This is a genomic window from Thermohalobaculum sediminis (assembly GCF_023487995.1).
Taxonomy (GTDB): Bacteria; Pseudomonadota; Alphaproteobacteria; order Rhodobacterales; family Rhodobacteraceae; genus Thermohalobaculum; species Thermohalobaculum sediminis.
In genome coordinates this window covers 1-55,762 of record NZ_JAMFKN010000001.1, presented here as the reverse complement: position 1 = coordinate 55,762, position 55,762 = coordinate 1, and the positions used below count along the sequence as shown (strand labels likewise).

General features: G+C 70.2%; 50 protein-coding genes and 2 tRNA genes (1 of these 52 cut by a window edge). 20 read left to right on the top strand and 32 right to left on the bottom strand.

The annotated features are described in order from the left end of the window. Positions 1–1,066: the 3' portion of a fatty acid desaturase family protein gene (locus M1105_RS00260; RefSeq protein ID WP_249578339.1), read on the top strand. 83 nt of this gene lie to the left of the window's left edge; the window shows 1,066 of its 1,149 coding nt (coding positions 84–1,149); its start codon lies beyond the left edge, outside the window; the stop codon is at positions 1,064–1,066. A gap of 153 nt (positions 1,067–1,219) precedes the next feature. Here the strand turns inward: M1105_RS00260 and M1105_RS00255 are convergent. The 3 genes from M1105_RS00255 to ychF all read right to left on the bottom strand — a co-directional run bounded on the left by M1105_RS00255 (position 1,220) and on the right by ychF (position 3,582). Continuing rightward, positions 1,220–1,293, bottom strand: a tRNA-Gln gene (locus tag M1105_RS00255). Positions 1,294–1,390: 97 nt separating this feature from the next. Continuing rightward, a complete protein-coding gene (locus M1105_RS00250; RefSeq protein WP_249578338.1) occupies positions 1,391–2,359 on the bottom strand; it encodes an autotransporter outer membrane beta-barrel domain-containing protein in 969 nt (322 codons plus the stop codon). A gap of 125 nt (positions 2,360–2,484) precedes the next feature. Beyond that, the gene (gene ychF, locus M1105_RS00245) at positions 2,485–3,582 is read right to left on the bottom strand and encodes a redox-regulated ATPase YchF (RefSeq protein WP_249578337.1); all 1,098 of its coding nucleotides are present in this window, start codon (positions 3,580–3,582) and stop codon (positions 2,485–2,487) included. Positions 3,583–3,809: 227 nt separating this feature from the next. On the opposite strand from ychF, the gene M1105_RS00240 reads away from it, so the two are divergent. Continuing rightward, entirely contained in the window at positions 3,810–4,877 is a 1,068-nt protein-coding gene (locus M1105_RS00240) for a ketopantoate reductase family protein (protein WP_249578336.1), read from the top strand. Between the two features lie 191 nt (positions 4,878–5,068). Here the strand turns inward: M1105_RS00240 and pth are convergent, their stop codons facing one another. The 4 genes from pth to M1105_RS00220 all read right to left on the bottom strand — a co-directional run bounded on the left by pth (position 5,069) and on the right by M1105_RS00220 (position 7,776). Further along, the gene (gene pth, locus M1105_RS00235) at positions 5,069–5,797 is read right to left on the bottom strand and encodes an aminoacyl-tRNA hydrolase (protein ID WP_249578335.1); all 729 of its coding nucleotides are present in this window, start codon (positions 5,795–5,797) and stop codon (positions 5,069–5,071) included. A gap of 70 nt (positions 5,798–5,867) precedes the next feature. Beyond that, positions 5,868–6,230 carry a Grx4 family monothiol glutaredoxin gene (gene grxD, locus M1105_RS00230; RefSeq protein WP_249578334.1) on the bottom strand — a complete coding sequence of 121 codons (363 nt, stop codon included), beginning with the start codon at positions 6,228–6,230 and terminating at the stop codon, positions 5,868–5,870. A 22-nt stretch (positions 6,231–6,252) separates the two neighbouring features. Next, complete coding sequence (locus tag M1105_RS00225) at positions 6,253–6,495, bottom strand: BolA/IbaG family iron-sulfur metabolism protein (protein WP_249578333.1); 243 nt, start codon at positions 6,493–6,495, stop codon at positions 6,253–6,255. Positions 6,496–6,576: 81 nt separating this feature from the next. Next, a complete protein-coding gene (locus tag M1105_RS00220) occupies positions 6,577–7,776 on the bottom strand; it encodes an MFS transporter (protein WP_249578332.1) in 1,200 nt (399 codons plus the stop codon). A 220-nt stretch (positions 7,777–7,996) separates the two neighbouring features. On the opposite strand from M1105_RS00220, the gene M1105_RS00215 reads away from it, so the two are divergent. Further along, entirely contained in the window at positions 7,997–9,622 is a 1,626-nt protein-coding gene (locus M1105_RS00215) for a 5-guanidino-2-oxopentanoate decarboxylase (RefSeq protein WP_249578331.1), read from the top strand. A 5-nt stretch (positions 9,623–9,627) separates the two neighbouring features. On the opposite strand, the gene M1105_RS00210 is transcribed toward M1105_RS00215, so the two are convergent. Together M1105_RS00210 and pepN are read right to left on the bottom strand one after the other, a co-directional pair. Continuing rightward, entirely contained in the window at positions 9,628–11,121 is a 1,494-nt protein-coding gene (locus tag M1105_RS00210) for an MltF family protein (protein WP_249578330.1), read from the bottom strand. Positions 11,122–11,280: 159 nt separating this feature from the next. Continuing rightward, the gene (gene pepN / locus M1105_RS00205; protein WP_249578329.1) at positions 11,281–13,917 is read right to left on the bottom strand and encodes an aminopeptidase N; all 2,637 of its coding nucleotides are present in this window, start codon (positions 13,915–13,917) and stop codon (positions 11,281–11,283) included. Positions 13,918–14,058: 141 nt separating this feature from the next. Here pepN and M1105_RS00200 point away from each other — a divergent pair, with 141 nt between their 5' ends. Then, positions 14,059–15,624, top strand: a complete 1,566-nt coding sequence (locus M1105_RS00200; protein WP_249578328.1) for an ArnT family glycosyltransferase — start codon at positions 14,059–14,061, stop codon at positions 15,622–15,624. Here the strand turns inward: M1105_RS00200 and M1105_RS00195 are convergent. From M1105_RS00195 to M1105_RS00125, 15 genes are all read right to left on the bottom strand, one after another. Then, complete coding sequence (locus M1105_RS00195) at positions 15,612–16,328, bottom strand: hypothetical protein (protein ID WP_249578327.1); 717 nt, start codon at positions 16,326–16,328, stop codon at positions 15,612–15,614. The two genes, M1105_RS00200 and M1105_RS00195, sit on opposite strands and share 13 nt — an antisense overlap. Then, positions 16,328–17,116 carry a crotonase/enoyl-CoA hydratase family protein gene (locus M1105_RS00190; protein WP_249579027.1) on the bottom strand — a complete coding sequence of 263 codons (789 nt, stop codon included), beginning with the start codon at positions 17,114–17,116 and terminating at the stop codon, positions 16,328–16,330. The genes M1105_RS00195 and M1105_RS00190 overlap by 1 nt, the downstream gene beginning before the upstream one ends. Beyond that, the gene (locus M1105_RS00185; RefSeq protein ID WP_249578326.1) at positions 17,091–17,969 is read right to left on the bottom strand and encodes a hydroxymethylglutaryl-CoA lyase; all 879 of its coding nucleotides are present in this window, start codon (positions 17,967–17,969) and stop codon (positions 17,091–17,093) included. The genes M1105_RS00190 and M1105_RS00185 overlap by 26 nt, the downstream gene beginning before the upstream one ends. Further along, complete coding sequence (locus M1105_RS00180; protein ID WP_249578325.1) at positions 17,966–19,918, bottom strand: acetyl/propionyl/methylcrotonyl-CoA carboxylase subunit alpha; 1,953 nt, start codon at positions 19,916–19,918, stop codon at positions 17,966–17,968. The genes M1105_RS00185 and M1105_RS00180 overlap by 4 nt, the downstream gene beginning before the upstream one ends. Next, a complete protein-coding gene (locus tag M1105_RS00175; RefSeq protein ID WP_249578324.1) occupies positions 19,908–20,435 on the bottom strand; it encodes a macro domain-containing protein in 528 nt (175 codons plus the stop codon). Before M1105_RS00175 ends, M1105_RS00180 begins: the two co-directional genes overlap by 11 nt. 16 nt (positions 20,436–20,451) lie before the next feature. Beyond that, entirely contained in the window at positions 20,452–20,916 is a 465-nt protein-coding gene (locus tag M1105_RS00170; protein WP_249578323.1) for a thermonuclease family protein, read from the bottom strand. Between the two features lie 3 nt (positions 20,917–20,919). Then, entirely contained in the window at positions 20,920–22,521 is a 1,602-nt protein-coding gene (locus M1105_RS00165) for a carboxyl transferase domain-containing protein (protein ID WP_249578322.1), read from the bottom strand. 58 nt (positions 22,522–22,579) lie between these two features. After that, entirely contained in the window at positions 22,580–23,743 is a 1,164-nt protein-coding gene (locus M1105_RS00160; RefSeq protein WP_249578321.1) for an isovaleryl-CoA dehydrogenase, read from the bottom strand. After that, the gene (locus M1105_RS00155) at positions 23,725–24,354 is read right to left on the bottom strand and encodes a TetR/AcrR family transcriptional regulator (protein ID WP_249578320.1); all 630 of its coding nucleotides are present in this window, start codon (positions 24,352–24,354) and stop codon (positions 23,725–23,727) included. Before M1105_RS00155 ends, M1105_RS00160 begins: the two co-directional genes overlap by 19 nt. 231 nt (positions 24,355–24,585) lie before the next feature. Further along, positions 24,586–25,032 carry a type II 3-dehydroquinate dehydratase gene (gene aroQ / locus M1105_RS00150; RefSeq protein WP_249578319.1) on the bottom strand — a complete coding sequence of 149 codons (447 nt, stop codon included), beginning with the start codon at positions 25,030–25,032 and terminating at the stop codon, positions 24,586–24,588. A 78-nt stretch (positions 25,033–25,110) separates the two neighbouring features. Next, positions 25,111–27,186, bottom strand: a complete 2,076-nt coding sequence (locus M1105_RS00145) for an ABC transporter ATP-binding protein (RefSeq protein WP_249578318.1) — start codon at positions 27,184–27,186, stop codon at positions 25,111–25,113. A gap of 10 nt (positions 27,187–27,196) precedes the next feature. Continuing rightward, the gene (locus tag M1105_RS00140) at positions 27,197–28,399 is read right to left on the bottom strand and encodes an ABC transporter permease (protein WP_249578317.1); all 1,203 of its coding nucleotides are present in this window, start codon (positions 28,397–28,399) and stop codon (positions 27,197–27,199) included. 24 nt (positions 28,400–28,423) lie between these two features. Beyond that, entirely contained in the window at positions 28,424–29,359 is a 936-nt protein-coding gene (locus tag M1105_RS00135) for an ABC transporter permease (protein ID WP_249578316.1), read from the bottom strand. Positions 29,360–29,482: 123 nt separating this feature from the next. Beyond that, a complete protein-coding gene (locus tag M1105_RS00130; RefSeq protein WP_249578315.1) occupies positions 29,483–31,129 on the bottom strand; it encodes an ABC transporter substrate-binding protein in 1,647 nt (548 codons plus the stop codon). A gap of 267 nt (positions 31,130–31,396) precedes the next feature. Next, a tRNA-Cys gene (locus M1105_RS00125) sits at positions 31,397–31,470 on the bottom strand. A 190-nt stretch (positions 31,471–31,660) separates the two neighbouring features. Here M1105_RS00125 and M1105_RS00120 point away from each other — a divergent pair. The 4 genes from M1105_RS00120 to M1105_RS00105 all read left to right on the top strand — a co-directional run bounded on the left by M1105_RS00120 (position 31,661) and on the right by M1105_RS00105 (position 37,865). Further along, on the top strand, positions 31,661–32,314 hold the full coding sequence (locus M1105_RS00120) for a protein-L-isoaspartate O-methyltransferase family protein (protein ID WP_249578314.1): 654 nt from the start codon (positions 31,661–31,663) through the stop codon (positions 32,312–32,314). Positions 32,315–32,374: 60 nt separating this feature from the next. After that, positions 32,375–33,799, top strand: a complete 1,425-nt coding sequence (locus M1105_RS00115; protein WP_249578313.1) for a TolC family outer membrane protein — start codon at positions 32,375–32,377, stop codon at positions 33,797–33,799. A 103-nt stretch (positions 33,800–33,902) separates the two neighbouring features. Further along, positions 33,903–34,997, top strand: a complete 1,095-nt coding sequence (locus M1105_RS00110; protein ID WP_249578312.1) for a hypothetical protein — start codon at positions 33,903–33,905, stop codon at positions 34,995–34,997. Positions 34,998–35,111: 114 nt separating this feature from the next. Further along, complete coding sequence (locus M1105_RS00105; RefSeq protein WP_249578311.1) at positions 35,112–37,865, top strand: valine--tRNA ligase; 2,754 nt, start codon at positions 35,112–35,114, stop codon at positions 37,863–37,865. Positions 37,866–37,973: 108 nt separating this feature from the next. On the opposite strand, the gene M1105_RS00100 is transcribed toward M1105_RS00105, so the two are convergent. Further along, a complete protein-coding gene (locus tag M1105_RS00100) occupies positions 37,974–38,174 on the bottom strand; it encodes a hypothetical protein (RefSeq protein ID WP_249578310.1) in 201 nt (66 codons plus the stop codon). 197 nt (positions 38,175–38,371) lie between these two features. Between M1105_RS00100 and ilvD the strand changes: the two genes are divergently transcribed. Both ilvD and M1105_RS00090 read left to right on the top strand, forming a co-directional pair. Beyond that, positions 38,372–40,105 (top strand): dihydroxy-acid dehydratase, encoded by a 1,734-nt coding sequence (ilvD, locus tag M1105_RS00095; protein WP_249578309.1) that lies wholly within the window; start codon positions 38,372–38,374, stop codon positions 40,103–40,105. Further along, the gene (locus M1105_RS00090; RefSeq protein WP_249578308.1) at positions 40,092–41,117 is read left to right on the top strand and encodes a hypothetical protein; all 1,026 of its coding nucleotides are present in this window, start codon (positions 40,092–40,094) and stop codon (positions 41,115–41,117) included. Before ilvD ends, M1105_RS00090 begins: the two co-directional genes overlap by 14 nt. An 18-nt stretch (positions 41,118–41,135) precedes the next feature. On the opposite strand, the gene xth is transcribed toward M1105_RS00090, so the two are convergent. Then, positions 41,136–41,918, bottom strand: a complete 783-nt coding sequence (gene xth, locus M1105_RS00085) for an exodeoxyribonuclease III (RefSeq protein WP_249578307.1) — start codon at positions 41,916–41,918, stop codon at positions 41,136–41,138. Between the two features lie 219 nt (positions 41,919–42,137). Between xth and M1105_RS00080 the strand changes: the two genes are divergently transcribed. The 7 genes from M1105_RS00080 (at position 42,138) to M1105_RS00050 (ending at position 48,128) form a co-directional block, all read left to right on the top strand. Then, positions 42,138–42,425, top strand: a complete 288-nt coding sequence (locus M1105_RS00080; protein WP_249578306.1) for a hypothetical protein — start codon at positions 42,138–42,140, stop codon at positions 42,423–42,425. Further along, positions 42,418–42,822 carry a cell division protein ZapA gene (locus tag M1105_RS00075; RefSeq protein WP_249578305.1) on the top strand — a complete coding sequence of 135 codons (405 nt, stop codon included), beginning with the start codon at positions 42,418–42,420 and terminating at the stop codon, positions 42,820–42,822. Before M1105_RS00080 ends, M1105_RS00075 begins: the two co-directional genes overlap by 8 nt. Before the next feature lie 265 nt (positions 42,823–43,087). Continuing rightward, positions 43,088–43,693, top strand: a complete 606-nt coding sequence (locus M1105_RS00070) for a 5-formyltetrahydrofolate cyclo-ligase (protein WP_249578304.1) — start codon at positions 43,088–43,090, stop codon at positions 43,691–43,693. Further along, complete coding sequence (locus tag M1105_RS00065; protein ID WP_249578303.1) at positions 43,693–44,508, top strand: TIGR00282 family metallophosphoesterase; 816 nt, start codon at positions 43,693–43,695, stop codon at positions 44,506–44,508. Before M1105_RS00070 ends, M1105_RS00065 begins: the two co-directional genes overlap by 1 nt. A gap of 174 nt (positions 44,509–44,682) precedes the next feature. Then, entirely contained in the window at positions 44,683–46,470 is a 1,788-nt protein-coding gene (locus M1105_RS00060) for an SLC13 family permease (RefSeq protein WP_249578302.1), read from the top strand. Between the two features lie 68 nt (positions 46,471–46,538). Next, complete coding sequence (locus tag M1105_RS00055; RefSeq protein WP_249578301.1) at positions 46,539–47,285, top strand: YebC/PmpR family DNA-binding transcriptional regulator; 747 nt, start codon at positions 46,539–46,541, stop codon at positions 47,283–47,285. 51 nt (positions 47,286–47,336) lie between these two features. Next, a complete protein-coding gene (locus M1105_RS00050) occupies positions 47,337–48,128 on the top strand; it encodes an HpcH/HpaI aldolase family protein (protein ID WP_249578300.1) in 792 nt (263 codons plus the stop codon). Here the strand turns inward: M1105_RS00050 and M1105_RS00045 are convergent. After that, complete coding sequence (locus tag M1105_RS00045; RefSeq protein ID WP_249578299.1) at positions 48,092–48,493, bottom strand: DUF3775 domain-containing protein; 402 nt, start codon at positions 48,491–48,493, stop codon at positions 48,092–48,094. The genes M1105_RS00050 and M1105_RS00045 overlap by 37 nt on opposite strands. Positions 48,494–48,583: 90 nt before the next feature. On the opposite strand from M1105_RS00045, the gene M1105_RS00040 reads away from it, so the two are divergent. Further along, positions 48,584–48,865 (top strand): hypothetical protein, encoded by a 282-nt coding sequence (locus tag M1105_RS00040; protein ID WP_249578298.1) that lies wholly within the window; start codon positions 48,584–48,586, stop codon positions 48,863–48,865. Between the two features lie 187 nt (positions 48,866–49,052). On the opposite strand, the gene M1105_RS00035 is transcribed toward M1105_RS00040, so the two are convergent. The 4 genes from M1105_RS00035 to mnmA all read right to left on the bottom strand — a co-directional run bounded on the left by M1105_RS00035 (position 49,053) and on the right by mnmA (position 53,895). Continuing rightward, a complete protein-coding gene (locus M1105_RS00035; RefSeq protein ID WP_249578297.1) occupies positions 49,053–50,123 on the bottom strand; it encodes an asparaginase domain-containing protein in 1,071 nt (356 codons plus the stop codon). Positions 50,124–50,140: 17 nt separating this feature from the next. Beyond that, the gene (locus tag M1105_RS00030; protein WP_249578296.1) at positions 50,141–51,529 is read right to left on the bottom strand and encodes a M20/M25/M40 family metallo-hydrolase; all 1,389 of its coding nucleotides are present in this window, start codon (positions 51,527–51,529) and stop codon (positions 50,141–50,143) included. Positions 51,530–51,620: 91 nt separating this feature from the next. After that, on the bottom strand, positions 51,621–52,658 hold the full coding sequence (ppk2, locus tag M1105_RS00025; protein WP_249578295.1) for a polyphosphate kinase 2: 1,038 nt from the start codon (positions 52,656–52,658) through the stop codon (positions 51,621–51,623). Positions 52,659–52,731: 73 nt separating this feature from the next. After that, positions 52,732–53,895: a tRNA 2-thiouridine(34) synthase MnmA gene (gene mnmA, locus M1105_RS00020; RefSeq protein ID WP_249578294.1), complete on the bottom strand. Its 1,164-nt coding sequence runs from the start codon at positions 53,893–53,895 to the stop codon at positions 52,732–52,734. A 106-nt stretch (positions 53,896–54,001) separates the two neighbouring features. Between mnmA and sciP the strand changes: the two genes are divergently transcribed. Further along, positions 54,002–54,280, top strand: coding sequence for a CtrA inhibitor SciP (gene sciP / locus M1105_RS00015; RefSeq protein WP_249578293.1), 279 nt, complete (start codon positions 54,002–54,004; stop codon positions 54,278–54,280). A 134-nt stretch (positions 54,281–54,414) separates the two neighbouring features. Next, positions 54,415–55,119, top strand: a complete 705-nt coding sequence (gene ctrA / locus M1105_RS00010; RefSeq protein WP_249578292.1) for a response regulator transcription factor CtrA — start codon at positions 54,415–54,417, stop codon at positions 55,117–55,119. 387 nt (positions 55,120–55,506) lie between these two features. Here ctrA and M1105_RS00005 read toward each other — a convergent pair. Further along, on the bottom strand, positions 55,507–55,762 hold a 256-nt coding region (locus M1105_RS00005), incomplete at its 5' end, for an integrase core domain-containing protein (protein ID WP_249578291.1).

The following is a 55,762-nucleotide window of genomic DNA, read 5'->3' as shown; positions in this document are numbered from 1 at the left end:
AAGCGACGCCTCGGACGCGTTCTTCGCCGATGTCCGCCGCCGCGTGGCCCTGCACCTGCGCCAGACTGGGCACGGCCGTTACGACGACGGCCGCATCGCGCTGAAAGGCGCGGTCTACGGCACGATCACGCTTGGCGCCTATCTCGTGGCGCTTTGGGGCGGGCTGCCACCCTGGGGCAGCTTCGCGGCGGGGCTCGTGTTCGGCCTGGGCTGCCTGATGCTGGGGCTCAATGTCGGCCATGACGGGGCGCACAACTGCCTGACCCGGCACCGCTGGCTGAACCTGACGCTCCAGACCGTGATCTTCACGCTGATCGGCGCCGACGCCTATCTGTGGCGCCTGCGGCACGTGAAGTCGCACCACGTCTTTCCGAACGTCAACGACTGCGACATCGACATCGACGATTACTGGTGGATCCGGCTGTCACCGAACCAGCCGCACCTGCCGCATCACCGCTTCCAGCATCTCTATGCGCCGCTGATCTTCTGGCTCACGAACATCCACACGACCTTCTACCAGGACGCCGTCTACCTGTTCAAACGCGACCTCGCGAACATGCGCGACATCCGCCACCCCTGGTATGCGTATCCGCTCTTCATCGCCTCGAAGGTCGGCTACTTCGCGATCTGGCTGGGCATCCCGATGGCGGTGCTGCCCTATCCGTGGTGGTGGATCGCCCTCGCGTGGCCCGCGATCTCGTTCGTGATGTCGGTGGCGTTCATCGCTCTGCTGATCGGCACGCATTTCGCCGAGGAGACGGTCTTCCCCGTGGTGGACGAGAGCGGCGTGATCCCGCTTGGCTGGGCCTGGCACGCGCTGGCCACCTCGCTCGACTGGAACCCCGAGAGCCGTCTTGCCAACGCGATCGCGGGCGGTGCGAACGCGCATGCCGCGCACCACCTGTTCCCGAACGTCGCGCATGTCCATTACCCCGAGATCACGCGCATCATCCGCGAGGAAGCCGCACGCCACTCCATGCCCTACAACGTGACGAGCTTTGCGGGGATGCTGCGCTCGCATTACCGCTTCCTGCGGCGGCTCGGGCAGGGCTCGACCGCGGGGTGATGCCCGGGCTCCGGCGGCAGGCGCGCGGCCGGGCAGGGGGCGGTGCCCGTCATTGGCCGCGTCGCGCAGGTTCCCCGATGCGGGGCCGCGCCCCGCGCCATCCGTCCGGTTGCGCCGAGCCACCCTGAAGGATCTGGATTTCAAGGGATTTTCTGGCTGGGGGACCAGGATTCGAACCTGGACTAACGGAGTCAGAGTCCGCTGTTCTACCGTTAAACTATCCCCCAGCGGGACAGTCACGCAGGCCGCAGGCCGCGCGGTGGAGCGGGACATAGCCTTGCCTGCGCGGGCTGTCAACCCGCCTCGGGGAGGGGTGGGCCGTGCTCAGTTGAAGGCGTAGCTCAGCGTCATCGTGCCGCCGAAATCGACATAGTCGTTCGCGCCGATGCCCGAGGTGTTCGCCTCGAGGCTGAAGCGCGCAGCACCGAGCGGGACCGAGAGGCCAAGCCCGAAGCGGCCCGACGCGCCGTCATCGACCCGAGAGACCGCGCCCGCGTCGTCGGCGGTGAATTCGACGCCCGCGGCGAGCCAGCCGTCCATCCCGGTGCCGCCGAGGTCGAAGGTGGTGCCGGCACGCCCGCCCAGATAGCCGCGGAACAGCGTCGAGTCGTTGCTGCCGATCGGCGTGCCGAACTGGTCGGAATAGCCTTCGTGCCAGTCCTGCGTGATCGACACGCTGGCGCGCGGGGCGAAGGTGATGCCGCCCAGCATGTAGGCCGCCGAAAGGCCGACGCCCGCCGTGAGCCGGTCCGAGTCGCCCGATCCCGTCTGCCGGCCCTGGATGTAGTCGGTGTCCGTGTAGGTGTATGCCACGAAGGCATCGACCGCGACGCCCGGGGCGAGGCGGTAGCCGGCATAGAAGCCACCGCCGAAGCTCTGGGCCTCGAACTGGCCGTAGAGGCCGAGCACGTCGCTGTCGCTGTCGGTCTCGCTGTAGCCGCCGAAGAATCCGATGGCCGCGTCTTCGCTCGCAAGCAGGTCGACGCCGACCAGGATCGAGCCCGACGTGCCGTAGACCGACGTCCCCGAGAAGTCGAGATGGCGCAAGTCGTTCTGCCACCAGACGCGGGTGTTGCGCGGCTCGCCCGAGGTTGCGGCGGAGAAGGGCGCGAAGCGCTCGGCCACGGCGCCGCCCACGGCGTTCTCGTAGCTTGTCGTCTGTTCGTTCATGCCGGTGGTGGTCAGCGCCCGCTGCACCTCAAGTGGCATCGCCTGCGCCGCGCCGAGCGTGCCGAACGCGCCGGCTCCGGCAACGAAAACAGCCGTGGTCCGCCGCAGCACGGCGCCACGCATTGCATCTCGCCTCATCATCCAATCCCCCCGCCTCGACGCAAACATGACTGTCACGTGTACAGTGGGTCACGGGCAGTCACCACCCTGTGACGCCGTGGGCGCGAATTTTCAGGGGCGAGTGTTGCCTAAGCGTTGAACAGGAAGTGCAGCACGTCGCCGTCCGCGACGCGGTAGCCCTTGCCCTCGACGCGCAGCTTGCCAGCGTCGCGGGCGCCCGCCTCGCCGCCGCAGGCGACGAAGTCGTCATAGGCGATGGTCTCGGCCCGAATGAAGCCGCGCTCGAAATCGCCGTGGATCTCGCCCGCGGCCTTCGGCGCCAAAGTGCCCTCGCGGATCGTCCAGGCGCGGGCCTCCTTGGGGCCGACGGTGAAGTAGGTGATGAGGCCCAGCAGGCGGTAGCCTGCGCGGATCAGCCGGTCGAGGCCGGCCTCCTCCAGCCCCATGGCCTCGAGGAACTCGGCCCGCTCGGCGTCGGGGAGCTGGGCTATCTCCTCCTCGATTTTCGCCGAGATGACGACTGCCGCCGCGCCCTGCTCGGCGGCGAAGGCGGCGACCCGCTCGGACAGCGCGTTGCCGGTGGCGGCACTCGCCTCCTCGACGTTGCAGACATAGAGCACGGGCTTGGCGGTGAGGAGCTGGAGCATCTTCCACGCCTTCGCCTCGTCCGCAGCGACGGGCACGGTGCGGGCAGGGCGGCCGGCTTCCAGCGCCTGCCGCGCGCGGATCAGCAGGCGCTCCTGCTCGACCGCCTCCTTGTCGCCGCCGCGCACCTTGCGCGAGAGGTTCTGGAGCCGCCGCTCGGCCGAGTCGAGATCGGCCAGCATGAGTTCCGTCTCGATCGTGTCGATGTCCGCGAGCGGGTCCACCCCGCCCGCCACATGGGTCACGTCGTCGTCCTCGAAGCAGCGCACGACATGGGCGATGGCGTCCACCTCGCGGATGTTGGCAAGGAACTGGTTGCCCAGCCCCTCGCCCTGCGAGGCGCCCTTCACCAGCCCGGCGATGTCCACGAAGGTGAGCCGCGTCGGGATCACCTGCGCCGACTTGGCGATGGCCGCGAGCCGGTCGAGCCGCTCGTCCGGCACCGCGACCTCGCCGACATTGGGCTCGATCGTGCAGAACGGGAAATTCGCCGCCTGCGCCGCCGCCGTGCGCGTCAGCGCGTTGAAGAGCGTGGACTTTCCGACATTCGGAAGCCCCACGATGCCGCATCTGAAGCCCATCTGTTTCGCCCCTTTGCCCGCCGTCGCGGGGCCTGTGGCACGCGCCGGGGCAAAGGTCAAGGCGCGGCGCGGCAAGGCGGAATCGGAGCGAAACAATCTGTCCTTTTCATGAGACGGAATTCCGCAGGGTGGACCTGCGGCACCCTCGATCCTATCCCGTCTGCATCGGGCGACGCCGCGGCGGAGACCCGCAACAACCCGCATAATCTGGGAAGGGGACGAGCATAATGAGCGAGAAGCGGAAGATTCTGATCCTCGGGGCCTCCTATGGGTCGCTTCTGGGGATGAAACTCGTGCTCGCCGGGCATGACGTCACGCTGGTCTGCCTGCCGGCCGAGGCCGAACTGATCAACTTCGAGGGCGCGCAGGTGCGCATCCCCGTCAAAGGCCGCGAGGGGCTGGTCGAGCTCGACTCGCGGAAAGCGCCCGGCCGGCTGCGCGCCGCCGGGCCGGCCGAGGTGAATCCGGTCAACTTCGACCTCGTGGGCCTCGCGATGCAGGAGCCGCAATACCGCTCGGCGGGCGTGCGGGAACTGCTCGATCGGGTGGCGCGCTCGCGCGTGCCGGCGATGTCGATCATGAACATGCCGCCGCTGCCCTATATCGCGCGGTTGCCGGGGGTCGATGTCTCGACCATCCGCGACTGCTATGCCGACCCGACCGTGTGGGACAGCTTCGACCCCGCCACCATCACGCTGGCGAGCCCCGATCCGCAGGCCTTCCGCCCGCCTGAGGAGAGGGTGAACGTCCTGCAGGTCAGCCTGCCCACCAACTTCAAGGTGGCGCGCTTCGCCTCCGACGAGGCGACCGCGATGCTGCGCGGGCTCGAGGCCGATATCGACGCCATTCGCTTCCCCACGCCCGAGGGCGAGGTCGAGCTGCCCGTGAAGCTGCGCGTCCACGACTCGGTGTTCGTGCCGCTGGCGAAATGGGCGATGCTTTTGACCGGCAACTATCGCTGCGTGACGGCTGAGGGGCCGCGGGCGATCCGCGACGCGGTGCATTCCGACCTCGCGCAGTCGGCCGAGGTCTATGAATGGGTCTGCAAGGTCTGCGAGGCGCTGGGCGCGGCCCGCGAGGATCTGGTGCCCTTCGAGAAATATGCCAATGCCGCCAAGGGGCTGGCCAAGCCATCCTCGGCTGCGCGCGCGCTCTATGCCGGGGCGCCGGCGATCGAGCGGGTCGACCGGCTGGTGCAGCGGCTGGCCGCGCAGAAGGGGATGCACCACCCTGTCGTGGACGAAACCGTGCGGCTGGTGGACGCGAAGCTGGCGGAGACCCGCGCGGCGGCGTGAGGCGTTCGCTGCCCCGGCCCTGAGCCGGGGCCGCAATGACATGATGTCGGGTGCGGGCGGGGACATACCGCCGCTGCCCCGGGCTCGACCCGGGGCGTCTGTGACAGATCGCCAGTTCGCGGCGGTCCGATATTCCGCGAGGCCCCGGGTTGAGCCCGGGGCGGAGCAGCCTGCGCCGCCGGGATAGTCCCTCACTCCTTGCGCGAGAACCTCGCCAGAAGTTGCGCGAGCGGGCCGTCCGGGGCCGCGGCCTTCGCGGCCTCGACGCGCTTGCGGGCCTCGGCGGTCTTCGCGCCGGCCATTCGCGCCTGCCGCGGCGCGCCGGTGGCGGGTTCGGCCCCGGCCTTGCGTGGCGGTTGAAGGCGTAGCGCCACGGCGTTCTGAAAGCCTGGGAAATCACCATCCGCGAGCTTCGGCGCGCCGTCCGCGATGCCGCGCATCAGGTCGTCGAGCCATTCCGCATCGGTCTTGGCGAAGTCGTGCAGCACATAGCCTGCCACCCGGTCCTTGTGGCCGGGATGGCCGATGCCGAGGCGCACCCGGTGATACTCCTCGCCGATATGCTGGTGGATCGAGCGCAGCCCGTTGTGCCCGGCATGGCCGCCGCCGGTCTTCACCCGGCATTTCGCGGGCGCGAGGTCGAGTTCGTCATGGAATACCACCACGTCGGCGGGTTCCAGCTTGAAGAACCGCACCGCCTCGCCCACCGACTGGCCCGACAGGTTCATGAAGGTCGTGGGCTTGAGCAGCAGCACCTTCTCGCCGCCCAGGCGTCCTTCGGCCACCTCGCCTTGGAAGCGCGCGCGCCACGGGCCGAAGCCATGCGCCGCGGCGATGGCGTCGACCGCCATGAAGCCGATGTTGTGCCGGTGCCCCGCATATTGCGCGCCGGGATTGCCGAGGCCGACGAAGAGCTTCATGCCCGTTCCCCGAAATGACGAGGGGCGCGCAGCATCACCGCGCGCCCCCGTTTCGCGGCCCGCGTGCCGCTCAGGCGTTGTGCTCGCGGATCTTGTCGGCGGCGTCCTTCGAGAAGGTCACGCCCGCCTCGGCCAGCGCCTTGTCCAGCTCGCCCGACAGCGTCATCTCGGTGACGATGTCGCAGCCGCCCACGAATTCGCCCTTGATGTAGAGCTGCGGGATGGTCGGCCAGTCCGAGAACGTCTTGATCGCGTCGCGCAGTTCGGCCGATTCCAGCACGTTCACGTCCTTGAACGGCACTTCCATGAAGGTGAGGATCTGCGCCACGCGGCTGGAGAAGCCGCACTGGGGCATCGACTTGGTGCCCTTCATGAACAGGACGACATCGTTCTGCTCGACGGTCTGCTGAATCTGGGCGTTCATGTCGCTCATGGCGAAAGGCTCCTGGCAGGGCTCAGTCGGGGGCGCTCGTCTGGAGGGCGAGCGCGTGAAGGGGCGCGTTCTGGCCTTCGAGGATGCTGCGCAGCGCCTGGTTGACCATGCGCTGCTGCTGCACGCGGTTCTTGCCGCGGAACTCCTCGGCCACCACGGTCGCCGCGTAGTGGTTGCCGTCGCCGGCAAGATCGCGGATCTCGATCTGCGCGCCGGGGAAGGCGTCGCGCAGCAGGCGCTCGATCTGGGCGGCTTCGACGGGCATCCGGGGCTCCGTGTCGGAAGGGGTCGCGCCCCGTGATTTAAAGGCTGCCCGGCGCGGTGGCAAGGGGCGCCCCGCGGTCGCTCAGAGGCGCCGCGGCAGGTAGCGCAGGCCGATCAGGCAGCAGAGCGCCATCAGCCCCGAAAGCGCGATGTAGACGACGCCCAGCCCGAACCAGGTGAGCAGCACGCCATAGACGAACAGCGGCGCCAGTTCGCTGATATCCATGTAGGTGCGGTAGACGGCCGTCATCTCGGGCCGCTCGTGGACATGGACGGCGCGGTAGAACGGCACCGCCCCCAGCGCGTCGAGCCCCGAGGCCGCGAAGGCCCCCACCAGCAGGAACCCCGCCGCCCACCATGGCGCGTCGACCCCCGCGAGCCCCGCGCAGAACACCGAGACCGCGAGGATCGCAAAGCACGCCCCGATCGACAGGCGCACCCCGATCCGACCACTGATCCGGTGCCACAGCAGCGCCGTCACCAGAAGCGCGTTGCCCGCCGAGATGACATAGGCGCCGGCCTCCTTTCCCTGGCCCGCGGCGACCATGGTGATCGGGACATAGACGAAGAACGTCACCCAGAAGCAGGATCGCCCGAAGGCGATGGTCCAGGCCAGCCTGAGCCGCGGCTGCTGGGCGAAGCGCCGGATGTTGCGCAGGGGATTGGCGGGCGCGATCCGGCCCGGCACGATGGCCTTGTTCTCGGTCAGGCGGAAATACCAGAACACGGCGGCGAGGATTGTCGCCCAGGCGATGCTCCAGCCATAGACCGCCCCCGGCCCGATACCGGTGTAGAGCCAGACGCCGACCGTCGGCGCCGTGGCCCAGCCGATCATCGAGATCGCCATACGGGTCGCGTCGTTTCGCACGAAGTCGTGCCTCGGGATGAACTCCATCACGTAGAGGCTGAGCGTGATGTTGAGGCACGAGGTCCCGAACACCCTGAGCAGCATGCCCGTGCCCTGGCCGCCCAGCGTCTGCGTCCACAGCGCGACATAGGCCAGCACCAGCGCGACCGCCCCGATGGTGTAGGTCCAGCGCCGGGTGAAGCGGCGGATCAGCACCGGGATCAGGAAGCTGGCAGCCAGCGCGACCAGCCCCACGCCGGTGTAGAGGAAGCTCACCGCCCGCTCGTCGGCCAGCAGGTCGTAAGCCTGCAACGGCACGACGGTGGCGGTCGAGGCCCGCGCCATCGTCTCGATCAGAAACAGGGTCGAGAAGGTCCGCACGCCGGGCGAAGGCGCGGCGGGCAGCCATACGGGGTGGCGGACATTGAGGGCCATTGGGGGCGTCCGGGGCTGGGGTCTCAGGTCCGGACGCGAGTCGGCCGGCAATCGCCCCTATGTCGGCAAGGTCGCGACCGCGCGGCTACCACGCCGGCGTCAACTTTGGTCGAGGTTTGACCATTCCGCCCGGGCGCGACCGCGGGCGTCGCCGCCGGGCTTGCCCCGAGCCGCCGGCTGGCCGACTGTCGGGCGGCGCAGGCGGCAAGGGGAGGCGGCGATGCCCGAGCGGATGATGCGGCCCGAGGAGACGCTGGGCGAGCGGCTGGTGGCCTGGCTCGAGCTGATGGGCATCGACACGGTGTTCGGCATCCCGGGCGTCCACACGGTCGAGATGTATCGCGGCCTGGGCCAGAGCCCGATCCGACACCTCACGCCGCGCCACGAGCAGGGGGCGGGCTTCGCGGCGGATGGTTACGCCCGCGCCTCGGGGCGGGTGGCGGCGGCTTTCGTCATCACCGGGCCGGGGCTCACGAACATGCTGACCCCGATGGCGCAGGCATATGCCGACAGCGTGCCGATGCTGGTGGTCTCGGCAGTGAACGCGCGCCCGGTGCTGGGGATGGGGGCGGGCGACCTGCACGAGATCCACGATTCCAGCGGGATGGCCGCCCATGCCGCTGCCTTCAGCCACCGCCTCAGCGATCCCGCCCAACTGCCCGGCGTGCTGGCCCGCGCCTTCGCGGTGTTCGAGGGCGCGCGGCCCCGGCCGGTGCATCTCGAGATCCCGCGCGACCTGTTCGCGGTGCGCCTGCCCGCGGCCGAGATCGTCCGCCCCCGGCCCGCCGCGCCCCCTTCGCCCGATGGCGCGGGGCTCGACCTCGCCGCCCGCTGGCTGGGCGAGGCCGCGCGACCCCTGATCCTCGCGGGCGGGGGCGCGGTGCGCGGCGCCGGAGCGGTCGCGGCGCTGGCGCTGCGGCTGGGCGCGCCGGTGGTGATGACCACGAACGGGCGCGGCGTGCTGGCGGCGGGCGACCCGCTGGGGGTACCGGCGAGCCCCTCGCTGCGCGCGGTTCGGGCGCTGATCGAGGCGTCGGATGTCGTGCTCGCGCTGGGGACCGAGATCGGCCACACCGACTACGACATGTACGACCGCGGCGGCGTCAGGGTGCCGGGGCGGCTGATCCGGGTGGACGTCGACGCGGAGCAGCTTCACCGCGGCGCGGCGCCTTCGCTGGCCCTGACCGGCGACGCGGGTGCGGCGGCGGAGGGGGTGGCCGCGCGCTTGGCCGAGGGAGCGCCGCGCCCAGACGGAAGCGCGCGGGCGGCGGCCGCGATGGCGGCGGCGATGGACGAGATCGGGCCGGACTATCGCGCCTGCGCGGCCTTTCTCGACACGATCCGCACCGCCCTGCCTGCCGCGCCGCTGGTGGGCGATTCGACCAATGCCGTCTATGCCGGGAACCTGTTGCACGCGCTGCCCGCGCCGCGCCTGTGGTTCAACGCGGCCACCGGATATGGCGCACTTGGCTATGGGCTGCCGGCCGCCATCGGGGCGGCGCGCGCGACCGGGGGGCCGGTGGTCTGTCTCGCCGGCGATGGCGGGGTGCAATTCACATGGCCCGAGCTTGGTCTCGCGGTCGAGGAGCGCCTGCCGGTGATCCTGATCGTTTGGAACAACCGCGGCTATGGCGAGATCGGGCGCTACATGGATGCGGCCGGGGTGACGCGGGTTGGCGTCGACCTGCACACCCCCGATTTCCTCGACCTCGCGCGGGCCTATGGCGCGGCGGCCGCGCGGCTCGACGGGCTGGCCGCGCTGGCGGGGCTGCTGGCCGAGGCGGCGGGCCGAGCGGGACCAACCGTCATCGAGGTCGAGGAGAGCCTGGCGCTGGGGCGCGGCTGAGCCGCTCACTCGCCGGGATTGTCGAGCCGCGTCGCGTAAATCCTGTAGGCCGTGTAATATTTCAGGATGTTGCGCACATAGACCACCGGCTCGCGGCTGACGACGCGGCCGGCGGCGATCTCGACCGAGCCGAACCAGCGATTGGGGTCGAGCCCCATCTTCACGGCGCGCTTGCGGGCCTTCGATATGTTCCCCGGCCCGGCGTTGTAGGCCGCGAACGAGAACAGCGCCTGGTCGAGCGGCGACATCGCAGGGTCGCTGAAATAGTGGTCGCGCAGGAAACGCAGATACTTCACCCCGGCTTCGACATTGCGGTCGGCCACCGAGATATTCGGGATGGCGACATTGGGATCGCGGGCCGTCGCGGGCATCACCTGCATGATGCCGACCGCGCCCACCGGGCTGCGCTTGCGCTGGTCGAGCCGCGATTCCTGGAACCCCTGCGCCGCGATCAGGATGGCGTCGAACTCGTACTGGTCGGCGTATTTGCGGATGATGGCGATGGTCTCGCGAAACCGCGCGGAGTCCGCGGGGTCGAGGGCGTTGCGGAACGCGGTGGCGTCGCCGAAATACTGCTTGCGCAACATGTTGCCGACCAGGCTGCCCTTGCGGATCGACGGGATGAAGGCGTTGAGCTGGGCGAGCAGCGCGGGCGCGTCCGGGCGCACGGCCATGGCGATCCTGCCGCCCGTCGCGACTGTGATGCCGTCGTGGATCGTCAGCCCCTCGAACACCTCGGCATAGAGCCGTGCCATGTGGTCGTCGAAGATGCCGGCGGGCAGGCTGCCCGCGGCGATCAGTTCGGCCACGTCGGGGTCCTCGAGTTCGTCGTCCAGTTCGGTGACCGGAATCGCTGCGGAGCCGCGCGCGGATCGCTCGGCGTTGATGGCGGCGAGATGCTCGAAGTAGCTGCTCGATCGGCGCAGCGCGACCCCGGTGGCCACGAGGTCGTCGAGCGATGCGACGGGCGGGGCGGCGGGGCCGGTAACCACGACCTCGGCCACGTCCTCGATGGTTGGGTCGCTGAATGCCACGAGCTTTTCCCGCTCGGGCGTAACCGTCATCATGGCCGAGATCATGTCGATCCGCCCCCCGAGCAGCGCCGGGATCAGCTCCGCCCGGCCCACGGGCGCGATCGCGACCGTAAGACCCCGCGCCGGCTTGCCGAGGGCCTTTCGCAGATGCGCCTCGAGCCGCGCGGCGACATCGACCATCAGGCCGCGCTGGTCGGCCTTGTTGTAGTGGAAGAAGAAGGGGTTGAAGCCGGTGCCGATGCGCAGGTAGCCGCGCTCGACGATGCCGTCGAGATCGCCCGTCCAGGGGGTGAGAAGCGCCTCGACCAGCGCGTCGGCGTCCGCGTCGGCCGTCCCGTCCGAGGCATCGTCCGAGAGGGTGCCGGTTTGGCCGAGCGCGAGCCGGGGCAGTGCAACGGTGACGCCGAGCAGCGAGAGGACGCGTCGGCGCGACAGCGGCGGCGCGAAGCGGGGCGGATGTGGCATGGCGCGGGCCTTCGGTCAGGAAATGACGCGGATCGGCCTGAGACCGGCAATCGTATACTCATACCGCGACTCAGAACCGCCCGACACACGTCTGAAATCATGCCAGAAATCGGGTGCACGTGCCATCCCGGGCGCGGTGGCCCGGCGGCGGGGCCGGGCTCAGCCTCCGAGGATGCGCTCGACGATCTCGCGCGTGTTGCGCGAGAGGGTCTCGACCGCCGCGATGCGCCGCAGTTCGGCCTGCATCAGCGCCTGCCGGCCCGGCTCGTAGCGCCGCCAGGTCTCGAAGCAACCCGCCACCCTTGCCGTGGTCTGCGGGTTCACCGGATCGAGCCGCAAGAGCCAGTCGGCGACCAGCCGGTATCCCGAGCCGTCGGCCGCGTGGAAGCCCGTGGCATTGCCCATCGCGAAGCTGCCGATCAGGGCGCGGAAGCGGTTGGGGTTCTTCCACTCGAACGAGGGATGCCCCGTCAGCGCCGCGACCCGCGTGGCCGCATCGCTTACCGGGGCCGTGGCCTGCACCGTCAGCCACTTGTCCAGCACCAGCGGATCATGCCGCCAGGCCGCGTGGAAGGCGTCGAGCCGCGAGGCCGCCCCCGGCGCATCCGCGTGCACCAGCGCGGCGAGGGCCGCGATCCGGTCCGTCATGTTGTCCGCCGCATCGAACTGCGCCTCGGCCGCCCGGTGCGCCTGCGCCGTCCCGGCCGCCAGCATCAGCACCATGCAGCGGTTGGCGAGCGCGCGCCGCCCGGCCGAGGCCGCATCGGGGGAGTAGGGGCCGTCGACCGCCATGGCCGCGCGCAGCCGCGAAAGCTCGGCGCCCAGCGCGTCGCCCAGATGCGCGCGCATGGCCCTGAGCGCCGAGTGGATGGCGTCGGGGTCGGCCAGGCCGCCGCGCGCCACCACCTCGCCCGCCATCTCGTCCTCGCCCGGCAGCTCGAGCGCCAGCGCGCGGAAGGCTGGGTCGAGCGCCTCGTCCGCCACCAGCCGGCCCAGCGCCTCGGCCCAGGCATTCGGGATCGCGCCCCCCTCGATCAGCCTGAGCGCGATCGAGATGGCGTAGTCCCGCCCCGCCTGCCAGCGGTTGAAGGGGTCGGCGTCATGTGCGAGCAGAAAGGCGCGCGTCGCGTCGTCGAGCGGCCGGTCCAGCACCACCGGGGCCGAGAAGCCGCGCAGCACCGACGCGACAGGGCGCGCCGGCAGCCCTTCGAACCGGAAGGACTGCTCGGGCCGGCTGAGTTCCAGCACCTGCGTCGGCACCATTTCGGCCCCGTCCGGGCCGATCAGCCCCGCCGCGACCGGGATCACCAGCGGCGCCTTGGCGGCCTGCCCGGGCGTGGGCGGCGTCTCCTGCCGCAGGGTCAGCGTGTAAGCGGCGCCGTCCCAGTCCTCGGCCATCGTCAGGCGCGGGGTGCCCGACTGGCTCCACCAAAGCGCGAACTGGGAAAGGTCGCGGCCGGTCGCGTCCTCGAAGCAGGCGCGGAACTGCTCGATGGTGCAAGCCTGCCCATCATGCCGCTCGAAATAGAGGTCGAGCGCCCGGCGGTATCCGTCCTCGCCCACCAGGGTGCGCAGCATTCGGATGACCTCCGCCCCCTTCTCGTAGACGGTGGCGGTGTAGAAGTTGTTGATCTCGATGTATTCCTCGGGTCGCACGGGATGCGCCAGCGGCCCCTGGTCCTCGCGGAACTGGCGCGCGCGCAGCATCTTCACGTCGTCGATGCGCTTGACGGGCTCGGAGCGCGTGTCGGCGGTGAAGCACTGGTCGCGAAAGACCGTCAGCCCCTCCTTGAGGCAAAGCTGGAACCAGTCGCGGCAGGTGATGCGGTTGCCGGTCCAGTTGTGGAAGTACTCGTGCGCGACGATCGACTCGATGCGCTCGTAATCGGCATCGGTCGCGGTCTCGGGGCTCGCGAGCACGTATTTCGAGTTGAAGATGTTGAGCCCCTTGTTCTCCATCGCGCCCATGTTGAAGTCGTCGACCGCGACGATCTGGAAGATGTCGAGGTCGTATTCCCGCCCATAGGCCACCTCGTCCCAGCGCATCGAGCGCTTGAGCGCGTCCATCGCGTAGGCGCACTTGTCCTCGTCGCCCGGCCGCACCCAGACCCGCAGGTCCACCTCGCGGCCCGAGGCGGTGGTGAAGCCGTCGCGATGCGCCACGAGGTCCCCCGCCACCAGCGCGAACAGGTAGGCGGGCTTGGGGTGTGGGTCGACCCACTCGGCAAAGTGGCGCCCATCCGGCAGGTCGCCGCTGGCGCCGGGGTTGCCGTTCGAAAGCAGCACCGGGCAGGTGGCGCGCGGTCCCTCGATGCGGACCGTGAAGGGGGCCATCACGTCCGGCCGGTCGGGGTAGTAGGTGATCTTGCGGAAGCCCTCGGCCTCGCACTGGGTGCAGAACATGCCGCGCGAGAGATAGAGGCCCTCGAGTTCCGTGTTCGCCTGCGGGTCGATCTCGGTCAGGCAGTCCCACTCGAAGCTGTCGCCCGGCAGGGCGTCGCCGCGCACGCTCAGGCCCTCGGCGTCGAAGCTCAGCGCCGCGTCGGGCCCCGCGTCGCCCAGCGGCTGGCCGTCGATGCTGGCGGCAAGAAAGGTCAGCCGCCGCCCGTCCAACCGCAGGTCGGGCCGCGCGCCGGGTCGGTCGGGATTGCGGCGGAACCGGATGCGGGTCCGCACCCGCGTCGCGCGGGGCGCGAGGTCGACCTCGAGCCGCACCCGCTCTACCAGCCAGCCGGGCGGCGTGTAGTCGGTAAGGCGGACGGTGCGGTCGGTCCCGGGCGCGGTGTCGGTGCGCATGTCTCTCTCACTCCCATCGGCTGACCCGCCTGACATAGCCCCCCGCGCGGCGCGTTCCCAGCCCCTTCCGCGCGCCGGGCGCATGGGCTAGAACGGGGCCCGAACCCGCCGGGTCGAGAGCGGGCAGGGCAGGGGCAAGCGATGGCGGCGGGAGCGGCGAAGGGAAAGGCCGGCGGCACGCGTGCGCCTTCGGGCGGACGGTCGCGGCCGGCCGGGACGCAGCGGCGGACGGGGGGTGGTCGGGCCGGTCCCGCGCCGGCGGCGGGGCCGTGGCGGCTGCGCACGCTTGCCCTCGTGGTGGCGCTGATGGCGCTGCACCTCGCGATCAACGCGGCTGGCCTCGTGCCGGTGCATTTCGACGAGGCGCAATACTGGGCCTATGGGCAGGAACTCGCGTGGGGCTACTACTCAAAGCCACCGCTCGTGGGCTTCGTGATCCGGGTCGCGACCGATCTCGGCGGCGACACGCCGTTCTGGCTCAGGGCCGCGAGCCCGGCCGCGCATGCGCTGATCGCGCTTGGCGTCTTCGCCATCGGCGCGCGGCTTTTCGACGGGCGCGTGGGGTTCTGGGCGGCGGCGGGCTACAGCCTTGCGCCCGGCGTGGGCGTCTCGGCGATGATCATGTCCACCGACCCGGTGCTGATGGTCGCGCTGGCGGGCGGGCTCTATGCCCTGATCCGCGCGGGCGAGACGGGCGATCCGCTCTGGTGGGCGGCGGTGGGCCTTGCCTTCGGACTGGGGTTCCTCGCGAAATACACCATGATTGCCTTCGCGGTGGGGGCGCTGGGCTATGGCGTCTTCTCGTCGCGCGGGCGGGACCTGCGCGGGACAGCGATCGCCGTGGCCGTGGGGCTGGCCGTGGTGGCGCCGAACCTGATCTGGAACGCGGCCAACGATTTCGCCACCGTGACCCATGTGGCCGAGGATGCCGATCCGGGGCGGGGCTTCTTCAACCCGCTGAAGCTCGCCGAGTTCACCGGGGCGCAGCTTGGCGTGATCGGGCCGGTGTTCTTCCTCGCGATCCTCGCGGCGTTGCTGCGCGCGGAGCTATGGCGCGGCGACTGGCGGATGCGGCTGCTGGCGTGGCAATGCTTCCCGCTGCTCCTGGCCATGATCGCGCTCAGCTTCGTGACGCGCGCCCAGCCGAACTGGGCCGCGCCCGCCTATGTCGCGGGGTCCGTCATCGCGGCGCGGTTGCTGGTCGAGGGCGGCTGGTGGCGGGCGCTGAAGGCGCAGCTTGCCATCGGGGCGGCGGCGCTGGCCGGGGTGGTGGCGCTGGCCTGGGCCTACGCGGCCATGCCGCTCGACCTGCCGCGCGCAGGTGACCCGTTCAAGAAGATGCGCCTCGCCGAGCCCTTCTGCGCGCTCGCGCTGGGCGCGATGGCCGAGGAAGGGGCGCAGGTTCTGCTGTCGGACGACCGGCGCCGGCTGTCGGAATGCATGTTCGAGGGCGCGCTGACCTGGGACGACATCGCCGTCTGGAATCCCCGCCTCAATCCACAGAACCACCACGAGCTGGTGGCGACCCTGCGGCCGGGGGACGAGCGCGGGATGCTGCTGGCCGTCCATGGCGGAGCTGAGAAGATCGCGCGGCATTTCGAGGAGGCCTACGAGATCGACGCGGGCCAGTTCCCGACCCATGCCGACCGCGAGATTCCCTACCAGCTCTGGTTCGTGCAGGGCTTCCGGGGCTATCAGCTGCCCTGACCCGCGGCCCCGGCCACGAGGTCGAGATAGAGCGGGCGGGGGTCGAGTTCGATCAGGCCCGCGCGCGCCCATCCCTCCAGCGCCGCCGCATCGCCCGCCACGGGGGGCGTGCCGATCACCTCGGCGAACAGGTCGGCATCGCCCTCGGCCGCCCAGTCCGCGGTGGTGAGGCGCGCGGTCTCCTGGTCGAGGAAGCCCAGGAAGGCATCGCCCTCGCCCCGCTTCGACTGCACGGCGGCGAGGCGGTAGATCTCGGCCGCATGGTCGTAGGGGTCGAGGGCGCCCGCCGCCCTCAGCGCCCCGATCGCGGCTTCGTGCCGGCGCCAGGCGACGTTGAGCGCCCCCGCGCGCAGCTCGACCTCGGCCCAGAGGCCATGGTGACGGGCGAGGCCGCTGCTCGCCGGCCCGAACTGGGCGAGCACCTTGGGCAGGAGCCCTGCCATGATCTCGCGCGCCCGCCACGGCTGGGCCCCGCCGGCGAGGCAGAGGGCGAGGCCTTGTCCGGCCTCGATCTCGCGCAGGCCCGCGGCCGGCTCGGCCAGCACGGTCTCGTAGAGCGGCGCGGCACCCGCGCAGTTGCCCGCCGCCGCGGCGGCCGCGGCCTCGGCAAGCTGGTCGGTCTGCGCGCCGGCGGGCGCCGCGAGCGCGAGCGCGATCAGCCCCGGCAGCACGGATCGGCGGCCTGGTACGGGCGGACGGCGCATCACCCGGCCCTCCATGGCGGGCTGCGGCGCGCGAAGAAGGCGGCAATCCCTTCCGCGGCCTCGGGCGTCTCCCACTGGTCGGCCAGCGCGGTTGCGGTGGCCTGAAGCTCGGCCTCGCCGATCGGGGGCGAGAAGCGCGCGACCAGCCGCTTGGCGGCGGCGACGGCGCCGGGGGCGGCGGCGAGGTAGGGCGCAACCTCGGCCTCGACGGCGGCGTCGATGTCGGCGGGCGCGACGGCACGGGTGATCAGGCCCAGCCGCGCGGCCTCCTCGGCATCGAAGATGCGGCCCGAGAAGAACACCTCGCGCGCCCGGGGCGGGGTGAGGCGGGCCACCACATAAGGCGAGATGGTCGCGGGGATCAGGCCCAGCCTCACCTCGGTCAGCCCGAACTTGGCGGTGGTCGCGGCGACTGCGGCATCGCAGACCGAGATCATCCCGATCCCCCCGCCATAGGCCTGCCCGTTCACCCGCGCGATCAGGGGCTTGGGCAGGTCGTTCAGCGCCTTGAGCATGCGCGCGAGCGACAGGGCCTCACTGATCCGGGTGGCGCGGTCGGCCTCCATCTGCTGGCGCATCCAGCCGAGGTCGCCGCCCGCACAGAAGCTCTCGCCCTCGCCGGTCAGCACCACGGCGCGGATGGCGGGGTCATCCGCGATCTGCCGCGCGGCCACGGCCAGATCCGCGATCATCGTGGCGTTCAGCGAGTTGTGCTTGTCGGGTCGGGCAAGCGTGAGGGCCGCGACGCCGCGCGCGTCGCGCTCAAGCCGGATCGTCTGGAAGGGCATCGAGGTCACGTCTGAGTTCCGCCACGAAGCGCTCGGCCGCCGCGAGCCCCTCCATATCGAGCCCCGTTCTGTGGCCATTTTCGGCACACCAATTCGCCAATTTCATGGTCGAGAGGTTTCCCTTCGCCCCCGGCGCATAGGGGCAGCCGCCAAGCCCGCCGATGGCGCTGTCGAACACCCGCAGGCCACGCGCGACCGAGACGGCGACGCTTTCCAGCGCCCGGCCGTTGGTGTCGTGGTAGTGCCCGGCAAGGCGTTCGGCCGGGGCCACGCTCAGCACCGCGTCGAGCATCGCGCCGATGCTCTCGGGCGTGCCGCGTCCCACGGTGTCGCCCAGCGAGACCTCGTGGCAACCCATCGCGAACAGGGCCTCGGTGACCCGCGCGACAGCCTCCGGCGCGATCGCGCCCTCGTAGGGACAGACCACGACGCAGGAGACATAGCCGCGCAGGGGCAGGCCATCGGCGCGCGCCGCGTCGGCCACCGGGCGGAAGCGCTCGAGGCTCTCGGCGATCGAGGCGTTGATGTTGCGCCGGCTGAAGGTCTCGGACGCCGCCCCGAAGATCGCCACCTCGTCCGCGCCCGCCGCCCGCGCCGCCTCGTAGCCCTTGAGGTTGGGCGTGAGCGCGGAATAGACCGTGCCGGGGCGCCGCGCTATGGCGGCCATCACGGCGGCGCCGTCGGCCATCTGCGGAACCCACTTGGGCGAGACGAAGCTCGCGGCCTCGATCCGCCGGAAGCCGCAGGCCGAGAGCCGGTCGATCAGCGCGACCTTGGAGGCGACGGGGATCGCGCGGGGCTCGTTCTGCAACCCGTCGCGGGGGCCGACCTCGACGATGGTGATCCCGCTCACGCCTCCGGCTCCAGCGCGATCAGCAGCGCCCCTTCCGACACCTGCTCGCCCGCGCGGGCCGCGACCTCGGCGACCACGCCGTCGCGGGGGGCGGCAAGGGTGTGCTCCATCTTCATCGCCTCCATCACCGCGACCGGCTGGCCAGCGGTCACGGCATCGCCGGGCGCGACCGCGACCGATTTCACGAGGCCGGGCAGGGGGGCCGCGATGTGATCGCCGCCGCCGGGGTCCTCGGAGCCCGTCATCAGCGGGTTGTCGCGGACGAAGGTCAGGCGCCGCCCCGCGCGCGCCAGCGTCACCGCGCCATCGGCGGGGTGGATGTGCAGGCTGCGGGTGCCGCTCTCGGTCGTCACCTGCCACAGGGTGCCGCCGCGATGGGTCAGGCGGAACGAGGCGCGGCCCAGCGGGGTGTCGGCCTCGATGCCGCCATCGCGCGGCGTCAGCGCCACGGTGATGCGGGGTTCGCCCGCCAGCATGACATGGCTGCGCCCCGGTCCCCAGGCACGCCAGCCCGCCATTGGCCCCGGCGCCGCCAGCCCCGCGATGACGGCCGCGGCAATCCCGAGATCGAGCGCCGTGGCCTCGGGCTGCGCCGTCAGCGACGAAATCTTGCGAGCGATCAGCCCGGTATCGACGCGTCCCGCCAGCATGTCCTCGTCGGCCGCGAGAGCCCCCAGAAAGGCGATGTTGGTCACGCAGCCCCGTGCCTCGGTCGCGGCCAGTGCGTCCGCGAGCCGCGCGAAGGCCCCGGCGCGGTCGGGGGCGGACGTAATGACCTTGGCGATCATCGGGTCGTAATGGGGGGTGACGGTGTCCCCCTCGGCCACGCCCGTGTCGATGCGCGCGCCCGCGGGGAAGGTCAGGGTCCCGAGCCGCCCGGTCTGGGGCATGAAATCGCGGGCGGGGTCCTCGGCATAGATACGTGCCTCGACGGCGTGGCCGATCAGCGGGATGGCATCCTGCATCAGCGGCAGGGGCTCGCCCGCCGCCACGCGGATCTGCCATTCTACGAGGTCGAGGCCGGTCACGGCCTCGGTCACCGGGTGCTCTACCTGCAGGCGCGTGTTCATCTCCATGAACCAGAACCCGTCGGGCCGCAGGGGGGCCGAGCCGTCGACGATGAACTCGACCGTTCCGGCACCGCGATAGCCCACGGCCTCGGCCGCGCGGCAGGCGGCGCGGGTCATGGCGGCGCGGACCTCGGGTGTCATGCCGGGGGCTGGGGCTTCCTCGATCACCTTCTGGTGGCGGCGCTGGGCCGAGCAGTCGCGCTCGAACAGATGCACGATGTTGCCATGCGCGTCGGCGAACACCTGCACCTCGATGTGGCGGGGGTTGAGGATGTATTTCTCGATCAGCACCGCGTCGTTGCCGAACGAGCTTGCGGCCTCGGACTTCGCCCGCGCCAACCCTTCGGCGAAGGCGCCGGGCTCGTCCACCCGGCGCATCCCCTTGCCGCCGCCGCCCGCCGCCGCCTTGATCAGCACCGGGTAGCCGATCTTCGCCGCCTGATCGGCGAGGAAGGCGGGGTCCTGTTCCGCCCCATGATAGCCGGGCGTGACGGGGACGCCCGCATCCTCCATCAGCCGTTTCGAGGCGTCCTTGAGCCCCATCGCGCGGATGGCCGAAGCCGGCGGACCGATGAACGTCAGGCCCGCCGTGGCAACCGCATCCGCGAAATCGGGGTTCTCCGACAGGAACCCGTAGCCCGGGTGGATCGCTTGCGCCCCGGTCGCGCGGGCCGCGTCGAGGATGCGCTCGGCCCGCAGGTAGCTTTCGGAGACCGGAGCCGGGCCGATCCGCACGGCCTCGTCGCAGGCCAGAACATGCTGGGCCCGCGCGTCGGCGTCGGAATGGACGGCCACGGTCGCGATGCCCATGCGTCGCGCGGTGCGGGCGATGCGGACGGCGATCTCGCCGCGGTTGGCGATGAGGATCTTACTGAACATCGGGGTCCTCGAGCTGATCGAGCGCGGCCTGGTGCAGCGCGGCGCTTTCCTCGGAGAAGCAGCAGAAGATCACCTGCCGGATGCGCGGCTCGGAGGCCAGCACGCCCGCGACGGTGTTGACCGCGATCCGCGCCGCCTGCTCGGCGGGTAAGCCGTAGATGCCGGTCGAGATGGCGGGGAAGGCGACGCTTCGGCAGCCTTTCTGCGCCGCGAGCTGCAGCGACCGGGCATAGGCCAGCGCCAGCAGCGCCGCCTCGCCTGACCCGCCGCCCTGCCAGACCGGGCCCACGGCGTGGATGATCCGGGTGGGGGCGAGGTTGTGGCCTTCGGTGATCACCGCCTCGCCAGTCGGGCAATGCCCGAGCGCCGCGCACTCGACGGCGAGGTCGGCACCCGCCGCGCGGTGGATGGCGCCGCAGACGCCGCCGCCGGGGGCGAGGCTCTCGTTCGCCGCGTTCACGATGGCATCCACCATCAGGTCGGTGATATCGCCGAGATGGACGGTCATCCGGGTCATCGCGCGCCCCTCCGGCTCAGCCGCACCAGCCCTCGCGCCGCCCGCCCGAATAGGGCCGCGCGAGACCCGCGCCCACCATGATCGAGGCCGCATCCCGCCCGTCCAGCGTGAGCCGCCCGAGATGCCGGTCGTAGCGGTCGCGCCCTGAAAGCGTCAGCCGCACCTCGCCGGCGCGCAAGATCTCCCAGCCCAGCCGTGCGGTCGCCTGCATCCCCAGCGCCCATTCCGACAGGCATTGCGGCGAGAATACCTCGGGCGTGTCGAATCCCGTCAGCCGCACCGCGCCGCCGGGTCGCCCGGGGCAGACCGCGCGCACCGTGTCGCCGTCCGTCACCCACATCACACGGCAGCGCCCCCCGGGCAGCGGGCCGCCGGTGGCTTCCAGAACCGCCACGATCCCCACCGCCGCGGCGACGATCAGCGCCACCCGCCGCCATGGCCCGAGCATCGAGCGCCGCGCCCGGATGCGCCGCCACCGCACCACTCACATCCGGAACACGCCGAAGCGTGTCTCCGGGATCGGGGCGTTGAGCGCGGCGGACAGCGAGAGCGCGAGCGCCTCGCGGGTGCGGGCGGGGTCGAGGATGCCGTCGTCCCACAGCCGCGCCGACGCGTAGAGCGGGTGACCCTGTTCCTCGAACTGCTCGACGATGGGGCGCTTGAACTCGGCCTCCTCCTCGGCGGACCATGTACCGCCCTTGCGCTCGATCCCCTCGCGGCGCAGGGTCGACAGCACCCCCGCCGCCTGGAAGCCGCCCATCACCGAGATGCGGCTGTTCGGCCAGGTCCACAGGAACCGCGGCGAGTAGGCCCGCCCGCACATCCCGTAGTTCCCCGCGCCGAAGCTCCCGCCGATGATGAGCGTGAGCTTCGGCACCTCGGCGCAGGCCACCGCCGTCACGAGCTTCGCGCCATGGCGGGCGATGCCTTCGCTCTCGTATTTGCGGCCCACCATGAAGCCGGTGATGTTCTGCAGGAACAGCAGCGGAATGCGCCGCTGGCAGCACAGCTCGACGAAGTGGGCGCCCTTCACGGCGCTCTCCGAATAGAGGATGCCGTTGTTGGCGATAATGCCGACCGGCTGGCCCTCGATCTCGGCAAAGCCGCAGACCAGCGTCTCGCCGAAGCGGCGCTTGAATTCGTCGAGGCGCGAGCCGTCCACCAGCCGCGCGATCACCTCGCGCACGTCGAAGGGGATGCGCGTGTCGGGCGGCAGGATGCCGTGGAGCTCCGAAGGGTCGTAGAGCGGCGCGTCGCCCCCCGGCAGCCCGCCATGCCCGCCCGCGCCCAGATGCCCGACCGCGCGCCGCGCCAGCGCCAGCGCATGGGCGTCGTCCTCGGCCAGCGTGTCGGCAACGCCCGACAGGCGCGTGTGCACGTCGCCGCCGCCCAGGTCCTCGGCGCTCACCACCTCGCCCGTCGCGGCCTTTACCAGCGGTGGGCCGGCGAGGAAGATCGTGCCCTGGTTGCCCACGATGATGGTTTCGTCCGACATGGCGGGGACATAGGCGCCGCCTGCGGTGCACGAGCCCATCACCACCGCGATCTGCGCGATGCCCGCCGCCGACATGCGGGCCTGGTTGAAGAAGATCCGCCCGAAATGGTCGCGGTCGGGGAACACCTCGTCCTGCCGCGGCAGGTTGGCGCCGCCGGAATCGACCAGATAGATGCACGGCAGGCGGTTCTGTTGCGCAATCTCCTGCGCGCGAAGGTGCTTCTTGACGGTGACGGGGAAGTAGCTGCCGCCCTTCACGGTCGCGTCGTTCGCGACCACCATGACCTCTCGCCCGCGCACCCGGCCGATGCCCGCGATCATGCCCGCGGCCGGCGCCTCGCCGTCATACATGCCGTGCGCGGCGAAGAGCCCCACCTCGAGGAAGGGCGAGCCGGGGTCGAGCAGCCGCTCGACCCGCTCACGCGGGCTCAGCTTGCCGCGCGCGGTGTGGCGCGCCGTGGCCTCGGGCCCGCCGCCGGCCAGCGCGATCTCGGCGGCTTCGCGCACGGTGGCAAGCGCCGCCTCCATCGCGCGGGCATTCGCGGCGAAGGCTTCGGAGCGGGGCTGGATGCGAGTGTGAAGGACGCTCATGCCTCGGCCTCCCGTCGCCGGGCGTGGGTTTGCGAAGCGCCCACCGGGGCCACGCGCATCACGCGGTCTCCTTGAACAGCTCGCGCCCGATCAGCATCCGGCGGATCTCCTGCGTCCCCGCCCCGATCTCGTAGAGCTTGGCATCGCGCAGCAGCCGCCCGGTGGGGTAGTCGTTGATATAGCCGTTCCCCCCCAGCGACTGGATCGCCTCGAGCGCCAGCGTCACCGCGCGCTCGGACGAATAGAGCAGGCAGCCGGCCGCGTCCTGCCGCGTGGTGCGCCCCGCGTCGCAGGCGGCGGCGACCGCGTAGACATAGGCGCGCGAGGCGTTCATCGCGGTGTACATATCGGCGATCTTGCCCTGCATCAGCTGGAACTCGCCGATCGGCTGGCCGAACTGCTTGCGCTCGTGCACATAGGGCATCACCACGTCCATGCAGGCGGCCATGATGCCCAGCGGCCCGCCCGAGAGCACGACGCGCTCGTAATCGAGGCCCGACATCAGCACGTTGACGCCGCCGCCCTCGCGGCCCAACACGTTCTCGAAGGGCAGCTCGCAGTCCTCGAACACCAGCTCGCAGGTGTTCGAGCCCCGCATCCCCAGCTTGTCGAGCTTCTGGGCGGTGGTGAACCCCGTCATTCCCTTCTCGACGATGAAGGCGGTGATTCCGCGCGGCCCGGCATCGGGGTCGGTCTTGGCATAGACCACCAGCGTGTCGGCATCGGGGCCATTGGTGATCCAGAACTTGTTGCCGTTCAGCACGTAGCGGTCGTTGCGCTTTTCGGCCTTGAGGCGCATCGAGACCACGTCCGACCCGGCGCCCGGCTCGGACATCGCCAGCGCGCCCACATGTTCGCCCGAGATAAGGCCGGGCAGGTATTTCGCGCGCTGCTCGGGCGTGCCGTTCAGCTTGATCTGGTTGACGCAGAGGTTGGAATGCGCGCCGTAGCTGAGGCCCACCGAGGCCGAGGCGCGGCTGATTTCCTCGACCGCGATGACATGCGCCAGATACCCCATTCCGGCGCCGCCCAGCTCCTCGGGCACGGTGATGCCCAAGAGGCCCATCTCACCCATCTCGCGCCACAGGTGCATGGGGAACTCGTTGGTGCGGTCGATCTCGGACGCCAACGGCGCGATGCGGTCCTGCGCGAAGCGGTGGACGGCCTCGCGCAGCGCCTCGACCTCGTCGGGCAGGCCGAAGCTCATGCCGGCGTTGAACATGTCGCTCTCTCCGTCTGTCTCGCGCCGCACATGCGGGCGATCATGTCCCAGTAGCTGTCCTCGATCTCGCGCGGGCTGAGCGCGCCGTGCGGGCGATACCAGGTGGTGATGCCGGTCAGGCAGGCGATCACTGCGCGCGCGGCGAGGCGCGGGCGGACGCAATCCAGCGAGCCGTCGGCCTGCCCGTCGTCGAGGATGTCGATCAGATCCTGCTCGTAGCGCCGTCGCATCGCCTCGACGGCGGCGAAGTTCTCGGGCGTGAGGCTGCGCAGCTCCATGTAGCTGAGGAACACGCCCTCGGAGCGCGGCAGGTGGTGGCGGATGTGGAAGCGCGTGAAGCACTCGAGCCGCGCCAGCGCCGGGGCAGGGCGGTCCAGCCGGGCCTTGTCCCAGGCGTCCAGCAGCTCCGCCATGTGCTCGCGCAGCAGGTCGAACAGGAGCGCCTGCTTGTTGGGGAAATAGCGGTAGAGCGCGGCGGCGCCGAGCCCGATTTCCTCGGCCAGACGGCGCATCGACATCGCCTCGTAGCCGTGGCGCGCGATCAGTCGCAGCGCGGCCTCGCGGATCGCGGCCTCGGTGCGGATGCCGTCTGAGCCTGCGCGGCGCGCCATGACCCTCGCCCCCCGTCGGTCGGTATGGGAACCTGCCGTGTGACGGGGCAGTTTAATTGAACGTTTGTTCATTTCAAGTGGAAAGGCGCCTGCCGAGGAAAAAGCCGGGTACCCCTGGAAACGCCGTGCGATCCGATTTCCGCGCCGCGGCACAACAAGAGGGCGGATCGGATCTCAACGCGTCAAGAAAGTCGTGTAAGAAATTAAAATATCGTGAGAATAATCAGAATCTCACGCCTGCGCCCCGATCATCCGCGCCGCCGCATCGACCGACAGCTCGTAGCCGAGCGGCCCCAGCCCCGCGATCACCGCGGTGGCGGCGAGCGAGACATAGGAGTGGTGCCGGAATGCCTCGCGCCGGTGCGGGTTCGACAGGTGCAGTTCGATCACCGGGATCTCCAGCATCTTGAGCGCGTCGAGCACGGCGACCGAGGTGTGGGTGTAGGCCGCCGCGTTCAGGATCAGCGCGGCCGCCCGGGCGCGGGCCTCGTGGATCCAGCCGACCAGTTCGCCCTCGGAATTGGTCTGCCGGAAGTCGAGGTGCAGCCCCTGCGCGACCGCCCGCGCCCGGGCCCGCGCCTCGAGGTCGGCCAGCGTGTCGCGGCCGTAGATCTCGGGCTCGCGCTGGCCCAGCAGGTTCAGGTTCGGGCCGTTGAGAAGGAAGATCGTGCGGTCCATGTGCCCGTCCCGGTGATGCGTGGCGCCCTCCGCCGTCGATACACCGGGCGCGGCGGGGGCGCAACGCGGGTGCGCGGCCTACTCGGGGGCGGTGGGCGCGTCCTCGACGATGATCACGGGCTCCATGGCGTTCAGCTCCTCCATCGTCAGGTGGCAGGCGATCTGGTGGCCCTTGCCCATGTCGCGCACCGGCACCTCGCCGCGGTCGCACTTGCCGGGCATCATGTACTTGCACCGGGTCTGGAACGGGCAGCCGGGCAGGGGGTTGAGCGGCGAGGGAAGCTCGCCCTCCAGCACGATGTGGCGCTTCTTGACATGGGTGTCGGCGATCGGCACGGCCGAGAGCAGCGCTTCCGTGTAGGGGTGGTAGGGCGGCGCGAAGATGTCCTCGGTCCGGCCCTGCTCCATGATCCGGCCCAGATACATCACCACCACCCGGTCCGAGAGGTACCGCACCACACCGAGGTCGTGGCTGATGAACAGCATCGTGGTGCGGCTCTCGCGCTGGATGTCGGTGAGCAGCTTGGTCACCGCCGCCTGCACCGACACGTCGAGCGCCGAGACCGGCTCGTCCGCCACCACCAGCCGCGGCCGTCCCGCGAAGGCGCGGGCGATGCCGATGCGCTGCTTCTGCCCGCCGGAAAGTTGGCGCGGCATGCGGCGCGCGAATTCGCGCGGCAGCTTGACCATGTCGAGCAGTTCCAGCATCCGCCGCTCGCGGTCGGCGTCCGAGTCGCCCACCTCGAACTGCTGCAGCACGCGGATGATCTGGTCGCCCACGGTCATCGATGGATTGAGGGTGTCGAAGGGGTTCTGGAACACCATCTGAACCTGGCTGACCGTCTGCGGCCCGCGCTTTTCGACCGGCACCTGGCCAAGTTCCAGGTTGCCCAGCCGGATCTCGCCCGAGGTGGCGGTCTCGAGACCCATCAGCACCTTGGCGAAGGTGGACTTGCCACAGCCGGATTCGCCCACGATGGCCACCGTCTCGGCCTCGCGGGCGTCGAAGGTCACCTCCTCGTTCGCCTTCACCGTCCGCTTGTCGCCGCCGCCGAACATGCCGGTCGACACGGCATAGTGCTTCTTGAGGTGATCGACCTTGAGCACCACGTCGCCGGGTTCGATCGCCTCGGCCACCGCGCCCGCGTCGATCGGCGCGCTCCAGTCGATCTCGTCGATGCGCAGGCAGCGCGAGCGGTGACGCTCGCCCGGATCGCCGACCGGGAGCATGTGGATATCCGTCACATTGCACACGCCGTCGCGGAAATGCGCGCAGCGGGGGCCGAAGTTGCAGCCCTGCGGGCGCTCGTGCGGCAGCGGCAGCTGGCCGGGGATCGCCACCAGCGGGCGGGCATACTTGTCGGCGCCCGGCACCGGGATCGAGCGCAGCAGCCCTTGCGTGTAGGGGTGGCGCATCCGGTTGAACACGGTCTCGATGTCGCCTTCCTCGACCGCCTCGCCCGAATACATCACGGTGATGCGGTCGCAGGTTTCCAGGATCAGGCCGAGGTTGTGGCTCACGAAGATCATCGAGGTGCCCATCTCGCGGGCGAGGTCCTTGATGAGATCGACGATGCCTGCCTCCACTGTCACGTCGAGCGCGGTGGTGGGCTCGTCGAGCAGCAGCAGTGCCGGGCGCGACAGCAGCGCCATCGAGATCACCACGCGCTGCTGCTGCCCGCCCGAAAGCTGGTGCGGGTAGGCGCCCATGATGCGGTCGGGGTCGGGCAGGCGCACGGCGTCGAGCATCTCGGCCGCGCGCTTCGCCGCTTCGGCCTCCGAAATGCTTTCGTGGACGGTCAGCACCTCGGTGAGCTGGCGGCCGATCTTCATCGCCGGGTTCAGCGAGGCCATCGGCTCCTGGTAGACCATCGAGATGGCCGAGCCGCGAAGCTCGCGCAGTTCCTCCTCGGACATCTCGGCCATGTCGCGGCCCTTGAACCTGATCTTGCCCGACTTGATCCGCCCGTTCTTGCCGAGATAGCGCATGATCCCCAGCGAGACGGTGGACTTGCCGCAGCCGGACTCGCCCACGAGGCCCATCGTCTCGCCCGGCATCACGGTCATCGAGAAGTCCATCACCGCCGGGATCTCGCCCCTGCGGGTGTAGAACGAGATGTTGAGGTCCTCGATCTCAAGGATGGGCTGGGTCATGGCGTCCTCCTCAGTCCTTGAGCGATTCTTCGCGCAGGCCGTCGGCCAGCAGGTTCAGCCCGAGCACCAGGCTCATCAGCGCGATGGCGGGGAAGAGCGACATGTGCGCGGTCTCGGCCAGGCGCACGAAGCTGCGGCCATGGTTGATCATCGAACCCCAGTCCGGGCTTTCGGGCTGCAGCCCGAGGCCGAAGAAGCCCAGCGTTCCCAGAAGGATCGTGGTGTAGCCGATACGCAGGCAGAAATCGACGATCAGCGGGCCCCGGGCGTTCGGCAGGATCTCCCACAGCATGATGTACCAGGGCCGCTCGCCCCGCGTCTGGGCCGCCGCCACGTAATCGCGCGTCTTGATGTCCATGGTGAGCCCGCGGACGATGCGGAACACGCCCGGGCTCGAGCCGAGGATGACGGCCGCGAAGATGTTGAGCTCGTTCGGCGCCATGCCCACGACGCCCAGCGGGTCGGCGTTGAACACCAGCCCTGAATAGAGCCACAGCCCCACCGCCAGCGTCACCGCAAGGTAGAGCGAAAGCCGCGTGCGGTCCTTCTCGTACTTGGTGAACCACATCAGCGACAGGAACAGGATCGGGAAGATGAAGAAGAATGCCGCCATCCCGATGGGGATCGACCAGGGCAGGGTGACGAAGCCCAGGTCGACCGGCACGGGGCGGTTCACCTCGGGCGTCACAAGCAGGTAGAACAGCAGGATCACCGGGAAGGCGAGCACGAGGTTCGCGAGGAACGACATCACCGTGTCGATCCAGCCGATATAATACCCGGCCGGCAGGCCCAGCGTCGAGCCCACCATGTAGGCGATCAGCGTCGCCGCCGGCGCGATCACCAGCACGATGGCGCTGCCGTGCACGATGCGGCTGAACACGTCGCGGGCCAGGTTGTCGCCGCCCCACAGGAAGACGACGCCGTTCTTGAGATCGACGGTTCCTGGAGGCGCCTTCTTCATCCCGAATGTGAAGGACTGCTCGAGCGGCCCCATCACGGCGATCTGGTCGGCGAAGATCGCTGTGAAGACCCAGAACAGCACGAGCGCAAGGCCCGCCATGCCGATCCGCGAGCCGTAGAGCCGGCCGAACATGCCCAGCCGCTCGCGCACGAGATACCCGGCGCTCAGCGTCACCGCCATTGCGATCCAGGTGGGCCAGAAGCGCGCGATCGACTGGATGACGATCTCGCCGGTGCCGATGGTCTCGACCATTTGGCGTTCCCCCTCCGCCTGCCGTCAGCTCACGCGGATGCGCGGGTTGAGATAGGCGTATCCGATGTCGGAGATGAGCTGCGTCAGCAGCACGACGATGACCGCGACCCACGAGATCGCGAGCAGGAGATTGATGTCGTTGTTCCCGGCCGCCTCGATCAGCGTGAAGCCGAAGCCCTTGTAGTTGAACATCGTCTCGACGATGACGACGCCGGTCAGAAGCCAGGGGAACTGGAGCATGATGACGGTGAAGGGCGCGATCAGCGCGTTCCTCAGGGCGTGCTTGACCACGACCGTACGGAAGCCCAGCCCCTTTAACCGCGCCGTGCGGATGTATTGCGAGGTCATCACCTCGGCCATCGAGGCGCGCGTCATGCGGGCGATGTAGCCCATGCCGTAGATCGCCATGGTCATCACCGGCAGAGTGAAGTTCTCGAAGGTGATCGACCGGGTCGAGGCCACGCCCTTGAACCAGCCCAGCGCGCTCGCGAAGATCACGGTGAACACGATCCCGGTGACGTATTCGGGCGCCGATGTCGAGGCGACCGAGCCGACGGTCAGGGTCCGGTCCAGCCCCGACCCCTCCTTCATGCCGGCGAGGACGCCGATCAGCAGCGCCCCCGGCACCATCACCGCCATCACCCAGAACATCAGGATGCCGGTATAGCCGAGACGCTCGCCGATCACTTCGGACACCGGCTTGCGGAACACGCGGCTCCAGCCCATGTCGCCGCGTACCGTGTTGCCGATCCACTCGCTATACTGCACGAGGAAGGGCCGGTTGAAGCCCTCCTTCTCGAGCCAGCTTTCGACCTCGGCATCGGTCATCCGCATCTCGCCCTCGGTCTTGGCGAGCTTCTCGAGGTTGCCGGGCAGCGTGACCAGGTAGAACACGATCAGCGTGAGCGCGACCATGGTCGCGAGCATCGTGCCGATCCGGCGCAGGATGAACATTAGCATCTGAGACCCCCGTCGCTGCCCCGGCGCGCCCTCATGCGCCTCTAATCGCCGGGCGCGCATGCGCCCGACGTGCCGGGTTCCGGAAAAGCGCGAGCGGCCGATGGCCGCCCGCGCCCCGCGTGCTCAGCTCTCGATCCAAGCGAGGTCGAACTGCATCTCGAAGGCCTGATGCATGTCGACGCCGTGCACGCCCTCGCGGTACGACCGGTAGATCTTGCGCCAGTAGGGCTGGATGATGATGCCCGAGTCGCGCAGGATCGTCTCGATCCGCACCATGAGCTCGCGCCGCTGGTCGGCATCGGCGGTGGCCAGGGCCTTGTCCATCAGGTCGTCGAACTCGGGGTTCGACCATGCCGTCTCGTTCCACGCCGCTCCTGTGCGGTAGGCGAGGTTCAGCACCTGCACGCCCAGCGGACGGCCGTTCCAGTTGGTGGACGAGAAGGGATACTTCGTCCAGTCGTTCCAGAACGTCGAGCCGGGGATCACCGTGCGCTTCACCTTGAGCCCGGCGTCGCGCATCTGGGCGGCCACGGCGTCGGTGGTGTTGCGCCGCCAGTCGTCGTCGATCGAGATGATCTCGAACTCGGTGTCCATGTGGCCGGCTTCGGTCAGCAGCCGCTTGGCCTTCTCGACGTCGCGGACATGCGGGCCAATGTCGGCATATTCGGCGTGCATCGGCCCGACATGGTGGTTCGCGGCCACCGAGCCCGAGCCGTTGAGGCCCAGCTGCAGCACGATCTCGTTGTCGACCGCCGCCTGGATTCCCTGACGCACCCGCTGGTCGTCATAGGGCGGGTTGGCCACGTTCATCCGGATCACGATGGTCGAGCCGGTCGAGATGTCCGAGATCTTCATCCCGATCGCCTCGAGCTGCGGCAGGCTATCGGCCTGGCTCTCGTAGGTCGCGTCGATGTCGCCCGCCTCGAGCGCCGCGATCGTCGTCGTCGGATCGGTGCCGAGGTCGATGAACTCGACCGCGTCGAGATGGAAGCCCGAGACGCCGGGATGGGCGTCGTCGCGCTCGACCAGCGCCCGCACGCTGGTCTCGTACTCGACCAGCCGGCAGGGGCCGAGATAGACGCTCAGCGCCTCCACCGGGTCGGTCGACCCCTCGTAGGAGCGGTGCATCACCAGCATCGGGTAGTCGGTCGAGTTGGCGATGATCGCGATGTCGGGCTCGAGCAGGTGAAGCTTGACGGTGTGGTCATCGACACGCTCGAGGGCGTCGGGACGCACCTTCTTGGTTTCCTTGTCGATCAGCGTGCCCATGCGCGCGGCGACCGAATTGCCCTCGGCGGTGCCATCGCACCAGCGGGTGAAATTGTGGATGATGTCGTCGGCGTTCAGCTCGTCGCCGTTCGACCACTTCAGTCCCTTGCGGATGTTCAGGGTGTAGGTGCGCGCGTCGTCCGAGATTTCCCAGCTCTCGAGGATGCGGCCCTCGAAGGTGAAGTCGTGCTTCCAGCGGACGAGGTAGTCGTTGCACTGGCGCGCGACGTTGCCGAGCTCGGACCAGTCGAACGAGCGCGGGTCCTTGAACGCCTTGACCGGCATGCCGATGCGCAGCGTGCCGCCCTTCTGCGGTGTCTGTGCCCGGGCCGGCGTCGGCAGCACGAAGCCGCCAAGGCTTGCCGCCCCGGCCATCGTCACGCCCAGCCCGGCCATGGTCGCGAGATACTCGCGCCGGTTGAGCTTGCCTTCGCGGAACTGTGCAGCCACACCCGCGGCCATCGGGTGCAGACTGCGATCCGTCATCATCATCTTCGTCATGATCTCTCCCAACCCTTTTGCTTCATTCTTGGGTCTGCTGATCAGCTAAACATGTCCCGGCCCTGACAGCCAAGCAGCATCTGTCGCGCCCGTTCGAGTATTTCCGGGATGCGGGGCGCAAGGGGCAGTGCCCGAGCGACACATTCTGTCGCGTCTCCGACACGATCGTTTCTGAATGTGATCCGACTGCCAGCGCTCGCAGACGGTTGAGGGCGCGCAGGCGGTCCCGGCCCCTGCGGCGGCTCGATCACGATTGCGAGAGGGTGCTGGAGGCGACGGCCGGAATCGAACCGGCGTACACGGATTTGCAGTCCGCTGCGTAACCACTCCGCCACGTCGCCATGGGCCAATGCGGAACGCTCGGCGAGGCCCCGCGGCCATTGCGCTGCGATCCTTAGACAAGCCCGGGGCTGAACGCAAGCGCCACGCGCGGCAAGCGCGACGCCGGGCCGCGCGACGCTCGGTTGCGAAGGTCCTGCCATTGTGGCACAGGGATCGCACGGATCCGCCAACAACAATCGGGATGCTCAGATGACTGACTTCGCGGACGCGCGCAGGGCGATGGTCGACTGCCAGGTGAGGCCGTCCGACGTGACCCGCTACCCGATCATCGAGGCGATGCTGTGGGCTCCGCGCGAGCTGTTCGTCCCGCGGTCGCGGCGCGAGATCGCCTATGCCGAGACCGAGATCCCGCTGGCGCCGGGGCGCGCGCTGATGACCGCCCGCGTCTTCGCCAAGATGCTCGAGGCCGCGGGGATCGGCCGCGGCGATCTCGTGCTCGACGTGGCGCCGGGCACGGGCTACTCGACCGCCGTGCTGGCGCGGCTGGCCGAGGCGGTGGTGGCCGTCGAGCCCGACGCCCAGATGGCGGCCACGGCGCAGGGGCTGCTCGACCAGCTCGAGGTGATGAACGCCGCCGCCGCCGTCGGCGATGCCACCGCGGGCGACCCGGCACACGGCCCCTATGACGCGATCCTGATCAATGGCGGTGTCGAGACGCTGCCGCAGGCGCTCATCGACCAGCTCAAGGATGGTGGCCGATTGGTCGCGGTTTTCATGAATGGCGCCGCGGGACAGTGCCGCATGATAACTCGCGCTGGCAATGCGCTGTCAGAGCGGTATGTTTTCGATGCGACGGCCCCGGTGCTGGCGGGATTCGAGCGAAAGGCTGCTTTCGCCTTCTGAGCCCGACGCCTCGGGGCCCGCGGGGGTCGCCCCGGTGGGGGAGCAACGGATGAGGCGGTCATGGGTTCGGGCAAGGTTCGGTGGCCGGGTGCGCGAGGCGCGGTCCCGGCTGGGGTAAGGCGCGGGCTGGCTGCAGCGCTGGTCTGCAGCGTCTTCGTGCCGGCCTGGGCGGGGGCGCAGACGCTCTCGGACACGCTGGTGAGCGCGTATACCAGCAATCCCGACATCGCGGCGCAGCGAGCCAACGTGAAGGTGTTCTCGGAGCGTGCGGTGCAGGCGCGCGCGGAAGGCAGGCTCAACGTCACGGGGCTCACCAGCTTCACCTTCCAGCGCGACGTGAGCGAGAATTTCGACGACAGCTTCTTCCCCCTCACTCTGCGGCTGGAGGCCGATCAGCCGCTCTACACCGGCGGGCAGGTCGAGAACGCGACCGAGGCCGCCGAGAAGCGGATCACCGGGCAGGAGACGCTGCTGATCGCGACCGAGCAGGACGTCCTGCTGAACGCCGCCACGGCCTTCTTCAACGTGCGCCGCGACATCGCCTTCGTCGATCTCGGCATCAACAACGTCCGCGTGCTGACCGAGCAGCTGCGCGCTGCGACCGAGCGGTTCGAGGTGGGCGAGGTCACCCGCACCGATGTCGAGCAGGCGCGCGCCCGCCTTGCCGCGTCGCAGTCGCAGCTTGCGGCGGCGCGCGGCTCGCTCGCCGCCTCGCGCGAGGCCTATCTGCGCATCGTCGGTGTGCCGGCGCTCGACCTCGCGCCGCCGCCGCCGCTGCCGGCGGTGCCCGACGCGCTGGCCGATGCCGTCGGCATCGCGCTTGTGAACGACCCCACCATCCTGGCCGCGCGGATCGAGCGGGACGCCTCGGGGTCTGACGTGCGCTCGGCGATCGGCGCCCTGCTGCCGCAGGTGTCGCTGGTGGCGCAGGCCCAGCATCTTGAGAACATCGATTCCAGCCAGGTCGACTACCGCTCCTCGGCCAGCGCCGGGGTCCTGGTGACCGTGCCCTTCTATCAGGGCGGCGGCAACTACTCGCGCGTGCGCGAGGCGCAGGCGGGCGTCGAGCGGTCGGTCGCGGACATCACCGCGTCCGAGCGCTTCGCCGTGCAGAATGTCGGCGTCGCCTGGGCCGACCTGCAGGTGGCGCGCGCCTCGATCCAGAACAGCAAGCTCGAGATCAGCGCCGCCCGCCTCGCCTTCGAGGGCGTGCAGGAGGAAGCCAAGGTCGGCGCGCGCACCACGCTCGACGTGCTCGACGCCGAGCAGGAATTTCTCGACGCGCGCGTGCGCCTCGTCGCCGTCGAGCGCGACGAGGCGGTGGCGACCTACCAGCTTCTCGCCGCAATGGGCAAGCTGACGGTCGATCATCTGGGCCTGAGGACCGAGCCCGAGGGCCAGAGCTACTACCAGACGGTCCGGAACCGGCATTTTGGATATGACCGGACCGATGATACAGTCTGGCAGTTCAAGCTGCGTCCCTGAGCGGCAGTCGCGCCGCCGGGACGACAGAACAGCGCCGGCGAACCGGCGCGTCCGGGCCGCGTAGGCACGGCAAACCCGAGGCAGGCCACGAGCAGGGGGCAGCATGAGCGACAACGAGCAGCGCCGGTCCATGGATGACGTTCTCACGTCGCTTCGACGGATCATGGGCACGGGCAGGCGCGACACGGGCGGCACCGGCCGCGGCGCGGACGCGGCAAAGGGCGAGGACGCCGCCGAGACGCTGACGCTGATCGACGAGGCCGAGCCGCTGACGCTCGAGGACGCGGCCGAGCCGCTGACCCTGGGTGATGAGGCCGAGCCATCTGCCAAGGCGACCGGGGCCGGGGGCGCCGACCGGTCGGACATGATCGACGAGGTCGATCCGGTCGAACTGTCGGATGGGGGCGACGCGCCCGCCACCCTTCATGACGACGACCCCTTCGCGCCGCTGCGGCGGCACGAGGACCACGACCTCGTCGAGATCGACGATGTCGAGGACGTCACGCTGACCGACGAGGACGAGACACTGTCGATCGATGCGGGCTCGCTGGAGCGCGAGCCGGACGAGGCGACGGCGGCCGATGCGGCGCCAGACGATGCGGCCGAGTTGCCGGTGGTGGCCGGCGATGCGCCCCAGATCCCGGTGGCAGCCGCGGAGCCGAGCGCCCGGAGACCCGACGCGGAGCCCGCCGAGGCGGAGGCCGCCCTCGCCGCAACGGATGACGCCGAGCCCGAGGCCGCGAGTGCCGAGCCGGAGGCGGATGATCCCTTCGCGGCGGAACCTGGCACCGGGGCCGCCGCCGCCGAGGCGGCCGAGGCGGGGGCTGCGCCGCAGCGCGCGGCCGAGCCCGAAACGGCCAGTGACGAACGCCCCCTGGCCCCCTCCGACCGGGCCGAGGACGACAAGGCCGCCGCGCCTGCGGCCGAGCCCGCCGATGACGACCGCCCCCTCGCCCCGCCCGACTGGGCGGAGGACGACACTGCCGCCGCGCCTGCGGCCGAGCCCGCCGCGATGACCTTGCCCGCGCGGATCGAGCCGGCGCAGGGTGTCCGCGAGGATCCGGGGCTCGAAGACCTGATCCGCCGGGTGATCCGCGAGGAGCTGGTCGAGGGCGAGATCGGCCAGAACATCAGCCGCAACGTGCAGCGCCTGATCCGCGAGGAGGTCGAGCGGATGCTGTCGCGCCGGGGGCTCTGAGCCCCCGTTCGCCGCGGTCCCCCGGTCGCCCCGCCGCGGCCCGGGCGCCCCTTTCCCTGACCTCGCACCCGCGTTAAGAGACACGTCCCGAAAGACGCTTGAGAGACGGGTGCGATGGACAAGACCTTCGACGCGGCCGAGGCCGAGGGCCGGATCTATGCCAGATGGGAGGCCGAGGGTGCCTTCCGCGCGGGCGCCAATGCCTCGCGGCCCGAGACTTTCTGCATCGTCATCCCGCCGCCGAACGTCACCGGCTCGCTCCACATGGGGCACGCGCTCAACAACACGCTGCAGGACATCCTGATCCGCTGGCACCGGATGCGCGGCTTCGACACGCTGTGGCAGCCGGGGCAGGACCACGCGGGCATCGCGACGCAGATGGTGGTCGAGCGCCAGCTTGCCGCCGACCGGCAGCCCTCGCGCCGCGAGATGGGGCGCGACGCCTTCGTCGCGAAGGTCTGGGAGTGGAAGGAGAAGTCGGGCGGCACCATCGTCAACCAGCTCAAGCGGCTGGGCGCGTCCTGCGATTGGGAGCGGAACCGCTTCACCATGGATGAGGGGCTTTCGGACGCGGTTCTGAAAGTCTTTGTAGATCTTTACAACAAGGACCTCATCTACCGCGGCAAGCGGCTGGTGAACTGGGACCCGCATTTTGAGACGGCGATTTCCGACCTCGAGGTCGAGCAGGTCGAGGTCGACGGCCACATGTGGCGGCTACGCTACCCGCTCGAAGGGGGCGAGAGCTTCGAGTATGTCGAGAAGGACGCGGACGGCAACGTGACCCTGCGCGAGACGCGCGACTACCTCGTCGTGGCCACCACCCGCCCCGAGACGATGCTGGGCGACACCGGAGTCGCCGTCCACCCGCAGGACGAGCGTTACCGCCACCTGATCGGCAAGACCGTGCGCCTGCCGCTGGTCGGCCGCTCGATCCCGATCGTGGCCGACGACTACGCCGACCCCGCGAAGGGGACGGGCGCGGTCAAGATCACCCCCGCGCATGACTTCAACGACTGGGGCGTGTGCGAGCGCTGCGGGCTCAGGGCCATCAACGTGATGACGACGCGGGCGGGCATGTTCCTCAAGGGGAATGCCGAGTTCGCGGAAGGCTGCGACCCCGAGGGCGTGGCGCGCGTGATCGAGGCCATCGACGGCGCCGACCGCTACGAGGCGCGCGACTGGATCGTGGGCACGGCGCGCGACGAGGGCTGGCTCGACGGCATCGACGCCGACCGGCACATGGTGCCCCATGGCGACCGCTCGAAGGTCGCGATCGAGCCGTACCTGACCGACCAGTGGTTCGTGGACGCGAAGACCTTGGCCGCGCCGGCGTTGGAGGCGGTGCGCAAGGGCGACACCAGCTTCGTGCCGCAGAACTGGGAGAAGACCTATTTCCAGTGGCTCGAGAACATCGAGCCTTGGTGCATCTCGCGCCAGTTGTGGTGGGGGCATCAGATCCCGGTTTGGTATGGGCCTGACGGCGAGGCTTTCTGCGAGAAGGACGAGGATGCGGCGCAAGCAGCGGCGCGGGCGCATTACGGGCGTAACGTGGACCTCACCCGCGACCCCGACGTCCTCGACACCTGGTTCTCCTCGGCCCTATGGCCGTTCTCGACGCTGGGTTGGCCGGAGCAGACCGCCGAACTCGCGCGCTATTACAAGACGGACGTGCTGGTCACCGGCTTCGACATCATCTTCTTCTGGGTCGCGCGGATGATGATGTTCGGCCTGTTCGCGATGAAGGAAGTGCCGTTCCACACGGTCTATGTCCACGCCCTGGTCCGCGACGAGAAGGGCAAGAAGATGTCGAAGTCGCTGGGCAACGTCATCGACCCGCTGGACCTGATCGAGAAATACGGGGCCGACGCCGTGCGGTTCACGCTGACCTCGATGGCGGCGATGGGGCGGGACATCAAGCTGTCGGTCGCGCGCGTCGAGGGCTATCGCAACTTCTCGACCAAGATCTGGAACGCCGCGCGCTTTGCCGAGATGAATTCCTGCCGCCCGGTCGCGGGCTTCGACCCCGCGAGCGTCAGGGAACCCGTCAACCGCTGGATCGTCGGCGAGACGATGCGGATCGTCCGCGCGACCGACGAGGCGCTGGCGGCCTACCGCTTCAACGACGCGGCGAACGGGCTCTACGCCCATGTCTGGGGCGTGGTCTGCGACTGGTATGTCGAGTTCGCCAAGCCCCTGCTGACCGGCCCCGACGGCCCGGCGAAGGACGAGACCCGCGCGACCATGGCTTGGGCCCTCGACCACTGCCTGATCCTCCTGCACCCGATCATGCCCTTCGTGACCGAGGAACTGTGGGGCCAGATCGCGCAGCGCCCGAAGATGCTGGTCCACACCGATTGGCCGGGCCTGCCCGAGACCCTCGCGGACCCGGAGGCCGATACCGAGCTTGGCTGGGTGATCCGCATGATCGAGGGCATTCGCTCGGTCCGCGCCGAGATGAACGTCCCCGTCGCCGCGCAGATCGACATGGTGATGACCGGCCACAGTCCGGCGGTGGGCGAGCGGCTGCGGCGCAACGCGGCGCTGATCAAGCGGCTTGCGCGGCTGGGTGAGGTCGCGGTGGCCGAGACCGCGCCCAAGGGCTCGGTGACGCTGGCGCTTGGCGACTGCGCGGTGAACCTTGCGCTCGCGGGCGTGATCGACGTGGCGGCCGAGCGCGTGCGGCTTGCGAAGTCGATCGACAAGGCGGGCAAGGAGATCGGCGGGCTGAGGGCAAAGCTGGGGAACGAGAAGTTCGTCGCCAACGCGCCCGAGGAGGTGGTCGAGGAGAACCGCGAGCGCCTTGCGGCAGCCGAGGCCGAGGAGGCGCGGCTGAAAGCGGCGCTGGCGCGGCTGGCCGAGCTGGGCTGAGGCGCCGCCGCGCTGCTCCTGAAAGCCAAGGCCCCGGATCAAGTCCGGGGCCCAGTTCATTCATCTCGTTGAATTATTTCGATGTCTGGCGCACGTCCTGCCCGGCGGTCACTCCTCGCCCTCGGTCCGCTCGATCTTGGTGAACTCGGCGGCGCGATGGCCGTCGTCGCGGGTGCGGGTCTGCCGGTGCATGGCCTTGACGTGCTCGCTCTCGGCCGGGTCGCCGGTCTCGCGCTCGATCTTGGTGTAGGCCTTGGCGCGGGCGCCCTCGTCGCGCTTCTTGGGCTTGTCGATGATGTGCTTGGTCATGCTCGGGTCCTCCGGTGTCGGGGTTCTCGCGCGGGATCACATCCGCTTCCGGGGGCAACGATAACAGACACCTCGCGGTTCACAAAGCCACCCGGCCCGCGGCAACGCGATCCACGCTGGAAACGCCGTGAGCGCCCGGCTAGGGTCGCGCGCAACCGATTCACAAAATCTCAACATCTCGCGGGGAGGCCGTGCCCATGGATGCCAAGACCTTCGACAAGACCAGGCTGGTGAGCCGGCACGTGACCGAGGGGCCGCAGCGGGCGCCGCATCGTTCCTATTACTACGCGATGGGCCTGACCGAGGAGGAGATCCACCGCCCGCTGATCGGCGTGGCGACCTGCTGGAACGAGGCCGCGCCCTGCAACATCGCGCTGAACCGGCAGGCGCAGGCGGTCAAGCTGGGCGTCAAGGAAGGCTTGGGCACGCCGCGCGAGTTCACGACCATCACGGTGACCGACGGCATCGCCATGGGGCACGAGGGGATGCGCTCGTCGCTGCCCTCGCGCGAGGCGATCGCGGACACGGTGGAGTTGACGATGCGCGGCCATGCCTATGACGCGATCGTCGGCCTCGCGGGCTGCGACAAGAGCCTGCCGGGCATGATGATGGCGATGGTGCGGTTGAACGTGCCGTCGGTGTTCATCTATGGCGGCTCGATCCTGCCGGGCCGCTACGAGGGGCGCGACGTGACCGTGCAGGACGTGTTCGAGGCGGTGGGCAAGCACCAGGCGGGGGTGCTGTCGACCTGCGAGCTGGAGAAGCTCGAGTCGGTGGCCTGCCCCTCGGCGGGATCCTGCGGCGGGCAGTTCACGGCGAACACCATGGCGTGCGTGAGCGAGGCGATCGGGCTTGCGCTGCCCAACTCGTCCGGCGCGCCGGCGCCCTACGGGAGCCGCGACCAGTATTGCGAGATGTCGGGCCGCGCGGTGATGAACCTGCTGGCGCGCGGCATCCGTGCCCGCGACATCGTCACCCGCGAGGCGCTGGAGAACGCGGCGCGCATCGTCGCCTGCACCGGCGGCTCGACCAATGCGGGACTGCACCTGCCTGCCATCGCGCACGAGGCCGGGATCGAGTTCGACCTCGACGACGTCTGCGCGATCTTCCGCGAGACGCCCTATTTCGTCGATCTCAAGCCCGGCGGGCGCTATGTCGCCAAGGACCTCTACGACGTCGGCGGCGTGCCGGTGGTGATGAAGCTGCTGCTCGAGGCGGGCCTGCTGCATGGCAACTGCATCACCGCGACGGGCAAGACCATGGCCGAGAACCTCGCCAACATCGCGGGCGAGGCCGACGGCAAGGTCATCCACCCGGTTTCCAAGCCGCTGAGCCCCACCGGCGGCGTCGTCGGCCTCAAGGGCAACCTTGCCCCCGATGGCGCGATCGTGAAGGTCGCCGGCATGAAGAAGCTGAAGTTCGAGGGTCCCGCCCGCGTGTTCGAGTCGGAGGAGGACGCCTTCGCCGCCGTCCAGCGCCGCGACTACAAGGAGGGCGAGGTCATCGTCATCCGCAACGAGGGCCCCAAGGGAGGCCCCGGCATGCGCGAGATGCTGGCCACGACCGCCGCGATCGCGGGGCAGGGCATGGGCTCGAAGGTGGCGCTGATCACCGACGGCCGCTTCTCGGGCGCGACGCGCGGCTTCTGCGTGGGCCATGTCGGCCCCGAGGCCGCGGTTGGCGGACCGATCGCGCTGCTGCGCGACGGCGACATCATCCAGATCGATGCGAAGAAGGGCACGATCAAGGTGAAGCTCTCGGCGAAGGAGCTGAAGGCGCGTCACAAGGAGTGGAAGCAGCAGCCCCCGCGCGAGAGCTTCTACGGCTCGGGCGCCATCTGGAAGTATGCGCAGCTCGTGGGTCCGGCCAAGGATGGCGCGGTCACCCATCCCGGCAAGGCGGGCGAGCGGCACGTCTATGCCGACCTCTGACCAACGGCGGCGCGCGGGGTCGTCCCGCGCGCGGCGCTTCCTGCTGCTGACGGGCGTGGCGCTGGCGCTGTCGGGGTGCCTCCAGGCCGGCGAGAGCCTCGTGAGCGACGAGCTCGAGCGGGTGCGCGCGATCCGCGACTTCGGTGTGGTCGCCTCGGCGCCCGAGCGTGTGGTGTTCGCCGCGCGCGGCCGGCGCATCGTCGTCGAGCCCGCGCCCGGAAGCTGCATCGCGCGCGACTCGATCGAGGTGTCGCGCTCGCTCGCGTTTCTCGTGGTTTCGGACTGCGTGATCGAGCAGGCCGCCGCGCTCACGCCCGACGACGCCGATGCGGTCGAGATCGCGCTGCCGGCATCGTTCCCCGGCGTCATCACGGTCTCGATCTCGGGCGCGCCGATGGACGACACCGAGGGCGGCGGCGAGGCGGCGGCCGAGAAACTGCGCGCCTTCCTCGAATCGCCCGAGGGCCGGGGCCAGCTTGGCCGCAGCGCCGATCCGACGATGATCGAGGTGGCCGAGAGCCGGGTCGTCGGCGACACGCTCTACGTGCTGGTGAAGGACCGGAGCGGGGATGCCTCGCCGCTGCTCGCGCCCGAGTTCTGGCGGGCCTTCGTCGAGCTGAACGGCCGCATGACGCTGGTGACCATCAGCGGCTTCAGCGACCGGCCGATGAGTTCCGAGGCGATGCTGCGGCGGCTCGCCTCGCAGGTCAGCGCACTGCGCGCGGCGAACGGGCTGCCGATGGCCGAGGCGATCGCGGGCGAGCTTCCCGCCGCCCTGCCGCCCGAGCGGGTGAACGACCGCGCGACCAAGATCGCGCCCTTCCTGTCGCCGATGGTCGCGGCCGCGCCGCGTCGGACGGGCTCGCAGCCGGCGCCGTCCCGCGCGACCGCCGAGACGCCGGCGCCGTCCCGTGCGACCGCCGAGACGCCGGTGGCGGCACCCGGTGGCGACGCAAGCCGGCAGGCGCCGGGTGCCGCGCCATCGGCGCCGCCGCGGCCGAAGGGGGCGTGAGCACCCCTTGCCGCGCCCTCAGGCGTCGAGCTCGATCCAGACCGGCACGTGGTCCGAGGGCTTCTCGCGCCCGCGGACGTCCTTGTCGATCCCGGCGGAGACCAGCCGGTCCGCGGCCTGCGGGCTGAGCAGCAGGTGATCGATGCGGATGCCGTCGTTCTTCTGCCACGCCCCGGCCTGGTAGTCCCAGAAGCTGTAGACCCCGTCGTCCTGCGTCACCTCGCGGATCGCGTCGTGATAGCCGAGGTTGACGATTCGCCGCCAGGCGGCGCGGGTCTCCGGCAGGAACAGGGCGTCCTTGACCCACGCATCGGGGCGCGCGGCATCGCGGGGCTCGGGGATGACGTTGAAGTCGCCTGCGATGACGACGATTTCCTCTTTTTCCAGAAGCGCTTCGGCGCGTTTCCTGAGGCGCTCCATCCAGCCGAGCTTGTAGTCGAATTTCGGGCCCGGCGCGGGATTCCCGTTGGGCAGGTAGAGGCCGCAGACCCGGATCGCCGCCTTCGGGCCGGTCACCGTCGCCTCGATCCAGCGCGCCTGCTCGTCGTCGGGATCGCCGGGCAGGCCGCGCGAGATGTCCTCGAGCGGGAACCTCGAGAGGATGGCGACGCCGTTGAAGCCCTTCTGGCCGTGGGTCTCGACATTGTAGCCAAGGTCCTCGAGCGAACCGCGGGGCACGCCGTCGTCGACCGATTTCAGCTCCTGCAGCAGGACCACGTCGGGCCGGGCATCGGCCAGCCATTCCGCCAGCGCGTCGATCCGCGCCTTGATGCCGTTGATGTTGAACGTCGCGATCCGCATGGCGCCAGTGACCCCGCCCGGCGCATCCTTGTCAAGCGCCGGGCCGAAACCGGGCTTTCGACGCCCCGGTTTGCATGCGGGGCGCGCTTCGCGATACTGCGATGCGATGAATGCGGATCAGGGCGATTCGCTTTCGCCGGTCAGGAACATACGGCAAATCCCTGACACGGTGCCATGTGGCAGGGCCGCCATCGGGACGGCAGCGCGGGGGAGAGGCGGATGGCGAAGTTGGAAGAGACGGTCGCGCGGCTCGCCGCGGCGCTTGAACGGCTGGAGCAGGCCGTGGGCGAGGGCGGTGCCATGCCCGCCGCGCCGGAGGACGGGGGCGCCCGCTCGCGCCTCTCGGCGCTGGAGGCCGAGCGCGACCGCCTCGCGACGGAGGTGAGCCGGCTCGAGCGGCAGGTGGCCGAGGACGCGGCGCTCCGCGCCGAGGCCGCCGACGCGGTGCGCGCGGCGCTGGGGGATCTGCGCGCCGTCGCCGCGCAGCAGGGGGGACGTCATGGCTGAGGTCACGGTCGATGTGGGCGGGCGGAGCTACAGGCTCGCCTGCGAGAATGGCGAGGAGGAGCATCTCGCGGCGCTCTGCGCGCGGATCGACGCCGAGGCGCGCAGGCTGGCGCGGGGCATGGGCCAGATGGCCGAAGGGCGCCTGATGCTGATGAGCGCGCTGATGATCGCCGACAAGCTGCACGATGCCGAGAAGGAGATTGCGGCGCTCGGCCGCAAGCTGGCCGAGGCGAAGCGCCTGGCCGAGCAGCGCGGCGCGGGCGGGGACCTGTTCTCGAAGGAGCGCGAGGCGCAGCTCGGCTCGGAGATCGCGGCGCTGGCGGCCCGGCTCGAGGCGTTGGCCGAGGCGGTGACACCCGCGCCGGGGCTGCCGTTCGACGGCAATCCCGGGGCCTGAGCGGCGCAGGCGGCGCGGGGTCTTTTCAAGATGCGCCCGGTGCCCTAAATCTGGGGCCGGCGGGTGCTATCCTTCACGTGCGAGGACAGTTTCCTGGTGGCCTAAGCATCTTCGCGGGAGCTGGCTCTGCGCTTGACCGTGGTCTCGTGCACCTGGCACCCACCTGGTTATCCAGGCTCGCGAGGATCTGAAACCTTCACGGTCGCGACGGGCCCGCCACCCTCGCCCCCTTGCCGCCGCGCCCGCGCCGCGCTAGGCGGGGGCGATGATCGAAGCTGAAGCAGAACTCCCGACCGATCCGACCGCCGCCAAGGTGGCGCTGCGCCGCGTGGCCTTCGCCGCGCGCAAGGCTGCCCATGCCTCGGGTGCGGCCACGGCCGCCGCGGCGGCGGCGCAGGCGTTTCTCGACGCGGGCTTTGCGGCGGGCGCGCGCGTGATCGCCGGATACCGCCCGATTCGCACCGAGATCGACCCCACGCCCCTGATGGCGGCGCTTGCGGCGCGCGGGCATCGCCTGTGCGTCCCGGTGATCGAGGGCGAGGGGCTGCCGCTGCGGTTTCGCGAATGGCACCCGGGCTGCGCCATGGTCGCGGGGGCGTTCGGCGCCGAGGTCCCCGCGAATGGCGACTGGCTCACGCCCGACCTCCTGATCGCGCCGCTGGTGGCCTATGACCGCGCGTGCTGGCGGCTGGGCTATGGCGGCGGGTTCTATGATCGGACGCTGGCGATGCTGCGCCCGCTGGGGCCGGTCGCCGCGGTGGGCCTTGCCTATGCGGCGCAGGAGGTGGCGGCCGTGCCGCACGAGGTCACCGACCAGCCGCTCGACGCGGTGGTGACCGAGGCGGGGGTGATCCGCCGGAGGGCGGGCTGATGCGGCTCCTGTTCCTCGGCGACCTGGTGGGGCGCGTGGGGCGCGGCGCGGTGATCGACGCGCTGCCGGGGTTGCGCCGCGACTGGCGGCTCGATTTCGTGGTGGTGAACGCCGAGAACGCGGCCTCGGGCTTCGGGCTCACGGCCTCGATCGCGGACGAGCTGTTCGCGGCGGGGGCGGATGTCGTGACGCTGGGCGACCATGCCTTCGACCAGAAGGACATGCTGACGCATCTCGACCGCGAGCCGCGGCTTCTGCGCCCGCTCAACATCGCGCGAGAAGCGCCGGGGCGCGGGGCAGGGGTGTTCGAGGCGACGCGCGGGCGCAAGGTGCTGGTCGCCGTGGCGCTGGGGCGCGTGTTCATGAACAAGCCTTATGACGACCCGTTCTCGGCGCTCGACCGGGCGCTGAAGCAGGCGCCGATCGGCGGGGCCGTCAATGCCGCGGTGGTCGAGATCCATGCCGAGGCGACCTCCGAGAAGATGGCGATGGGCCACTGGTGCGACGGGCGGGCGAGCCTCGTGGTCGGGACGCACACGCATGTGCCGACGGCGGACGCCATGCTGCTGGCGCGCGGCACCGCCTACCAGTCGGATGCCGGGATGTGCGGCGACTACGACTCGGTGATCGGGATGGACAAGCTGGAGCCCCTGCGCCGCTTCGTCACCGGCATGGGCACCTCGCGCTTCGAGCCGGCGATGGGCGATGCCACGATCTGCGGCACGCTGGTCGAGACCGACGACGCAACCGGCCTTGCGCGGAGCGTCCGCCCGATCCGGCTGGGCGGGCGGCTCGCCGCGGCAGGCGAGGCGTGATGCGCCGCCCCCGCCCCGGGCGCGGCAGGTTTTCCGCTTCTATCGCCGCGCGGCGCGCGCTAATCCTGTGCGAGACGCCGGGACGACGGGCCCGGCGCGCCCGCGACGCCAGCATCTGACGCCAGCATCTCCGGGACTGCCGCCCGGGCCCGAGCGCCGAAGGATCCGCCCCGCATGACCAGCCTTACCGATCCGAGCCTCTGGCCCGCGCTGGCGACGCTGGCAGTGATCGCGGCGATGTTCGCGCTGTTCTGCACCGAACGATATCCGCCGGAGGTGGTGGCGATCTGCGGCGCAGCGGTGCTGCTGGCCCTTGGCGTGCTGTCGAGCGAGGACATGCTCGCCGTCTTCTCGAACCCCGCGCCGGTGACGATCGGTGCGATGTTCATCCTGTCTGGCGCGCTGATCCGCACCGGCGCGCTCGATGCCTTCAGCCGCGCCATCGCGTCGCGCGCCGAGACCCAGCCGCGCCGCGTCGTGGCGGGCTTCGCGGGCTTCACGGTGGGGGCGTCGGCCTTCATGAACAACACGCCGGTTGTGGTCATGCTGATCCCGGTCGCGATCCGTACCGCGCACGCGCTGAAGGTCACCGGCAGCCAGGTGCTGATCCCGCTGTCCTATGCGGCGATCCTGGGCGGCATGTGCACGCTGATCGGCACCTCGACGAACCTGCTGGTCGATGGCGTGGCGCGCGGGCAGGGGCTCGCGCCGTTCGGGTTGTTCGAGGTGACGCCGGTCGCGCTGATTGTGGTGGCGATCGCCATGACCTTCGTGATCTGGGCGGCGCCGCGCTTCCTGCCGCGGCGCGACGCGATGATCGACTTTCTCAGCGAGCGCAAGAAGCTCAAGTTCTTCACCGAGGTGGTGATCCCCGAGGGCTCGACGCTGATCGGGCGCAAGGTGCTCGAGGTCGGGCATTTCACCCGCTCGGGCATGTCGGTGATCGACGTGATCCGGGGGGACCTGTCGCTCAGGCGCGCGATGCAGTCGGTCGAGCTCGCGGCGGGCGACCGGGTGGTGATCCGCACCGGGGTGAACGAGCTGCTGAGTCTCAGGGACAACAAGTCGCTCTCGCTGCTGGGCCAGATCGACCCGATCGGGCAGAAGTCGACCGTGACGGTCGAGGCGCTGATCACCCCCGACTGCAAGCTGGTGGGCCGGGTGATCGGCGATCTGCGCCTGCGCCGGCGCTATGGCGTCTATCCGCTGGCGCTGCACCGCCGGGCCGAGCGGGTGGGACCCGTGCTCGACGAGGTGCGCATCCGGGTGGGCGACACGCTGCTGCTCGAGGGCGACCCGGAGGACATCCAGCGCCTTGCGGTCGATCAGAACCTCGCCGATCTCACCCGCCCCTCGGACCGGCCCTACAGGCGCGAGAAGGCGCCGCTGGTGCTGGGGATCGTGGCGCTGGTGGTGCTGGGCGCGGCATTCGGGGTGATGTCCATCGCCGGCCTCGCCGTGATCGGTGTGGCGCTGGTGCTGGCGACGCGCTGCATCGACGCCGACGAGGCCTTCCAGATGATCGAGGGGCGGCTGCTCGCGCTGATCTTCGCCATGCTGGCGGTGGGGAAGGCGATGGACAGCACGGGCGCGGTCAGTCTGGTCGTGGACCGCATCGCGCCATGGATGCAGGGCCTGCCGATGCCGCTGATGCTGTGGCTGGTGTTCATCCTTGCCTCGGTGCTGACCGAGGTGGTGTCGAACAATGCCGTGGCGGTGGTGATGACCCCGGTGGCGATCGCGCTGGCGGCCTCGCTGGGCGTCGATCCGCGCCCTTTCGTGGTGGCGGTGATGATCGCGGCCTCGGCCAGCTTCGCCACGCCGATCGGCTACCAGACGAACACGCTGGTCTATGGCCCCGGCGGCTACCGCTTCACCGACTTCATGCGGCTCGGCATCCCGCTCAACCTGATCGTCAGCGTCGTCGCGGCCTTCACGATCCCGCTTTTCTTCAGCTTCTGAAGGGGGGCTTGCCGCCGCGCCGGGCCGCGCCTAAAAGGTCGCGCGTGAGGCAGGCAGGGAGGTTGACGATGGCCGGCCATTCGAAATGGGCGAACATCCAGCATCGCAAGGGCCGGCAGGATGCCGCGCGCTCGAAGCTGTTCTCGAAGCTCGCGAAGGAGATTACCGTCGCGGCCAAGATGGGCGACCCCGACCCCGACAAGAACCCGCGCCTGCGGCTGGCGGTGAAGGAGGCCAAGGCCAACTCCTGTCCCAAGGACGTGATCGAGCGCGCGATCAAGAAGTCGCTGGGCGGCGATGCCGAAAGCTACGAGGAAATCCGCTACGAGGGTTATGGCCCCGGGGGCGTCGCCGTGATCGTCGAGGCGATGACCGACAACCGAAACCGCACCGCCTCGAACATCCGCGCGACCTTCGGCAAGAACGGCGGCAACATGGCCGAGACCGGGGCCGTGAGCTTCATGTTCGACCGCAAGGGCCAGATCGTCTACGCGGCGAAGGCGGGAAGCGCCGACGCGGTGCTGGAAGCTGCGATCGAGGCGGGGGCCGAGGATGTCGAGTCGTCCGAGGACGGGCACGTGATCTGGTGCGAGGTGGCCGATCTCTCGGAAGTCTCGACCGCGCTCGAGGCGAGCCTTGGCGAGGCCGAGTCGACCCGCCTGGTCTGGAAGCCGCAGACGCTGACCCCGGTGGACGAGTTCGCCGGGGCCACGCTGATGAAGCTGATCGCGGCCCTCGAGGACGACGACGACGTGCAGTCCGTGACGACCAATTTCGACATGTCGGACGAGGTGATGGCGAAGCTCGCGAGCTGAGGCCCGCGCGTCCCGGCCCGACCAACGCAACCACGGAAGGAGCCGACCCCGATGACCGCGACCGCCACCCCGAAGGAGAAGCTCGCGGCGCTGGCGGGCAGGTTGCCGGCGCGGTGCCTGTGGCTGGGCCTGCCGTCGCCGGTGGCGGCCGAGATCGCCGGGCAGGCGGGTGCCGAGATCGCGGTCATCGACGCCGAGCACGGCGCCATCGGGGTCGAGCGCATGGCCGACATGCTGCGGGCGCTGGCACCCTCGGGCACCGGCACCATCGTGCGGGTGGGCGAGATGTCGGAGGCGCGCGTAAAGCACGCGCTCGACGCCGGCGCGGGCGGCGTGATGATCCCCTATGTCGAGACGGCGGCGGAGGCCGAGGCCGTGGTGCGCGCGGCGCTCTACCCGCCGCTTGGCGCGCGCGGGCAGGCAGTCGGCGTGATCCGCGCCAGCCGTTATGGCCGCGAGCCGGACTACGTGGCGCAGTGGAACGACCGCGCCATCGTCGCCGTGCAGATCGAGAGCCACCATGGCCTGACCAACGCCGTGGCCATCGCCGAGGTCGAGGGCGTGGACATGCTGTTCTTCGGCCCGTTCGACTATGCGCAGGATGCCGGGCTCGACCCCGCGGCGGATGGCGCGGTGCTCTGGCAGGTGTTCCGCCAGATCGTCGCGGCGGCGCGGGGGGCGGGCAAGACGGTCGGCGTCTTTCCCTGGCCGGGCGCCACGCCCGCTGATCTTGCGGCGGCAGGGGCGGACCTCGTGGCCGTGGCCTCGGACGTCGCGACGCTTGCGGGCGGGCTTGCCTCGGCGGTTCAGGCGATCTCGCTCTCGATCTCGGACGTGTCGTAGCCGAGGATCTCGAGCCCTTCCTCGAGATGGTCGCCTAGCATCGGCGAGCCGAGCAGGTATTTCGACACGCTGCGGTTCTGGTTGCGCCGCGCCTCGGCGATCAGCTCGGGCATGTCGGTCGGATCGCCCGAATCGCGTCCCAGCCAGAACAGCGCGACGAGTTCGGCCTTCTCGGTGTCGGTGAGGTCCTCGATCCAGCTCGTCAGCTCCTCGATGGTCGGGTCGTCGGCGCGGTCGGCCAGCACGCCCAGCGGGTTGTCCTCGTCGCCCTCGATGTCGCCGGCATCGCTGCCCATGTCCTTGGCGTCGAACTCGCGCGCCTTGACGATGATCCAGGCGACGGTGGAAATCGGTATGGTGAGCATGGCTGTCCTCCCTGGCACGCAGCCAGACTGCGAAGTGGCGGGGGCGGGCGCCTTGATCTTGCGCAACTCGATGGTCGGGAGCGGTGGCAGATGGCAAAGGCAGGGGCGCATGCGCTCGACCCGCGGGGGCTGATCCTCGAGGCGTACCGGATGGAGGGCCTCGCGATCGAGGAGGCGCGGGCGATCTTCCTCGACTGGGCGCTGGGGCTTTCGGTCGGCGAGGACCCGCGCATCGCGGCTGCGGCCGTGCTGGCGCATCACGGCGCGCCCGAGGGGCATCCGATGACGGCGCTGCTGCGCGAGGCAGCCGAGCGCGCCCCCGCCCGCGCCAGCCGGTCGGGCGGCCGGGCCGGGCGCGCGTCGCGGCGCTGAGCCGCGCCGATCAGCCAACGGCGGCGCTGAGCCGCGCCGATTAGCCAACGGCGGCGCTGAGCCGCGCCGGTCAGCGAACCGCGGCGCTGAGCCGCGCCGGTCAGTCAACCGCGGCGCTGAGCCGCGCCGGTCAGCCAACCGCGGCGCTGAGCCGCGCAAGTCAGGTCGCGGCGCCGGGCTGCGCGGGTCAGCCGGCTGTGCCCAGTTCGCCCGCGATGTTGCGCTGGAAGAAGGCTTCGGCCAGCCCCCCCGGCCAGCCGCGGCTGGCCGCGAGCGCGATGGCGACATGCAGCTTGGCCTGCGCGGCGGGCGCCGTCATGTCGCCAGTCGCGAGCGCCCCGACCTCGCCGAGCCACGAACCCGCGCCATAGAGCCCCGGCGCGACTGCACCGGCCGGCACCTGCGTGCCGATGGCGATGAGGATGCCGCGGGCGCGCGCCGCGCGAAGCTGCGGCGCAACCTGGCGCGGGGCAGGGATGTTCCCCGTCCCGTAGCCGAGCAGAAGGATCGCCCCCAGGCCGTCGCCCAGCGCCGCGACCACGCCCGCAAGCCCCGCGGCCAGCGCCGAGGGCGGATTGGGCGAAGGGCCGATCGCGATCACCGCGCGGCGGCCGAGATGCGGTGCCAGCGCGTCGAGCTGCGCCAGCAGCGCGGCCGGCGGGGCGGACGGCAGGTCCACCGGCTGGCCCGGGCCATTGGGGCAGGCGAAGGCGTCGTCGTCCAGCGTCGAGACCTTCAGCGTCCGCGGCCCCGGCATCGTCATGCCGGCAAACACCAGATGCACGCCCGGGCCCAGCGTGGCGGCGCGCGCGATGGCATCGTGCAGGTTGCGCGTCGCGTCGGTTCCCGCCCGGAGCCCGCCCGCATCGTCGAACAGCGGGCGCTGGGCGCCGGTCAGCACCACCGGGATGCCCAGCCGCGCGACCGGCCGGCCGTCCGCGTCAAACAGCGTGGTGAGGTAGCCGAGGGCCGACGCGCTCGCGGCCATCGTGTCGGTGCCGTGAAGCAGCACCACCGCCTCGGCACCTGCCGCCGCGGCCGCGATGACCGTGCGCGCGAGCCGGGTCCAGTCCGACGGTTCGGCCTGGCTCGAATCGAGTTGCGGCGCGAAATCGACCCAGAACGTCTCGGCCCCGCCGGCAAGCTCGGGCGCGACCCGCTGCGACCACCATGCGCGGAACCGCTCCACCGGCATCGGGTCGAGCGGCTGCCCGATCGAGCCGATCGTGCCCCCGGTATAGACGAGCGCGAGGTGCATCGGCCGGCCCGCCACGCTCACGATGCGCCGAGGGCCGCGAGTACGCGCGCCCAGCTTCGCCGCCCCTTGTCGAAGCAGCGCAGGTCGTATTTCTCGTTCGGCGAATGGATGCGGTCGTCGTCGAGCGAGAAGCCGATCAGCAGCGTGTCGAGCCCGAGCAGGCGCCTGAAGTCGCCCACCACCGGGATCGAGCCGCCGCCGCCGATGAACGCGGCCTCGGTCTGCCACTCGTCCGAGAGCGCCTGGCGCGCGCGCGCGAATGCTGGTGCTGCCACGGGCATGGTGACACCGCGCGAGGCGCCGTGCGCGATGAACTCGACCTCGCAGTCGGGCCTGAGGCGCGCGCGGATGAAGTCGCGGAAGCTCGCGCGGATCGCCTCGGGGTCCTGGTCGCCGACGAGGCGGAACGAGACCTTGGCCCGCGCCTCGGCGGGGATCACGGTCTTGAAGCCCGCGCCGGTATACCCGCCGGTGATGCCGTTGATCTCGGCCGTCGGGCGCGACCAGACCTGCTCGAGGCAGGTGCGGTCGGTCTCGCCCGCCGGGAACCTGAGGCCGATCTCGCCAAGGAAATCTTCCGTCTTAAAATCAATGGACTGCCATTGCCTCTTCACGTCGTCGGAGGGTTCCGGCACGCCGTCGTAGAAGCCTGCGAGGGTAACCCGCCCGTCCCGGTCGTGCAGCTCGGCCAGTGCCCTGGCGAGGACGGTGATGGGGTTCGCGGCGGCCCCCCCGTAATGGCCGGAATGGAGGTCGCGGCTCGCGGCCTTCACGACGACCTCCTCGCCCAGCATGCCGCGCAGGCTGGTGGTGATCGCGGGCGTCGTGGCGTTCCACATGCCGGTGTCGCAAACCAGCGCGATCGAGGCGGCGCCGAGCCGCGCCTTGTGGCTCTCGAGGAAGCCGGGAAGGTGCTCGCCGCTCGATTCCTCCTCGCCTTCCAGCAGCACGGTGACCTTGCAGGGCAGGCGTCCCGCCACCGCCTTCCACGCGCGGCAGGCTTCGAGGAAGGTCATGAGCTGCCCCTTGTCGTCCGACGCGCCGCGGCCGGCGATCTCGCGCGAGCCGTCGGGCCGGGTCACGATGGCGGGGTCGAAGGGGTCGCGGGCCCAGAGCGCGAGGGGGTCGACCGGCTGCACGTCGTAGTGGCCGTAGAACAGGACATGCGGGCCGTCCGCGTCGTGATCCTCGGCCAGCACGATGGGGTGGCCGCCCGTCGGGCACACATGCGCCGAGAAGCCCATCGAGCCCAGATCTGCCGCCAGCCATTCCGCCGCGCGCCGGCAGTCGCCCGCATAGGCCGGATCGGTCGAGATCGAGGGGATGCGCAGCAGCGCGAACAGCCGCTCGAGGGCTGCGTCGGTGTCGTGGTCGAGGCGGTCGAGGACCGAGGGCAGGGCGGACATGCAAGGGGGCTCCCGATGGATCAGCGGCCCATACCTAGCAATCCCCGGCGCGGGTGTCATGCCTTGCCCGCCCGCGCCGGTGCCCCGGCGGTCAGGTTACGGGCGGGCGCCCGCGCCTGAGTTCGGGATGCAGGCTGCGCCCCAGCACGTGCTCGCTGCGCCCGATGACATGCGCGCTGCGCCCGACGATCAGGGGATCGGGGTCGCGCGCGATGGTGGTGTCCCTCTCGGGGTAGGGCAGGCCGCTGAGGAAGTGCCGCATGCAGTTGAGCCGCGCGCGCTTCTTGTCGTCGGACTTGATGACGGTCCAGGGCGCGTCGGCGGTGTCGGTGTAGAAGAACATCGCCTCCTTCGCCTCGGTGTAGTCGTCCCACTTGTCGAGCGAGAGCCGGTCGATCGGCGAGAGCTTCCATTTCTTCAGCGGCTCGTTCTCGCGCGCGGCAAAGCGCTGGGCCTGTTCGGCGCGGGTGACCGAGAACCAGTACTTGAAGAGCCGGATGCCCGAGCGGGTGAACATACGCTCGAGCTCGGGCGCCTCGCGCATGAACTCGAGATATTCCTGCGGCGTGCAGAATCCCATGACGCGCTCGACCCCGGCGCGGTTGTACCACGAGCGGTCGAACAGCACGATCTCGCCGGCGGCTGGCAGGTGCTCGATGTAGCGCTGAAAGAACCACTGCGAGCGCTCCCGCTCGTTCGGCTTGTCGAGCGCCACGACACGCGCGCCGCGAGGGTTGAGATGCTCCATGAAGCGCTTGATCGTGCCGCCCTTCCCGGCGGCGTCGCGGCCCTCGAACACGATCACGATGCGCTCGCCGGTCGCCTTCACCCAGTCCTGCACCTTGAGGAGCTCGATCTGGAGGAGCGCCTTCTGCCGCTCGTAGTCGCGCCGGCTGATCGGCGTCGCGTAGGGATACTCGCCCGTCTCGAACAGCTGGCGGATCGCATCCGGGTCGTGGCGCATCGCGGCGAGGCGGTGGAGCGCCGCGGCAGTTCGGTCCGCCGGGGTTTCTTCCCGCGGGCTGGCCCCGGCCTCGGGCGTCACGGGTTGAGCGGGCTCCACCAGTGCGCCTGGCGGCGCCGCCTCGTCCGGCAGGCTGACAGGCGCGGCTTCAGGGTCGAGTTGCATGGCTGGTCCCCTCCGAGTCGAACTCCGAAGGGCAAAGGTTCGACGCGGCGCCCGGCATGCGCCTTGAGGCGGATCAATCCCGGCGAACGCTCGCTCCCGGCGTGGCATCGGCGCCACTGCGGATCCAGCCGCCGCCCAGCACCCGCGTCCCCTCGGGGGCGTAGAAGACGCAGGCCTGGCCGGGCGCCACGCCTTCCTCGGGCGTCAGCAGCTCGACCTCGGCGCCGTCCGCGCAGGGGACCAGGCGGGCGGGGACAGCGGGACGGGTCGAGCGCACCTTGACGGCGATCTCGTGCCCGCCCGGCGGCGCATCGCCGAGGGGGGCGTCGCCCAGCCAGTTGATCTCGGAAAGCCTTACCCGCCGGGTTGCGAGCGCCGCGCGCGGGCCCACCACCACGCGCCGCGCCTGCGCGTCGAGCCGGACCACGTAGAGCGGCTCGCCGCCGCCAATCCCGAGCCCCCGCCGCTGGCCGATGGTGTAGTGCAGGATGCCGTCGTGCCGGCCCAGCACGCGGCCCTCGGTGTCGACGATCTCGCCCGGCTCGGCCGCGCCGGGGCGCAGCTTCTCGATCACCGCGGCATAGTTGCCGTTGGGCACGAAGCAGATGTCCTGGCTGTCGGGCTTGTCGGCCACCAGCAGCCCGTGCCGTGCCGCCAGCGCGCGGGTCTCATCCTTCGAGGCGAGGCCGCCCAGCGGAAAGCGCAGGAACTCCAGCTGCTCGCGCGTGGTGGCGAACAGGAAGTAGGACTGGTCGCGCCGCGCATCGGCCGCGCGATGCAGTTCGGGGCCCTGTGCCCCGTCCTCGCGCCGGACATAGTGGCCGGTGGCGAGGCAGTCCGCGCCAAGCTCGCGCGCCGTTGCCACGAGGTCGCGGAACTTCACGCGCTCGTTGCAGCGCACGCATGGGATCGGGGTGGCGCCAGCCAGATAGGAATCGGCGAACTCGTCGATCACGCTCTCGCGGAAGCGCGATTCATAGTCGAGCACGTAATGCGGGAAGCGCATCGTCTCGGCCACGCGGCGTGCGTCGTGGATGTCGCGCCCGGCGCAACAGCTCCGGGCCCGTCCCACTGCCGCGCCGTGGTCGTAGAGCTGCAGCGTGATCCCGACCACGTCGAAGCCCTGCGCTGCGAGCTCGGCCGCCACGACGGAGCTGTCGACGCCGCCCGACATCGCCACCACGACGCGGGTGTCGCCGGGCGCGCGGTCGAATCCGAGAGCGTTGAGCCGGGTCATCTCCGTCCTGCCAGCGTCGGGGGCGTGGAGCGTCTGGGGCTTCACCGCTCCTTAAGCGGCGCCCCATAGCCTTGGCGCTACATAGGCGGATGCAAGACGGAGGACAATGACCAACAAGGTTCGAGTGACCCATGTCATCGGCCCCGACGGGGAGCGGATGACCAGACACGACCTGCCCGCGCCCGACAACGGGCGCTGGGTTCCGCGGCGGAAGGCCCGGGTCGTGGCGGTAGTCGAGGGCGGCCTGATCTCGCAGGACGAAGCCTTCCATCTCTACGACATATCGGAAGAAGAATTCTCCTCGTGGCAGCGCGCGTTCGGACGGCTGGGCCTGAAGGGCCTGTGCGTGACGCGCCTGCGTCAGACCCGGCTGGCTTCAGAATGAAGCCGCCGAGGCGGCGTTGCGCCGCCGGCTTCCGGTCGTTTTGCCATCCGCTGCAAGCGGTAACCAAGCGTTTACCCAATATCCCTTAACTGTGACGCGAGGTTGGGTTAGCTTACGGGACGGAGTGGTGGAATATGCGCATCCTGTTGATCGAGGACGATCCTTCCACGGCCCGGAGCATCGAGCTGATGCTTCGGAAAGCGGATCTGAACACGTATGTCACGGATTCGGGCGAGGAAGGGATCGAGCTCGCCAAGCTCTATGATTACGATCTCGTGATCCTCGATCTCTCGCTGCCCGACATGAACGGCTACGACGTTCTGCGCAAGCTGCGCGTCGGGCGGATCGAGACGCCGATCCTGATCCTCACCGGACTGCATGGCGCCGAGAACAAGGTGAAGGGCTTCGGCGCCGGGGCCGATGACTACCTGACCAAGCCGTTCAACGCCGAGGAACTGGTGGCCCGGATCCACGCGATCGTCAGGCGCTCGAAGGGCCATGCGCAGTCGGTGATCCACACGGGCAAGATCTCGGTCAATCTCGACGCCAAGACCGTCGAGGTGTCGGGGCGCCCCGTGCACCTGACGGGCAAGGAATACCAGATGCTCGAGCTGCTCTCGCTGCGGAAGGGCTCGACGCTGACCAAGGAGATGTTCCTCAATCACCTCTATGGCGGCATGGACGAGCCCGAGGTGAAGATCATCGACGTCTTCATCTGCAAGCTTCGCAAGAAACTCGCCTCGGCCACCGGCGGCGACAACTACATCGAGACGGTCTGGGGCAGGGGCTACGTGCTGCGCGACCCGGTGGCGGAGACGCGACTGTCGGTCGCAAGCTGAGATCGTCCGGGCGCGAGCGAGCGGTGCGACCTGCCTGCGCCTCACCTTCACGGCATGCCCCCACGCGGCGATGGGCGCGGTCGCGGGCGCGTTGAGGCCACTCCCCGGCGAGCCGGGTGTTCCGTGCCGGGCGGACGCGCCATGGGTCGACTGCGAGCGCCCGCGGGCAAGCTGAAATGCTTCGCGGCGAGCCGACCCGCCGGGGGAGTGCGGAGGCCGATCGCGGTTCCATGCGCCGCCACGGGTCCGGCGTCGATCCACCCTCCGACACGAACGCCTCCGGACGGATCAGGCGTCGCGCAGTTCAACCCGCGCTGCGCCCCGGGCTTGATCCGGGCATTCTGTCCAAGGCGGTCCCCGTGGTCTATCCCCGGAACCTGGGCCAGTTCAGATGAGAGCCTCCGGCGCTTCGGGAACTCGGCCGTCAGGGCCGGGCGTTCGGATCAAGGACATCGGGGCCCTGTCACCAATTGCGCTATGCGGTCTCACTTCGTTGTATTCCGTCCGCCAATCCTCCACCTTTTTCCGGGCGTCGTCGAGATCCAGGAACCAGTGTTGGCCGAGGCATTCGAGCCGGACCACGGCATTGAAGCTCTCGGCGTAGGCGTTGTCCGTTGGCCGGCCGGGGCGGCTGAAGTCGAGC

Bases quoted from the DNA above. Each gene is read 5' to 3' on its own strand.
- sciP (WP_249578293.1), top strand. From the start codon at position 54,002: ATGACCAACAAGGTTCGAGTGACCCATGTCATCGGCCCCGACGGGGAG.
- M1105_RS00040 (WP_249578298.1), top strand. From the start codon at position 48,584: ATGGCAAAGGCAGGGGCGCATGCGCTCGACCCGCGGGGGCTGATCCTC.
- M1105_RS00165 (WP_249578322.1), bottom strand. From the start codon at position 22,521: ATGAGCGTCCTTCACACTCGCATCCAGCCCCGCTCCGAAGCCTTCGCC.
- M1105_RS00190 (WP_249579027.1), bottom strand. From the start codon at position 17,116: ATGCCCTTCCAGACGATCCGGCTTGAGCGCGACGCGCGCGGCGTCGCG.
- M1105_RS00155 (WP_249578320.1), bottom strand. From the start codon at position 24,354: ATGGCGCGCCGCGCAGGCTCAGACGGCATCCGCACCGAGGCCGCGATC.
- pepN (WP_249578329.1), bottom strand. From the start codon at position 13,917: ATGCGCACCGACACCGCGCCCGGGACCGACCGCACCGTCCGCCTTACC.
- M1105_RS00045 (WP_249578299.1), bottom strand. From the start codon at position 48,493: ATGCTCACCATACCGATTTCCACCGTCGCCTGGATCATCGTCAAGGCG.
- M1105_RS00180 (WP_249578325.1), bottom strand. From the start codon at position 19,918: ATGTTCAGTAAGATCCTCATCGCCAACCGCGGCGAGATCGCCGTCCGC.
- M1105_RS00115 (WP_249578313.1), top strand. From the start codon at position 32,375: ATGGGTTCGGGCAAGGTTCGGTGGCCGGGTGCGCGAGGCGCGGTCCCG.
- mnmA (WP_249578294.1), bottom strand. From the start codon at position 53,895: ATGACCCGGCTCAACGCTCTCGGATTCGACCGCGCGCCCGGCGACACC.
- pth (WP_249578335.1), bottom strand. From the start codon at position 5,797: ATGAAGCTCTTCGTCGGCCTCGGCAATCCCGGCGCGCAATATGCGGGG.
- M1105_RS00055 (WP_249578301.1), top strand. From the start codon at position 46,539: ATGGCCGGCCATTCGAAATGGGCGAACATCCAGCATCGCAAGGGCCGG.
- M1105_RS00110 (WP_249578312.1), top strand. From the start codon at position 33,903: ATGAGCGACAACGAGCAGCGCCGGTCCATGGATGACGTTCTCACGTCG.
- M1105_RS00120 (WP_249578314.1), top strand. From the start codon at position 31,661: ATGACTGACTTCGCGGACGCGCGCAGGGCGATGGTCGACTGCCAGGTG.
- M1105_RS00065 (WP_249578303.1), top strand. From the start codon at position 43,693: ATGCGGCTCCTGTTCCTCGGCGACCTGGTGGGGCGCGTGGGGCGCGGC.
- M1105_RS00105 (WP_249578311.1), top strand. From the start codon at position 35,112: ATGGACAAGACCTTCGACGCGGCCGAGGCCGAGGGCCGGATCTATGCC.
- M1105_RS00140 (WP_249578317.1), bottom strand. From the start codon at position 28,399: ATGGTCGAGACCATCGGCACCGGCGAGATCGTCATCCAGTCGATCGCG.
- M1105_RS00100 (WP_249578310.1), bottom strand. From the start codon at position 38,174: ATGACCAAGCACATCATCGACAAGCCCAAGAAGCGCGACGAGGGCGCC.
- M1105_RS00090 (WP_249578308.1), top strand. From the start codon at position 40,092: ATGCCGACCTCTGACCAACGGCGGCGCGCGGGGTCGTCCCGCGCGCGG.
- M1105_RS00240 (WP_249578336.1), top strand. From the start codon at position 3,810: ATGAGCGAGAAGCGGAAGATTCTGATCCTCGGGGCCTCCTATGGGTCG.
- M1105_RS00200 (WP_249578328.1), top strand. From the start codon at position 14,059: ATGGCGGCGGGAGCGGCGAAGGGAAAGGCCGGCGGCACGCGTGCGCCT.
- M1105_RS00225 (WP_249578333.1), bottom strand. From the start codon at position 6,495: ATGCCCGTCGAAGCCGCCCAGATCGAGCGCCTGCTGCGCGACGCCTTC.
- M1105_RS00195 (WP_249578327.1), bottom strand. From the start codon at position 16,328: ATGCGCCGTCCGCCCGTACCAGGCCGCCGATCCGTGCTGCCGGGGCTG.
- M1105_RS00210 (WP_249578330.1), bottom strand. From the start codon at position 11,121: ATGCCACATCCGCCCCGCTTCGCGCCGCCGCTGTCGCGCCGACGCGTC.
- M1105_RS00145 (WP_249578318.1), bottom strand. From the start codon at position 27,186: ATGACCCAGCCCATCCTTGAGATCGAGGACCTCAACATCTCGTTCTAC.
- M1105_RS00030 (WP_249578296.1), bottom strand. From the start codon at position 51,529: ATGTCCGCCCTGCCCTCGGTCCTCGACCGCCTCGACCACGACACCGAC.
- ychF (WP_249578337.1), bottom strand. From the start codon at position 3,582: ATGGGCTTCAGATGCGGCATCGTGGGGCTTCCGAATGTCGGAAAGTCC.
- ctrA (WP_249578292.1), top strand. From the start codon at position 54,415: ATGCGCATCCTGTTGATCGAGGACGATCCTTCCACGGCCCGGAGCATC.
- M1105_RS00070 (WP_249578304.1), top strand. From the start codon at position 43,088: ATGATCGAAGCTGAAGCAGAACTCCCGACCGATCCGACCGCCGCCAAG.
- aroQ (WP_249578319.1), bottom strand. From the start codon at position 25,032: ATGGACCGCACGATCTTCCTTCTCAACGGCCCGAACCTGAACCTGCTG.
- grxD (WP_249578334.1), bottom strand. From the start codon at position 6,230: ATGAGCGACATGAACGCCCAGATTCAGCAGACCGTCGAGCAGAACGAT.
- M1105_RS00130 (WP_249578315.1), bottom strand. From the start codon at position 31,129: ATGACGAAGATGATGATGACGGATCGCAGTCTGCACCCGATGGCCGCG.
- M1105_RS00175 (WP_249578324.1), bottom strand. From the start codon at position 20,435: ATGACCCGGATGACCGTCCATCTCGGCGATATCACCGACCTGATGGTG.
- M1105_RS00220 (WP_249578332.1), bottom strand. From the start codon at position 7,776: ATGGCCCTCAATGTCCGCCACCCCGTATGGCTGCCCGCCGCGCCTTCG.
- ppk2 (WP_249578295.1), bottom strand. From the start codon at position 52,658: ATGCAACTCGACCCTGAAGCCGCGCCTGTCAGCCTGCCGGACGAGGCG.
- M1105_RS00215 (WP_249578331.1), top strand. From the start codon at position 7,997: ATGCCCGAGCGGATGATGCGGCCCGAGGAGACGCTGGGCGAGCGGCTG.
- M1105_RS00035 (WP_249578297.1), bottom strand. From the start codon at position 50,123: ATGCACCTCGCGCTCGTCTATACCGGGGGCACGATCGGCTCGATCGGG.
- M1105_RS00160 (WP_249578321.1), bottom strand. From the start codon at position 23,743: ATGTTCAACGCCGGCATGAGCTTCGGCCTGCCCGACGAGGTCGAGGCG.
- M1105_RS00250 (WP_249578338.1), bottom strand. From the start codon at position 2,359: ATGCGTGGCGCCGTGCTGCGGCGGACCACGGCTGTTTTCGTTGCCGGA.
- xth (WP_249578307.1), bottom strand. From the start codon at position 41,918: ATGCGGATCGCGACGTTCAACATCAACGGCATCAAGGCGCGGATCGAC.
- M1105_RS00060 (WP_249578302.1), top strand. From the start codon at position 44,683: ATGACCAGCCTTACCGATCCGAGCCTCTGGCCCGCGCTGGCGACGCTG.
- ilvD (WP_249578309.1), top strand. From the start codon at position 38,372: ATGGATGCCAAGACCTTCGACAAGACCAGGCTGGTGAGCCGGCACGTG.
- M1105_RS00075 (WP_249578305.1), top strand. From the start codon at position 42,418: ATGGCTGAGGTCACGGTCGATGTGGGCGGGCGGAGCTACAGGCTCGCC.
- M1105_RS00080 (WP_249578306.1), top strand. From the start codon at position 42,138: ATGGCGAAGTTGGAAGAGACGGTCGCGCGGCTCGCCGCGGCGCTTGAA.
- M1105_RS00135 (WP_249578316.1), bottom strand. From the start codon at position 29,359: ATGCTAATGTTCATCCTGCGCCGGATCGGCACGATGCTCGCGACCATG.
- M1105_RS00050 (WP_249578300.1), top strand. From the start codon at position 47,337: ATGACCGCGACCGCCACCCCGAAGGAGAAGCTCGCGGCGCTGGCGGGC.